This window comes from Neorhizobium huautlense (assembly GCF_030811685.1).
Classification (GTDB): domain Bacteria; phylum Pseudomonadota; class Alphaproteobacteria; order Rhizobiales; family Rhizobiaceae; genus Neorhizobium; species Neorhizobium huautlense_A.
In genome coordinates this window covers 1-53447 of sequence record NZ_JAUSRF010000018.1, presented here as the reverse complement: position 1 = coordinate 53447, position 53447 = coordinate 1, and the positions used below count along the sequence as shown (strand labels likewise).

Genomic DNA, 53447 nt, shown 5'->3' with positions numbered 1-53447 from the left:
TCACTGCGGATCTATCATCCCTACAGATTATAGGAAGCATCAATGGCAAAGAGCAAGTTTGAGCGTAACAAGCCGCACGTGAACATCGGCACGATCGGCCACGTCGACCACGGCAAGACGTCTCTGACGGCAGCGATCACGAAGTTCTTCGGCGAGTTCAAGGCGTACGACCAGATCGACGCTGCACCGGAAGAAAAGGCTCGTGGTATCACCATCTCGACGGCACACGTCGAATACGAGACCCCGAACCGCCACTACGCGCACGTTGACTGCCCCGGCCACGCCGACTACGTCAAGAACATGATCACCGGTGCCGCACAGATGGACGGCGCGATCCTGGTTTGCTCGGCTGCCGACGGCCCGATGCCGCAGACCCGCGAGCACATCCTGCTTGCTCGTCAGGTCGGCGTTCCGGCTCTGGTCGTGTTCCTCAACAAGGTCGACCAGGTCGACGACGAAGAACTGCTCGAGCTCGTTGAACTCGAAGTTCGCGAACTGCTGTCGTCCTACGACTTCCCGGGCGACGAAGTTCCGGTTGTCAAGGGTTCGGCTCTGGCCGCTCTGGAAGACTCGAACAAGGCCATCGGTGAAGACGCCGTTCGCAAGCTGATGGAAGAAGTCGACGCCTACATCCCGACGCCTGAGCGTCCGATCGACCAGCCGTTCCTGATGCCGATCGAAGACGTGTTCTCGATCTCGGGTCGTGGTACGGTTGTGACCGGCCGCGTCGAGCGCGGTATCGTCAAGGTTGGCGAAGAAGTCGAAATCGTCGGCATCAAGGACACTTCGAAGACGACGGTTACCGGCGTTGAAATGTTCCGCAAGCTGCTCGACCAGGGCCAGGCCGGCGACAACATCGGTGCTCTCGTTCGCGGCGTTGACCGTAACGGCGTCGAGCGTGGCCAGATCCTGTGCAAGCCGGGCTCTGTCAAGCCGCACAAGAAGTTCATGGCTGAAGCCTACATCCTGACGAAGGAAGAAGGCGGCCGTCATACGCCGTTCTTCACCAACTACCGTCCGCAGTTCTACTTCCGCACGACGGACGTGACCGGTATCGTTTCGCTGCCGGAAGGCACGGAAATGGTTATGCCGGGCGACAACGTCACGGTTGAGGTCGAGCTGATCGTTCCGATCGCGATGGAAGAAAAGCTGCGCTTCGCTATCCGCGAAGGCGGCCGTACCGTCGGCGCCGGCATCGTTGCCTCGATCATCGCTTAAGCGATTTTCGAATTGAATAAAGAAGGCCTCGCTGGCAACGGCGGGGCCTTTTTCGTTGGGTGATTCGTTCGGGGAGGGGGCTCTTGATCCGGTGTCTCGTTGTTGCGATTGCGATTCTCTCGGTATCCATGATTCTGCCGCAGGCGGCGCAAGCGCGTTGCCCGGAGCGGCCGGCCTGCAAGGGCTGCGGCTGCAAAGGCGGGCCGGGTTATCGCGGTCCTGACGGGCGCTGTGTCGGCTTCAAGCAGCTGGACAAGGTGTGCGGCACGCCGCCGGAAACCCGCTGCACATTTGAAAATGCGCCCGGCACAGGCGAAAATCGTGAATGTGCGCTGGGTGACAAGGCCGCGAAACCTAAGGGTTAGGCCGTCTTTCCACCGTTCATCCATAAAAGTGTCGCATCTCTTGCAAAAACCCACTTGCCAACGCCGGCTCATCATCTTAAAGAGCGCACACGTCCTTGACGGACAGCGCTTCGGCGCAGGTTCGAAAGAGGGTTTAGGGGTGTAGCTCAGTTGGTAGAGCGGCGGTCTCCAAAACCGCAGGTCGTCGGTTCGAGCCCGGCCGCCCCTGCCATTTTCCTAGAAGTCGATACGCGCGGTTTTTCGCAGCATGGTCGGCAGGGAAAATTGGTCTGCCGGTAGTCCGGCTTCATCGGATATCGATTTCCTCTTGTGAAAGCTGAGATCGGTGTCTATGTAGGGTAAAAACAGACACGCGGTGCGTGGGGCTGAATAAGATCAGCTTTACGCGCCGTAATTGCGTGGACAGTTATGGCATCCAAAACCAACCCGATTACGTTCCTCAAGCAGGTGCGCACCGAGACCTCAAAGGTCACCTGGCCGTCGCGTCGCGAGACGACGATTTCGACCGCCATGGTGCTGGTCATGGTTGTCGTTGCGGCCCTGTTCTTTTTCGCTGCCGACCAGCTGATCGGCTGGCTTCTCGGCTTCGTTATGAATTTCGGCGCTTGATTGGGTGGTGATGAAGATGGCGGCACGTTGGTACATCGTCCACGCATATTCGAATTTCGAAAAGAAGGTTGCCGAGGACATCGAGAACAAGGCTCGCCAGAAAGGGCTTGAGCACCTGTTCGAGAAGATCCTCGTTCCGACTGAAAAGGTGACGGAAGTGCGTCGCGGCCGCAAGGTCGACAGCGAGCGCAAGTTCTTCCCAGGCTATGTTCTGGTTCGTGCGAACCTGACGGACGAGGCCTACCACCTGATCAAGAACACGCCCAAGGTTACGGGCTTCCTCGGTTCCGACAACAAGCCGGTTCCGATCCCGGATTTCGAAGCAGACCGCATTCTGGGTCAGGTCCAGGAAGGCGTCGAGCGTCCGAAATCCTCGATCTCCTACGAGATCGGCGAGCAGGTTCGCGTTTCCGACGGTCCCTTCGCATCGTTCAACGGTGTGGTTCAGGATGTCGATGAAGAGCGCTCGCGCCTCAAGGTCGAAGTTTCGATCTTCGGTCGCGCCACTCCGGTGGAGCTCGAATACGCTCAGGTCGAGAAGGTCTGATCAGTTTTTGAATTGGGGTCGATCGCCTTGCGGTGATCGGCCTCGTGCGGCGTTTGCCGCAACCGCGTGGGAGGGGAGGCGTCTTAGCCGGATGTTCCGACCGCACCACGCAACCGCAGCCGCCGATCCTTTGGGTCGGCATATCGGGCCGGTATCCGGTCCATAACGAAAGGCAGAGAAATGGCTAAGAAAGTAGCAGGCCAGCTCAAGCTTCAGGTCAAGGCAGGATCGGCAAACCCGTCCCCGCCGATCGGCCCGGCGCTTGGTCAGCGCGGCATCAACATCATGGAATTCTGCAAGGCGTTCAACGCCGCCACGCAGGAAATGGAAAAGGGTATGCCGATCCCGGTCGTCATCACCTATTACCAGGACAAGTCCTTCACCTTCGCAATGAAGCAGCCGCCGGTTACCTACTGGCTGAAGAAGGAAGCGAAGATCACCTCCGGTTCCAAGACGCCTGGCAAGGGCGGCAAGGCCGGCACCATCACCAAGGCTCAGGTCCGTGCGATCGCCGAAGGTAAGATGAAGGATCTCAACGCAGCCGATATCGAAGGCGCAATGCTGATGGTTGAGGGCTCTGCCCGTTCCATGGGCCTGGAAGTGGTGGCGTAACATGGCAAAAGTTGCAAAGCGTCTCCAGAAGATCCGCGAAGGCATCGATCCGACCAAGCTGATCGCACTCTCCGACGCCGTTTCGGCTGTCAAGGAACGTGCCGTCGCCAAGTTCGACGAAACCATCGAAATCTCGATGAACCTCGGCGTTGACCCGCGTCACGCAGACCAGATGGTCCGCGGCGTTGTCAATCTGCCGAACGGCACAGGCCGCGACGTTCGCGTTGCCGTCTTCGCACGTGGCGCCAAGGCTGATGAAGCCAAGGCTGCTGGTGCAGACATCGTTGGTGCAGAAGACCTGCTGGAAATCGTCCAGGGCGGCAAGATCGACTTCGATCGTTGCATCGCTACCCCGGACATGATGCCGCTGGTCGGTCGCCTCGGTAAGGTTCTCGGCCCGCGTGGCATGATGCCGAACCCGAAGGTCGGTACCGTGACCATGGACGTCGCCGGCGCCGTCAAGGCATCCAAGGGCGGTGCAGTCGAATTCCGCGTCGAGAAGGCTGGTATCGTCCACGCCGGCATCGGCAAGGCTTCCTTCGACGCCAAGGCTCTGGAAGAAAACATCAAGGCTTTTGCCGATGCGGTCGTCAAGGCCAAGCCGGCTGGCGCCAAGGGCAACTACGTCAAGCGCGTCGCGCTCTCCTCGACCATGGGTCCGGGCGTGCGCGTCGAGCCTTCGACGGTTCTCGCCTGATAAAGTTTGCCGGGCCTCGATGGCCCGGCCGCACTGATTTCCGCTCTCGCAAGAGAGCGGAGATTTCCGGAGAAATCCGGAACTCCTGTCCGAGATTGTGGGTGGTCTAGGTCTCTCGAGATCGAAACCTTAATCGTATGACCTGCATGAGACTGGTAAGACCCAAGTTTTCGAGATGCGTGATGCATCCCCTCAAGTTGGTTCGAGCCTGGAATGCCTTGTGCCTGCAGTTTTCTGTGGAGCCGGGGGGCAGGATCCTCAAACGCTTCTTGAGATCTTGAAAGAGATTTCGAGTGGCAAAGGCAAACCGATGGGGCCTGCAGGATTGCGGTCCCGTCAACTGGAGACAGACAGTGGAAAGAGCGGAAAAACGCGAATTCGTCACGGAGCTGAACGAAGTCTTCAAGGCTTCCGGTTCGGTTGTCGTGGCCCACTATGCTGGTGTCACAGTTGCGCAGATGAACGACTTCCGTTCGAAAATGCGCGCTGCTGGCGGCACCGTCAAAGTCGCGAAGAACCGCCTGGCCAAGATCGCTCTTCAGGGTACGGAGTCGGAAGGGATCACGGATCTCTTCAAGGGTCAGACGCTTATCGCATATAGCAATGATCCGATCACGGCACCGAAGGTCGTCATGGAATTCGCCAAGACCAACGACAAGGTCGTTGTTCTCGGTGGCGCCATGGGTTCCACGACGCTCGACGCAGAAGCAGTCAAGTCGCTTGCGACCCTGCCTTCTCTGGACGAGCTGCGTGCAAAGCTTCTGGGCATGATCCAGACGCCGGCTACCCGTATCGCAGGGGTTGTTGCAGCACCGGCAAGCCAGCTTGCCCGCGTGTTCGCGGCCTACGCAAAGAAGGACGAAGCCGCTTAAGGCGGTTTTTCGCTGTTCAAAACCAAGTTCGAACCTATATAAGGAACTATGAAAATGGCTGATCTCGCAAAGATCGTAGAAGACCTCTCGGCTCTGACCGTTCTGGAAGCTGCTGAGCTTTCCAAGCTTCTCGAAGAAAAGTGGGGCGTTTCCGCCGCTGCTCCGGTAGCTGTTGCTGCCGCTGGCGGCGCTGCTCCGGCTGCTGCTGAAGAAGAAAAGACCGAGTTCGACGTAATCCTGGTTGACGCTGGCGCCAACAAGATCAACGTCATCAAGGAAGTTCGCGGCATCACGGGCCTCGGCCTGAAGGAAGCCAAGGACCTCGTCGAAGGCGCTCCGAAGCCGGTTAAGGAAGCCGTTTCGAAGGCTGAAGCCGCTGACCTCAAGAAGAAGCTTGAGGACGCCGGCGCCAAGGTCGACGTTAAGTAATATCGGAATGTGGAGGGAGAAGCTTGCTTCTCCCTCCCGTTTCTCTGGAACTTATTACCCGGGAACCGTCAAAAACGGTTCCCGGGTAATGGGTTCTCAAAAGGATGGTTTCCTTTTCGGGCGACAGGCAATCCGGCCTGCGGTCGAAATTGAGAAACGAGATTGAGACTACCCATGTTCGACGGGATCGACTGGCCATCGGTTCCCGTCCGTTGCAGGCCCGGATGCAATTTTGAAGGAGCGACGATGGCTCAGACCCTTTCGTTCAATGGTCGCAGGCGCGTACGCAAGTTTTTCGGAAAAATTCCTGAAGTGACGCAGATGCCGAACCTCATCGAGGTTCAGAAGGCGTCCTACGATCAGTTTCTCATGGTAGACGAGCCGCAAGGCGGCCGCCCCGACGAGGGGCTGCAGGCGGTTTTCCGCTCTGTCTTCCCGATCACCGACTTTTCCGGTGCCTCGATGCTGGAATTCGTATCCTACGAATTCGAGCCGCCGAAGTTCGACGTTGACGAGTGCCGTCAGCGCGACCTGACCTATGCGGCGCCGCTGAAGGTGACGCTGCGCCTGATCGTGTTCGATATCGACGAGGATACCGGCGCGAAGTCCATCAAGGACATCAAGGAACAGTCCGTCTACATGGGCGACATGCCGCTCATGACCAATAACGGTACGTTCATCGTGAACGGCACCGAGCGCGTCATCGTGTCGCAGATGCACCGTTCGCCGGGCGTCTTCTTCGACCACGACAAGGGCAAGAGCCACTCTTCCGGCAAGCTGCTCTTCGCTGCCCGCGTCATTCCTTACCGTGGTTCCTGGCTCGATATCGAATTCGACGCCAAGGACATCGTCTACGCCCGTATCGACCGCCGCCGCAAGCTGCCGGTCTCTTCGCTGCTGATGGCGCTGGGCATGGATGGCGAAGACATCCTGTCGACCTTCTACTCGAAGTCCAACTACGAGCGCGACGGCGACGGCTGGCGTATTCCGTTCAACGCCGAGACGCTGAAGGGTGCCAAGGCTCTCTCCGACATGATCGACGCCGATACCGGCGAAGTCGTTGTCGAAGGCGGCAAGAAGCTGACCCCGCGTCTGCTGCGTCAGCTGACCGAAAAGGGCCTCAAGGCTCTCAAGGCCACCAATGACGACCTCTACGGCAACTATCTGGCCGAAGACATCGTCAACTACGAAACCGGTGAGATCTATCTCGAAGCCGGCGACGAAATCGACGAGAAGAGCCTCGGCATCATCCTGAAGAACGGTTTCGACGAGATCCCGGTTCTCGGCATCGACCACATCAATGTCGGCGCCTATATCCGCAACACGATTGCCGTAGACAAGAACGAGAACCGTCAGGACGCTCTGTTCGATATCTACCGCGTCATGCGTCCGGGTGAACCGCCGACCATGGAATCGGCCGAAGCCATGTTCAACTCGCTGTTCTTCGATGCGGAGCGTTACGACCTCTCCGCCGTTGGCCGCGTGAAGATGAACATGCGTCTCGACCTGCAGGTTGAAGACACCGTTCGCACGCTGCGCAAGGACGACATCCTGGCCGTGGTCAAGATGCTTGTCGAACTGCGTGACGGCAAGGGCGAGATCGACGACATCGACAACCTCGGCAACCGCCGTGTTCGTTCTGTCGGCGAGCTGATGGAAAACCAGTACCGTCTCGGCCTGCTGCGTATGGAGCGTGCGATCAAGGAACGCATGTCGTCGATCGAAATCGACACCGTCATGCCGCAGGACCTGATCAACGCCAAGCCGGCTGCTGCAGCCGTTCGCGAATTCTTCGGCTCCTCGCAGCTGTCGCAGTTCATGGACCAGGTGAACCCGCTTTCGGAAATCACCCACAAGCGCCGTCTTTCGGCTCTTGGCCCGGGTGGTCTGACCCGCGAGCGCGCAGGCTTCGAAGTCCGCGACGTTCACCCGACCCATTACGGCCGTATCTGCCCGATCGAAACGCCGGAAGGCCCGAACATCGGTCTGATCAACTCGCTGGCCACGTTTGCCCGCGTCAACAAGTACGGCTTCATCGAAAGCCCGTACCGCAAGATCGTTGACGGCAAGGTCACGAAGGACGTCGTTTATCTCTCCGCAATGGAAGAAGCGAAGTACTACGTCGCACAGGCCAATTCCGAGCTGACCTCGGACGGCGTGTTCGTCGAAGAATTCGTTGTCTGCCGTCATGCCGGCGAAGTCATGCTGTCCCCGCGCGACACCATCAACCTGATGGACGTTTCGCCGAAGCAGCTGGTTTCGGTTGCTGCGGCTCTGATCCCGTTCCTCGAAAACGACGACGCCAACCGCGCGCTCATGGGCTCGAACATGCAGCGTCAGGCCGTTCCGCTCGTTCGCGCTGAAGCGCCGTTCGTCGGCACGGGCATGGAACCGGTCGTTGCCCGTGACTCCGGTGCGGCGATTGCTGCCCGTCGTGGCGGTGTCGTTGACCAGGTCGACGCGACCCGTATCGTTATCCGCGCCACGGAAGACCTCGAATCCGGCAAGTCCGGCGTCGATATCTACCGCCTGATGAAGTTCCAGCGTTCCAACCAGAACACCTGCGTCAACCAGCGCCCGCTGGTCGCCGTCGGTGACGTCCTCAACCGCGGCGACATCATCGCCGACGGTCCGTCGACGGACCTGGGTGACCTGGCGCTCGGCCGCAACGCGCTCGTCGCGTTCATGCCGTGGAACGGTTACAACTACGAAGACTCGATCCTGCTCTCCGAGCGTATCGTGTCGGACGACGTGTTCACCTCCATCCACATCGAGGAATTCGAAGTGATGGCGCGTGACACCAAGCTTGGTCCGGAAGAAATCACGCGCGACATTCCGAACGTTTCGGAAGAAGCGCTGAAGAACCTCGATGAAGCCGGTATCGTCTACATCGGTGCGGAAGTTGCTCCTGGCGACATCCTCGTCGGCAAGATCACGCCGAAGGGCGAAAGCCCGATGACGCCGGAAGAAAAGCTTCTGCGCGCCATCTTCGGTGAAAAGGCGTCCGACGTTCGCGACACCTCCATGCGCATGCCTCCGGGCACGTTCGGCACCATCGTTGAAGTTCGCGTGTTCAACCGCCACGGCGTTGAAAAGGACGAACGTGCGATGGCGATCGAGCGCGAGGAAATCGAACGCCTCGCCAAGGACCGTGACGACGAACAGGCGATCCTCGACCGTAACGTTTACGGCCGTCTGATCGACATGCTGCGCGGCCAGATGTCCATCGCGGGCCCGAAGGGCTTCAAGAAGGGCGTCGAACTGACCAATGCCGTCGTTTCCGAATATCCCCGCTCGCAGTGGTGGATGTTCGCCGTCGAGGACGAGAAGGCTCAGGCCGAGATCGAAGCTCTGCGTGCGCAGTACGACGAGTCGAAGTCGCTGCTCGAGCATCGCTTCATGGACAAGGTCGAAAAGGTCCAGCGCGGCGACGAAATGCCTCCGGGCGTCATGAAGATGGTCAAGGTCTTCGTGGCCGTTAAGCGCAAGATCCAGCCGGGCGACAAGATGGCCGGCCGTCACGGTAACAAGGGCGTTGTCTCGCGTATCGTGCCTGTCGAAGACATGCCGTTCCTCGAAGACGGCACGCATGTCGACGTCGTTCTGAACCCGCTGGGCGTGCCTTCGCGCATGAACGTCGGCCAGATCCTCGAGACGCACCTGGCATGGGCTTGCGCCGGCATGGGCAAGCGCATCGGTCAGATGCTCGAAGAGTACAAGGCATCGAACGACATCACCGAGCTCAAGAAGGAGCTGACCGAGGCTTACGAAAGCCAGGCCAATAACGAGGTTTCGACCTTCGACGACGAATCCCTGGTTCGTCTGGCCGAGCAGTCCAAGCGTGGTCTCTCCATCGCGACCCCGGTCTTCGACGGTGCGCATGAGCCTGACGTTGCTGCCATGCTGAAGAAGGCTGGTCTGCACGAAAGCGGTCAGTCGGTTCTTTACGATGGCCGTACCGGCGAGCAGTTCGACCGCAAGGTCACTGTCGGCTACATGTACATGATCAAGCTGAACCACCTTGTGGACGACAAGATCCACGCGCGTTCGATCGGTCCGTACTCGCTCGTCACCCAGCAGCCGCTCGGTGGTAAGGCGCAGTTCGGTGGCCAGCGCTTCGGGGAAATGGAAGTCTGGGCTCTGGAAGCCTACGGCGCCGCCTACACCCTGCAGGAAATGCTGACCGTGAAGTCGGACGACGTGGCAGGCCGTACCAAGGTCTATGAGGCGATCGTACGTGGCGACGACACGTTCGAAGCGGGCATTCCGGAGAGCTTCAACGTTCTCGTCAAGGAAATGCGCTCGCTCGGTCTGTCGGTCGAGCTGGAGAATTCCAAGCTCGAGAACCAGCCGGAAGGTCAGCTGCCGGACGCAGCCGAATAATATTTTGACAACGGCGTGCGGGAGAAATCGCGCACGCCAATCCCAGGCCTATTCGGGCAACCGGACGGGCAGGGGAGTTTCGCCAGAGATGGCGTTTATTGTCATTTAAGGGTCTGGTTCGACAGCCCGGGAATTTGTCGAGCACGACCCGTTTGAGGGCCTTTGCGCCCCATCAAGGAGACAGGCATGAACCAAGAGGTCATGAACCTTTTCAACCCGCAGGTGCCGGCACAGCACTTCGATTCTATCCGGATCTCGATTGCGAGCCCGGAAAAGATCCTGTCGTGGTCCTACGGCGAGATCAAGAAGCCGGAAACCATCAACTACCGTACTTTCAAGCCGGAACGTGACGGCCTGTTCTGCGCGCGCATCTTTGGTCCGATCAAGGACTATGAGTGCCTGTGCGGCAAGTACAAGCGCATGAAGTACAAGGGCATCATCTGCGAAAAGTGCGGCGTCGAAGTCACGCTGTCGCGCGTTCGCCGCGAGCGCATGGGCCATATCGAGCTCGCTGCTCCGGTTGCCCATATCTGGTTCCTGAAGTCGCTTCCTTCGCGTATCTCGACCCTGCTCGACATGACGCTGAAGGATGTCGAGCGCGTTCTCTACTTCGAGAACTACATCGTCACCGAGCCGGGCCTGACGTCGCTGAAGGAAAATCAGCTTCTGTCGGAAGAAGAATACATGATCGCCATCGACGAGTTCGGTGAAGATCAGTTCACGGCTATGATCGGTGCGGAAGCGATCTTCGAAATGCTGGCGTCGATGAACCTCGACAAGCTTGCTGGCGAACTGCGTACGGAACTGGCGTCGACGACGTCGGAACTGAAGCAGAAGAAGTACATGAAGCGCCTGAAGATCGTCGAGAACTTCATCGAGTCCGGCAACCGCCCGGAATGGATGATCATGAAGGTCGTTCCGGTCATCCCGCCGGACCTGCGTCCGCTGGTTCCGCTCGATGGCGGCCGTTTCGCGACGTCTGACCTGAACGATCTCTATCGTCGCGTCATCAACCGTAACAACCGTCTGAAGCGCCTGATCGAACTGCGCGCTCCGGGCATCATCATCCGTAACGAAAAGCGCATGCTGCAGGAATCTGTGGACGCGCTGTTCGACAACGGTCGCCGTGGCCGCGTCATCACCGGTGCCAACAAGCGTCCGCTGAAGTCGCTGTCCGACATGCTCAAGGGCAAGCAGGGCCGCTTCCGCCAGAACCTTCTCGGCAAGCGCGTCGACTATTCCGGCCGTTCGGTCATCGTGACCGGTCCGGAACTGAAGCTGCACCAGTGCGGCCTGCCCAAGAAGATGGCGCTCGAACTGTTCAAGCCGTTCATCTACGCCCGTCTCGACGCCAAGGGTTACTCCTCGACCGTCAAGCAGGCTAAGAAGCTGGTTGAAAAGGAAAAGCCGGAAGTCTGGGATATCCTCGACGAGGTTATCCGCGAGCATCCGGTTCTCCTGAACCGCGCTCCGACGCTGCACCGCCTGGGCATCCAGGCCTTCGAACCGATCCTGGTCGAAGGCAAGGCCATCCAGCTGCACCCGCTCGTCTGCACGGCCTTCAACGCCGACTTCGACGGTGACCAGATGGCCGTTCACGTGCCGCTGTCGCTCGAAGCCCAGCTCGAAGCCCGCGTTCTGATGATGTCGACGAACAACATCCTGCACCCGGCCAACGGTGCACCGATCATCGTTCCGTCGCAGGACATGGTTCTGGGGCTCTACTACCTATCGATCATGAACGAGAACGAGCCCGGCCAGGGCATGGTCTTCTCCGACATGGGCGAACTGCACCATGCCCTGGAAAACAAGGTCGTGACCCTGCATGCCAAGATCCGCGGTCGTTTCAAGACGGTCGACGAGGACGGCAACCCGGTTTCGAAGATCCATGACACGACGCCTGGCCGCATGATCATCGGCGAACTTCTGCCGAAGAACTTCAAGGTGCCTTTCGACACCTGCAACCAGGAAATGACCAAGAAGAACATCTCCAAGATGATCGACACGGTCTACCGTCATTGCGGTCAGAAGGACACGGTCATTTTCTGCGACCGCATCATGCAGCTCGGCTTCCGCCATGCTTGCCGCGCCGGCATTTCGTTCGGCAAGGACGACATGATCATTCCGGAAACCAAGGCCAAGATCGTCGGTGACACCGAAGCCCTGGTGAAGGAATACGAACAGCAGTACAACGACGGCCTGATCACTCAGGGCGAGAAGTACAACAAGGTCGTTGACGCCTGGGGCAAGGCAACCGAAAAGGTCGCGGAAGACATGATGGCCCGCATTAAGGCCGTCGAGTTCGATCCGGAGACCGGTCGCCAGAAGCAGATGAACGCCATCTACATGATGTCGCACTCGGGTGCTCGTGGTTCACCGAACCAGATGCGTCAGCTGGGCGGCATGCGCGGCCTGATGGCCAAGCCGTCGGGTGAAATCATCGAAACCCCGATCACGTCGAACTTCAAGGAAGGTCTGACCGTTAACGAGTACTTCAACTCGACCCACGGTGCCCGTAAGGGTCTTGCAGATACGGCTCTGAAGACGGCGAACTCGGGTTACCTGACCCGTCGTCTCGTCGACGTTGCGCAGGATTGCATCGTCAACCTCGTCGATTGCGGCACCGAGACCGGTCTCACCATGACCGCCATCGTTGACGCCGGTCAGGTTGTTGCCTCCATCGGCGCCCGCGTTCTGGGTCGTACCGCGCTTGACGACATCGATCATCCGGTCACGGGTGAGCGCATCGTTGATGCCGGCAAGATGATCCTTGAGCCGGATGTCATCGAAATCGAAAAGGCTGGCATTCAGTCGATCCGCATTCGCTCCGCACTGACCTGCGAAGTCCAGACCGGCGTTTGCTCGGTTTGCTACGGCCGCGACCTTGCTCGCGGTACGCCGGTCAACATGGGCGAAGCAGTCGGCGTTATCGCTGCTCAGTCTATCGGTGAGCCGGGCACGCAGCTTACCATGCGTACGTTCCACCTTGGTGGTACGGCCAACGTGGTGGATAGTTCGTTCCTGGAAGCATCGTACGAAGGCACGATCCTGCTCAAGAACCGCAACATGCTGCGCAACTCGGAAGGCGTTCTCGTCGCCATGGGCCGTAACATGTCGGTCACGATCCTTGACGAGCGTGGCGTCGAGCGTTCTTCGCAGCGCGTCGCCTACGGCTCCAAGCTGTTCGTCGATGACAACGACAAGGTTCGTCGCGGTCAGCGTCTCGCAGAGTGGGACCCGTACACACGCCCGATGATGACGGAAGTCGCCGGTATCGTTTCGTTCGAAGATGTCGTCGACGGCATCTCGGTTTCGGAATCGACCGACGAATCCACCGGTATCACCAAGCGTCAGGTTATCGACTGGCGTTCGACCCCGCGTGGCGTCGATCTGAAGCCTGCAATCGTCATCAAGGACGCTTCGGGCCAGATCATGAAGCTGGCACGTGGTGGCGAAGCCCGCTTCTTCCTGAACGTAGAGGCCATTCTGTCCGTTGAACCGGGCAGCAAGGTTTCTCAGGGTGACGTTCTTGCGCGTGTTCCGATGGAAAGCGCCAAGACCAAGGACATCACCGGTGGTCTGCCGCGCGTTGCAGAACTGTTCGAAGCTCGTCGTCCGAAGGACCACGCCATCATCGCTGAGATCGATGGTACGATCCGCCTCGGCCGCGACTACAAGAACAAGCGTCGCGTCATGATCGAGCCTGCCGAAGACGGTGTCGAGCCGGTCGAATACCTGATCCCGAAGGGCAAGCCCTTCCACCTTCAGGAAGGCGACTATATCGAAAAGGGTGACTACATCCTCGACGGTAACCCGGCGCCGCACGACATCCTGGCGATCAAGGGCGTGGAAGCACTCGCTTCCTACCTGGTCAACGAAATCCAGGAAGTCTACCGTCTGCAGGGCGTTGTGATCAACGACAAGCACATCGAGGTGATCGTTCGCCAGATGCTGCAGAAGGTCGAGATCACCGACAGCGGTGACAGCCAGTACATCGTCGGCGACAATGTCGACCGTATCGAACTGGATGACGCCAACGATCAGCTGATCGAAGAAGGCAAGAAGCCTGCTTCGGGCGAGCCGGTCCTGCTCGGTATCACCAAGGCATCGCTGCAGACGCCGTCCTTCATCTCGGCCGCATCCTTCCAGGAAACCACCAAGGTTCTCACGGAAGCTGCAATCGCCGGCAAGATGGACACGCTGCAGGGTCTGAAGGAAAACGTCATCGTCGGCCGCCTCATCCCGGCCGGTACCGGCGGCACCATGACGCAGATCCGCCGCATCGCCACTTCGCGCGACGACCTCATCCTCGAGGAGCGCAAGAAGGGTTCGGGCGCCGGTTCGGCAACCCCGATGCTGCAGGACATGAACCCGGAAAACACTCCGGCCGAATAAGGCCGGAGAGGTTTGCGGTTCCGCAGATCACGTCATTGAGAAACGTCAAAGGCCCGGAGAGATCCGGGCCTTTTGCGTATGGGGTCGTTATTTCGTTGGCGCGGTCTGGGAGACGCTTGCTGCCTTATTTCATTCTATCAACGCGCCCGAGCGAAGCCGCGATGTAGGGGCGCAATCGCTGCAATATCTGCCTCGTGAATGAATTGCTGAATTTGCCCATCGGCATCTGGTTCTGATCGAAAACGAATGATCGCTCCAGAATGTCGTAGTTATACTCGCTGACCGTGATCCAGCCTTCCTTGAACGTGCTCAGGCCTGCGCGCTTCAGTTCAAGCATCGGAATGGCGATCGCCTCCTGCTCGGGCCGTGGTGGCGTGCCCGAAATTGGCAGGAGGATCATATGCGTCAGGTTTTGCTTGGGGTTCCGGATGGACAGGGCGAGGCAGCAGGGGCGGGACTTTTCGCCATTGGTGCGGCCGGCTTTTGCTTGCCAGTTCCAGAGATATTCGTAGCGAACGATCTGGCCTTCATCGAAGGGGCTTGTCATCAACAGGCCCCTGATCGTCTTCTTCCAAACGGTCGTCTATTACCGAAAGGATCATTTCGGCAAGTTCGGGGGGCGTTTCATTGGAGAGGTACGAGCGGCGCGGATCGGCATTGTTGCTCATGCGCGCATAAAGATCGGCCGGTACGACAACAACGGACGGGCGACCGTATTTCGTGAGCGTAATCGGCTCGATGCGCGCTTCGTCATGATATCTGCCGAAGTCCCGCATAAATTCGGTTGTGGTGATCGATCTCGTCACGTTCATGATCTCTGTTCTGTATGATCTGAAGAATACAGAACATACAGAACATTTTCAATGAAGGCACCGGACAGGCTTTTCCTTACTCGCTGAAACGGATGATCGACACTTCGCCTTCGAGCGCGCCCTGATAGGCAGACGCATGCGGCTCGTCGACCGGCTCTTCGGTCATCACGCCGATCTGGTCGAGGTCGGCTTCGAGAAAACCTTCTTCCGACAGCGCGTTGAGCGCATCGCGAACGGCAGTGTCGTCATCGGGTGCGCGCAAGAGGATGTGCAGCTCGGTGCCCTCGCTCGCCTTCGATTGGTAACCCTTGCCGATGATGATGAAGACCATCGGTTCGTCGAGAGTGTTGTCGTTGTCGGGCGTGTCGATCATGCGTTTTTCCATTTCCAGGGCTGCTGGCATCGCGGGTCGGCGGGTGCCGTTCAGGTCTTTATCGATTCTTAACGGCTTTGGCAGCCGATTCCCACCATGTTTGCCGAGCGCGTATCGCAATTCCCCGCAAATGGCGTATAAAGGCCGGAATACAAGGCTCTCTGCCGGATGGGGCAGGGGGTAAATTCGTTTTCTCCCTTGACGCGCAGGGACGGAAACAGTAAACGCGCCGCATCGGAAGAGATGTGAGGCTGCCATATCCGGGACGACTTGTACCGGACCTAAGCCTCAAACAGGCTTCCATACGCACGTTGAAGACAAGAATGCTGCACGCACGACGCGTTTTTTAAAACGCGTCCTCTGCCTTCCGTGGTCCTTCCGAGACAGGGTGGGGCCACGTTTTGTGCATGTTGGAATCGTGTGTCGCGGCCGGAAACGGCGTAACCGGCCCCCAAAAGGGGTCACGAGATTATTTTGCAAGGGATGGTTATATGCCTACCGTAAACCAGCTGATCCGCAAGCCTCGCCAGGCACAGGTCAAGCGCAACAAGGTCCCGGCTCTGCAGGAAAACCCGCAGAAGCGTGGCGTCTGCACCCGCGTCTACACCACGACGCCGAAGAAGCCGAACTCGGCTCTCCGTAAGGTCGCCAAGATCCGTCTGACCAACGGCTTCGAAGTCATCGGTTACATTCCGGGTGAAGGTCACAACCTGCAGGAACACTCTGTCGTCATGATCCGTGGCGGCCGCGTAAAGGACTTGCCGGGCGTTCGTTACCACATCATCCGCGGCGTTCTCGATACCCAGGGTGTCAAGAACCGTAAGCAGCGCCGCTCGAAGTACGGTGCAAAGCGTCCGAAGTAATTTTCGGAACATCAACCTTTATACGGTGCTGCGCGAGGTTCTCCGCGTGATAAAGCACCGCAACCATTGAGAGACGGAACGTATGTCCAGACGTCATAGTGCAGAGAAGCGTGAGATCAACCCGGATCCGAAGTTCGGTGATCTGGTCGTCACGAAGTTCATGAATGCCATCATGCTTCATGGCAAGAAGTCGGTTGCCGAAAGCATCGTTTACGGTGCCTTCGATAGCGTGCAGGCAAAGGCCAAGGCTGAGCCGCTGGCGATCTTCCATCAGGCGCTCGAGAATATCGCGCCGCATGTTGAAGTACGCTCGCGCCGCGTTGGTGGTGCAACCTACCAGGTCCCGGTCGACGTTCGTCCGGAGCGCCGTCAGGCGCTGGCCATCCGCTGGCTGATCACTGCTGCCCGCAAGCGCAACGAGACCACCATGGTTGACCGCCTGTCCGGTGAACTGATGGATGCCTCGAACAACCGTGGTTCCGCTGTCAAGAAGCGCGAAGACACGCACAAGATGGCCGACGCCAACCGCGCCTTCTCGCACTACCGCTGGTAATCTTAACCGATCGAATTTCGAAAGGCAGTCATTATGGCTCGCGAATATAAAATCGAAGACTACCGCAACTTCGGTATCATGGCGCATATCGACGCCGGCAAGACCACGACCACCGAGCGTATTCTCTATTACACCGGCAAGTCGCACAAGATCGGTGAAGTTCATGACGGCGCTGCCACCATGGACTGGATGGAGCAGGAGCAGGAGCGTGGCATCACGATCACGTCCGCTGCCACCACGACCTTCTGGAAGGGCCGTGACGGCAAGATGCGCCGCTTCAACATCATCGACACCCCCGGCCACGTTGACTTCACCATCGAAGTCGAGCGTTCGCTGCGCGTGCTCGACGGTGCGGTCGCTCTTCTCGATGCCAACGCCGGCGTAGAGCCGCAGACGGAAACCGTCTGGCGTCAGGCTGAGAAGTACAACGTTCCGCGCATGATCTTCTGCAACAAGATGGACAAGACCGGCGCGGACTTCTACCGCTCGGTCGAGATGATCAAGACCCGTCTTGGCGCCACCGCAGTTGTCATGCAGCTCCCGATCGGTGCAGAAACCGAATTCAAGGGCGTTGTCGACCTGGTTGAGATGAATGCTCTCGTATGGCGCGACGAATCGCTCGGCGCTGCATGGGACGTTGTCGAAATCCCGGACGACCTGAAGGAAAAGGCTGCCGAATATCGCGAAAAGATGATCGAGACTGTTGTCGAGATCGACGAAGAAGCGATGGAAGCCTACCTGAACGGCGACATGCCGGACAATGACAAGATCCGTGAACTGGTTCGCCGCGGCACGATCGACGTCAAGTTCCACCCGATGTTCTGCGGTACCGCGTTCAAGAACAAGGGCGTACAGCCGCTGCTCGACGCCGTCGTCGACTATCTGCCGTCGCCGGTCGATATCCCGGCCATCAAGGGCATCGACTTCAAGACCGAAGCCGAAATCGAGCGTCACGCTGACGACGCCGAGCCGCTCTCGATGCTGGCGTTCAAGATCATGAACGACCCCTTCGTCGGTTCGCTCACCTTCGCACGTATCTACTCGGGCAAGCTCGAAAAGGGTTCGTCTGTCATCAACACGGTCAAGGACAAGCGCGAGCGCGTCGGCCGTATGCTGCAGATGCACTCCAACTCGCGCGAAGACATCGAAGAAGCCTTTGCAGGCGACATCGTTGCTCTTGCCGGCCTCAAGGAAACCACCACTGGCGATACGCTCTGCGATCCGCTGAAGCCGGTTATCCTCGAGCGCATGGAATTCCCCGAGCCGGTCATCCAGATCGCGATCGAGCCGAAGTCCAAGGGCGACCAGGAAAAGATGGGCCTCGCGCTCAATCGCCTCGCTGCTGAAGACCCGTCGTTCCGCGTCAAGACCGACCAGGAATCCGGCCAGACGATCATCGCCGGCATGGGCGAACTTCACCTCGACATTCTCGTTGACCGTATGCGTCGCGAGTTCAAGGTTGAAGCCAACGTCGGTGCTCCGCAGGTTGCCTACCGCGAAACCATCACGCGTCTGCACGAAGAAGACTACACGCACAAGAAGCAGTCCGGTGGTACCGGTCAGTTCGCGCGCGTCAAGCTCGTATTCGAACCGAACCCGGATGGAGAAGATTTCGTCTTCGAATCCAAGATCGTCGGCGGTGCTGTTCCGAAGGAATACATCCCGGGCGTTCAGAAGGGTATCGAAAGCGTTCTGTCTTCCGGTCCGCTGGCTGGCTTCCCGATGCTGGGCGTCAAGGCGACCCTCATCGACGGCGCCTTCCACGATGTCGACTCGTCGGTTCTCGCCTTCGAAATCGCATCGCGTGCCTGCTTCCGTGAAGCTGCCAAGAAGGCCGGCGCTCAGCTGCTTGAGCCGATGATGAAGGTCGAAGTCGTAACGCCGGAAGACTATGTCGGTGACGTTATCGGCGACCTGAACTCGCGTCGTGGCCAGATCCAGGGCCAGGAACAGCGCGGCATCGCGATCGTCATCAACGCTCACGTTCCGCTTGCGAACATGTTCAAGTACGTCGACAACCTGCGCTCCATGTCCCAGGGCCGCGCGCAGTACTCGATGACCTTCGATCACTACGCACCGGTTCCGTCGAACGTCGCGACCGAAATCCAGGCAAAGTATTCCGGTCAGAAGTAATCGGACTACGACACCAGACTACGCCCCGGTCTCAAAACCGGGGCGATCACACAAGAATTAGGGCCCCAAACGGCCCACATAAAATGGAGAGCCTGCAATGGCAAAGAGCAAGTTTGAGCGTAACAAGCCGCACGTGAACATCGGCACGATCGGCCACGTCGACCACGGCAAGACGTCTCTGACGGCAGCGATCACGAAGTTCTTCGGCGAGTTCAAGGCGTACGACCAGATCGACGCTGCTCCGGAAGAAAAGGCACGTGGCATCACCATCTCGACGGCACACGTCGAATACGAGACCCCGAACCGCCACTACGCGCACGTTGACTGCCCCGGCCACGCCGACTACGTCAAGAACATGATCACCGGTGCCGCACAGATGGACGGCGCGATCCTGGTTTGCTCGGCCGCTGACGGCCCGATGCCGCAGACCCGCGAGCACATCCTGCTTGCTCGTCAGGTTGGCGTTCCGGCTCTGGTCGTGTTCCTCAACAAGGTCGACCAGGTCGACGACGAAGAACTGCTCGAGCTCGTTGAACTCGAAGTTCGCGAACTGCTGTCGTCCTACGACTTCCCGGGCGACGAAGTTCCGGTTGTCAAGGGTTCGGCTCTGGCCGCTCTGGAAGATAGCAACAAGGCCATCGGTGAAGACGCCGTTCGCAAGCTGATGGAAGAAGTCGACGCCTACATCCCGACGCCTGAGCGTCCGATCGACCAGCCGTTCCTGATGCCGATCGAAGACGTGTTCTCGATCTCGGGTCGTGGTACGGTTGTGACTGGCCGCGTCGAGCGCGGTATCGTCAAGGTTGGCGAAGAAGTCGAAATCGTCGGCATCAAGGACACTTCGAAGACGACGGTTACCGGCGTTGAAATGTTCCGCAAGCTGCTCGACCAGGGCCAGGCCGGCGACAACATCGGTGCACTCGTTCGCGGCGTTGACCGTAACGGCGTCGAGCGTGGCCAGATCCTGTGCAAGCCGGGCTCTGTCAAGCCGCACAAGAAGTTCATGGCTGAAGCCTACATCCTGACGAAGGAAGAAGGCGGCCGTCATACGCCGTTCTTCACCAACTACCGTCCGCAGTTCTACTTCCGCACGACGGACGTGACCGGTATCGTTTCGCTGCCGGAAGGCACGGAAATGGTTATGCCGGGCGACAACGTCACGGTTGAAGTCGAGCTGATCGTTCCGATCGCGATGGAAGAAAAGCTGCGCTTCGCTATCCGCGAAGGCGGCCGTACCGTCGGCGCCGGCATCGTTGCCTCGATCATCGCTTAATAGGTGAGGGCGCCGGAAACGGCGCCTTTATCCTTTTATTCATGCTTTTTTCATGCGCAGGGGCGGTAAACCCTTGCGCATGACATAAAAATGTAGCAGATGGCGCGTGAGCGCAGTGAGATGAGGCTTCGGCCTTCGAATCGTCTGCTGCAAATCAATATAAAGGTGGGTCCTGAAGGGCCCGAAGACTGGAAAGAGCCACGGTTCGCCGGGGTTTCTCTCGATCTTTGACACCGGTGGTCCCGCCTTTAGGTAAGAAGAGCCCGTACGCTATCTTCATGTGTACGGATAACAAGATAACAAGGATAACGTCGAATGAACGGCCAAAATATCCGCATTCGCCTTAAGGCATTCGATCATCGTATTCTCGACGCTTCCACGCGCGAGATCGTGTCGACGGCGAAGCGCACCGGAGCTAGTGTCCGGGGCCCCGTTCCGCTTCCGACTCGCATCGAGAAGTTTACGGTCAACCGGTCTCCCCACGTCGATAAGAAAAGCCGCGAGCAGTTTGAAATGCGCACGCATAAGCGCCTGCTCGACATCGTCGATCCGACGCCCCAGACAGTCGATGCTTTGATGAAGCTCGACCTCGCCGCTGGTGTCGACGTGGAAATCAAGCTCTGAGACCTGCGTCTCGGGTGAGTGAGAAGGATTGAACCGATGCGTTCAGGTGTAATTGCACAGAAAGTTGGGATGACCCGCGTCTACAACGACGCCGGCGAGCATATCCCGGTAACGGTACTGCGCATGGAAAACTGCCAGGTGGTAGCCCAGCGTACCGATGAAAAGAATGGCTATACGGCTGTCCAGCTTGGTGCTGGTACTGCCAAGGTCAAGAACACGAGCAAGGCTCTGCGCGGTCATTTTGCCGTTGCTGAAGTCGAGCCGAAGGCGAAGCTCGTCGAGTTTCGCGTCTCCACCGACAACCTCATCGATGTCGGCTCCACGCTGACTGCGAGCCACTTCTCCGCCGGCCAGCTGGTCGACGTGACGGGTACCTCGATCGGTAAGGGTTTTGCCGGTGCCATGAAGCGCCACAACTTTGGTGGTCTTCGCGCGACCCACGGTGTGTCCGTTTCGCACCGCTCGCACGGTTCGACTGGTAACAACCAGGATCCGGGCAAGGTCTGGAAGGGCAAGCGCATGGCTGGTCACATGGGTTCGACCCGCGTTACCACGCAGAACCTGGAAGTTGTATCCACCGACGAAGATCGCGGTCTGATCCTCGTAAAGGGTGCAGTCCCCGGTTCGAAGGGCGCTTGGATCATCGTCCGCGATGCCGTCAAGTCGGCTGCGAAGTAAGGGAGCCAAGCAAATGGAATTCAACGTCAAGACCCTCGAGGGTAAAGACGCCGGCAAGGTTTCCCTGTCCGACGCGATCTTCGGCCTCGACCCGCGCGAGGACATCCTCGCCCGTATGGTTCGCTACCAGCTCGCCAAGAAGCAGCAGGGTACGCACCAGTCGCTGACCCGCGGTGAAGTTTCCCGCACCGGCGCAAAGATGTTCAAGCAGAAGGGTACGGGCCGCGCTCGTCACCATTCGGCTCGCGCTCCGCAGTTCCGCGGCGGTGGTAAGGCCCACGGTCCGGTTTCGCGCAGCCACGCATTCGACCTTCCCAAGAAGGTTCGTGCGCTTGCTCTGCGTCACGCCCTGTCGGCCAAGCTGAAGTCTGAAGATCTGATCGTTATCGATGACCTGGTTGCTGCTGAAGCAAAGACCAAGGGCCTCGTCGGCACGTTCGCTTCGCTCGGCCTGACCAACGCGCTGTTCATCGGCGGTGCCGAACTGGACGGCAACTTCAAGCTCGCTGCCCAGAACATCCCGAACGTGGACGTTCTGCCGGTACAGGGCATCAATGTTTACGACATCCTGCGTCGCGGCAAGCTCGTGCTTTCCAAGGCTGCGGTTGAAGCCCTCGAGGAGCGTTTCAAGTGACCGATATTCGCCACTACGACGTGATCGTCTCTCCGTCGATCACTGAAAAGTCGACGCTGGTATCCGAGCAGAACCAGATCGTCTTCAACGTTGCCAAGACTGCCTCCAAGCCTGAAATCAAGGCTGCTGTGGAAGCTCTCTTCGGCGTAAAGGTCACTGCCGTCAATACGCTGGTCCGCAAGGGCAAGACGAAGCGCTTCCGCGGTTTCGTCGGCAAGCAGAAGGACGTCAAGAAGGCTATCGTGACGCTCGCCGAAGGCCAGTCCATCGACGTGTCCACGGGCCTCTGAGGGAATTAGATCATGGCATTGAAAAGCTACAATCCGACGACCCCGAGCCAGCGCCAGCTGGTCATCGTCGACCGTTCGGGCCTCTGGAAGGGCAAGCCGGTCAAGTCGCTGACGGAAGGTCTGTCCAAGAGCGGCGGTCGTAACAACAACGGTCGTATTACTGCCCGCTTCATCGGCGGCGGTCACAAGCGTACCTACCGTCTCGTTGACTTCAAGCGTCGCAAGTTTGACGTTGAAGGCACGGTCGAGCGTCTGGAATACGACCCGAACCGCACCGCGTTCATCGCGCTCGTCACCTACACGGACGGCGAACAGGCCTACATCCTCGCTCCGCAGCGACTCGCTGCCGGCGACAAGGTCATCGCTTCCAACAAGGCTGTCGACGTGAAGCCGGGCAACACCATGCCCCTGCAGTACATCCCGGTTGGTTCGATCGTTCACAACGTCGAAATGAAGCCGGGCAAGGGTGGCCAGATCGCTCGTTCGGCTGGCACCTACGTACAGCTCGTCGGCCGCGATGCCGGCATGGCTATCCTTCGTCTGAACTCTGGTGAGCAGCGTCTCGTCCCGGGTTCGTGCCTCGGTACCGTTGGTGCCGTATCCAACCCGGACCACGGCAACATCAACGACGGCAAGGCCGGTCGTACCGTTTGGCGTGGCAAGCGTCCGCATAACCGCGGCGTCGTCATGAACCCGGTCGACCACCCGCACGGTGGTGGTGAAGGTCGCACCTCGGGTGGCCGTCATCCAGTGTCGCCTTGGGGCAAGCCCACCAAGGGCAAGCGCACGCGCTCGAACAAGTCCACGGACAAGTTCATCATGCGCTCGCGTCACGCTCGTAAGAAGTAAGAGGGAAGTCAGGAAATGGCTCGTTCAGTATGGAAAGGCCCGTTTGTTGACGGCTATCTTCTCAAGAAGGCTGAGAAGGTGCGCGAAGGCGGACGTGCAGAAGTTATCAAGATCTGGAGCCGTCGCTCCACGATCCTGCCGCAGTTCGTTGGTCTGACGTTCGGCGTCTACAACGGCAGCAAGCATGTACCGGTCAGCGTCAATGAAGACATGGTCGGTCACAAGTTCGGTGAGTTCTCCCCGACCCGTACCTATTACGGTCACGGTGCGGACAAGAAGGCGAAGAGGAAGTAACCATGGCGAAGGCTAAGACCGAACGCCGGCTGAAGGACAACGAAGCACAGGCAGTCGCCCGCACGCTTCGCGTCAGCCCGCAGAAGCTCAACCTCGTCGCTGCCATGATCCGTGGCAAGAAGGTTGAACGCGCCCTGGCAGAGCTGGAATTTTCGCGCAAGCGCATTTCCGGCCAGGTGAAGAAGACTCTCGAGTCCGCTATCGCCAACGCCGAAAACAACCATGACCTCGACGTCGACAGCCTGGTCGTTGCGGAAGCATACGTCGGCAAGTCGATCACCATGAAGCGTTTCCACGCTCGTGGTCGCGGCCGCGCCTCGCGCATTGAAAAGCCGTTCGCGCATCTGACGATCGTCGTTCGCGAAGTCGAGGAAAAAGGGGAGGCCGCATAATGGGTCAGAAAATCAATCCTATCGGTTTCCGCCTCGGCATTAACCGTACCTGGGACAGCCGTTGGTTCGCCGACAACGCCGAATACGGCCAGCTGCTCCACGAAGACCTGAAGATCCGCGCTTACCTGATGTCCGAGCTGAAGCAGGCCGGCATCGCCAAGGTGGTCATCGAGCGTCCGCACAAGAAGTGCCGCGTCACGATCCACTCGGCTCGCCCGGGTCTGATCATCGGCAAGAAGGGTGCAGACATCGAGAAGCTCCGCAAGGCGATCTCGACGATGACCTCTTCGGAAACGCACCTCAACATCGTTGAAGTTCGCAAGCCGGAAATCGATGCCACGCTGGTCGGTCAGTCGATCGCCCAGCAGCTCGAGCGCCGCGTGGCTTTCCGCCGTGCGATGAAGCGTGCCGTTCAGTCGGCCATGCGTCTCGGCGCCGAAGGCATCAAGATCACCTGCGCAGGCCGTCTCGGCGGTGCAGAAATCGCTCGTACCGAATGGTACCGCGAAGGTCGCGTTCCGCTTCACACCCTGCGTGCAGACATCGACTACGGTACGGCTGAAGCCTCGACCGCATTCGGCATCTGCGGCATCAAGGTCTGGATCTTCAAGGGCGAAATCCTTGAGCACGATCCGATGGCTTCCGAACGTCGTGGCCTTGAAGGCGACGCACAGGGTCCGGCAAGCCGCGAACGTAACGATCGTGGCGACCGTCGCCGCGAACGCGAAAACGCTTGATTATCGCTGGCGAAAGATAAGCTCGGAGAAGTAAGAAAATGTTGCAGCCAAAGCGTACCAAGTATCGCAAGCAGTTCAAGGGCCGCATCAAGGGCGTCGCAAAAGGCGGCTTTGACCTGGCATTCGGTGAATTCGGCCTGAAGGCTCAGGAACCGAACCGCGTGAACGCTCGCGAGATCGAAGCGGCTCGCCGCGCGATCACCCGTTACATGAAGCGCGCGGGTCGTGTATGGATCCGCGTCTTCCCTGACGTCCCGGTAACTGCCAAGCCCACCGAAGTTCGTATGGGTAAGGGTAAGGGTTCTGTTGAATACTGGGCTTGCAAGGTCAAGCCTGGTCGTATCATGTTCGAGATCGACGGCGTTTCGGAAGAAATCGCGCGCGAGGCACTCCGCCTCGGTTCTGCCAAGCTCTCGGTCACGACGCGCTTTGTTCAGCGCATCGCAGAGTAAGGAGAAGGCACGATGAAAGCCGAAGAAGTACGCGGCCTGACGGCCGATCAGCTCAAGGATAAGCTCGCTGACCTGAAGAAAGAGCAGTTCAATCTGCGCTTCCAGAAGGCAACGAACCAGCTTGAGAAGAGCTCCCGCATCAACGAAGTCCGCAAGGACATCGCTCGCGTGAAGACCATTGCCCGCCAGAAGGCGGCAGAAGCCAAGGCCTAAGGAAGAATAATATGCCAAAACGCATTCTGCAGGGCGTAGTCGTTTCCGACAAGAACGAGAAGACCGTTGTTGTCCGCGTCGAGCGCCGATTCGCCCATCCGCTGCTTCAGAAGACGGTTCGCCGTTCGAAGAAGTACAAGGCGCATGACGAAGCCAACCAGTACAAGATTGGTGATATCGTTTCCATCGAGGAATGTGCACCGATCTCCAAGGACAAGACCTGGAAAGTCATTTCTGCCCAGGCTTAAGCCCACAGACTTGCGGCAGGCCCTTGCGTCTGCCGCAAAAACCTGTATGAAGCAGCCCATCGGCTGAGAACGCCCGGTTTACGGGCGTTCTTTTTGCTTTGCAGCGCAGGGAAGGTCCCCTCTCGGGAAACCGCCTTGGCAAGACCCAACCCGCGCGAAAAATGAAAATATGTCCATGGCCGGAATAGGGGGCTTTGCGCCCAACCGTTCCGGTCCTTACGAGAAGGCGACCTGACATGATTCAGATGCAAACAAACCTCGACGTGGCGGATAATTCCGGCGCGCGTCGTGTCATGTGCATCAAGGTGCTGGGCGGCTCCAAGCGCAAGTACGCTTCGGTCGGCGACATTATCGTCGTTTCGATCAAGGAAGCCATCCCGCGCGGCCGCGTCAAGAAGGGCGATGTGATGAAGGCGGTGGTCGTTCGTACCGCCAAGGACATCCGTCGCGCAGACGGCAGCGTCATCCGCTTCGATAACAACGCAGCGGTCCTCATCGACAACAAAAAAGAGCCGATCGGCACCCGTATCTTCGGACCGGTTCCGCGCGAACTTCGTGCGAAGAACCACATGAAGATCATCTCGCTGGCTCCCGAAGTACTGTAAGGAGCGAGAACCATGCAGAAGATCAAGAAGGGCGACAACGTCGTCGTACTCACCGGCAAGGACAAGGGTCGTACCGGTGAAGTCCTCCAGGTTCTGCCGAAGGAAGACCGTGCGGTCGTCGGCGGCATCAACATGGTGAAGCGCCACCAGCGTCAGACGCAGACGCAGGAAGCTGGCATCATCAACAAAGAAGCATCGATCCACCTGTCGAACATCGCGATCGTCGCGAAAGACGGCAAGCCGACCCGCGTTGGCTTCTCCGTCGTCGACGGCAAGAAGGTTCGTGTGGCCAAGCGTACGGGAGATGTGATCGATGGCTGAGTCCAAGTACGAGCCGCGGCTCAAGACCGAATACGTTACCCGCATCCGCGCAGCGCTGCAGGAACAGTTCTCGTTCGCTAATGAAATGATGATCCCCAAGCTGGACAAGATCGTCATCAACATGGGCGTTGGTGAAGCAACCGCCGATTCGAAGAAGCCCTCCGTGGCTGCTGCGGATCTGGCCGCTATCGCCGGCCAGAAGCCGGTCATCACCAAGGCTCGCAACTCCATCGCCGGCTTCAAGGTCCGCGAGCAGATGCCGATCGGCGCGAAGGTTACCCTGCGCGGCGCCCGCATGTACGAGTTCATGGATCGCCTGGTCAACATCGCGCTGCCGCGCGTTCGCGACTTCCGCGGCCTGAACCCGAAGTCCTTCGACGGCCGTGGCAACTTCGCCATGGGCTTGAAGGAACACATTGTGTTCCCGGAGATCAACTACGACAAGGTTGATCAGATGTGGGGCATGGACATCATCGTTTGCACGACGGCTACCAGCGACGACGAAGCACGGGCTCTTCTGAAAGAGTTCAACTTCCCGTTCCGCACGTAACCGTAACGACAAGCGTTTTAAAGGAACTACGATATGGCGAAAACCAGCGCAGTTGAAAAGAACAAGCGCCGCCGCAAGACGGTTGCCGCACACGCTGAAAAGCGTGCTGCTCTCAAGGCAATCATCATGGACCAGGCTCTTCCGATCGAAGAGCGGTTCAAGGCTTCTGTCAAGCTCGCTTCCCTGCCGCGTGACGGCTCGAAGACGCGCATCCGCAACCGTTGCGAAGTCACCGGTCGCCCGCGCGCTTTCTACCGTAAGCTCGGAATGTCGCGTATCGCGCTTCGTGAGCTTGGTAACTCCGGCAAGGTGCCGGGCATTGTTAAGTCGAGCTGGTAAGGAGATCGTTAGATGACCATGACTGATCCCTTGGGCGATATGCTCACCCGCATCCGCAACGGCGCAGCCCGTCGCAAGAACACCGTTTCGACGCCGGCTTCCAAGCTGCGCGCTCGCGTTCTCGATGTTCTTCAGGCTGAAGGCTACATCCGCGGTTACACTGAAACCGACTTCGGTAACGGCAAGGCCGAGATCGAAATCGAACTGAAGTACTACGAAGGCGCATCCGTGATCCGTGAGATCGGCCGCGTTTCGAAGCCGGGCCGCCGAGTTTATGTCTCGGTCAAGTCCATTCCGCAGGTCGCGAACGGCCTCGGCATTACCATCCTTTCGACTCCGAAGGGCGTAATGGCCGATCACCAGGCTCGCGAACAGAACGTAGGCGGCGAGGTTCTTTGCTCGGTCTTCTAAGACTGGGCAAGGATCTCCATAACGGACAGACAGGATAACAAAATGTCTCGTATCGGTAAAAAGCCCGTTCCGGTTCCTGCAGGCGTGACGGCTACCGTCGACGGCCAGAAGATCACCGCGAAGGGTCCTAAGGGCGAACTTTTCTTCGTTGCTAACGACGAAGTTAAGGTCGAGTTCAACGACAACGCTGTTTCGGTGACCCCGGTCAACGATTCGAAGGATGCTCGTTCGAAGTGGGGCATGTCCCGCACGATGATCGAAAACATCTTCACGGGCGTTAAGGACGGTTACGAGCGCAAGCTCGAAATCAACGGCGTCGGTTACCGCGCGGCCATGCAGGGCAAGAACCTGCAGCTGGCACTCGGTTTCTCCCACGATGTCGTCTATGAAGCCCCTGAGGGCATCACCATTGCCGTGCCGAAGCCGACGGAAATCGTCGTCACCGGCATCAACAAGCAGCAGGTCGGTCAGGTTGCCGCGGAAATCCGCGAATACCGTGGTCCCGAGCCCTACAAGGGCAAAGGCGTCAAGTACGCTGGGGAACGGATCGTCCGCAAGGAAGGCAAGAAGAAGTAAGGACGAGCGATCATGGCTACCAGAAAAGAAGCACTCACAAAGCGTGCGAGCCGTGTTCGCCGCCAGATCAAGAAGGTCGCAAACGGCCGTCCGCGTCTGTCGGTTCACCGCTCGTCCAAGAACATCTACGTACAGGTCATCGACGACGTGGCCGGCCGCACGCTTGCAGCCGCATCCACGCTCGACGCAGGCCTGCGTGGCTCGCTGAAGACCGGCGCCGACGTTGCAGCAGCTGCTGCCGTTGGTAAGCTCGTTGCAGAACGCGCCGCCAAGGCTGGCGTGAAGGAAGTCGTGTTCGATCGCGGCGCCTTCATCTACCACGGCCGTATCAAGGCACTGGCTGAAGCTGCCCGCGAAGGCGGTCTGAGCTTCTAATCAATTTTCGCCCGGTCTTCCTGAATAGGGGAGGCCGGGCGAAATGCGGTTTCTCCGCACCACCCAGTTCTTCTGGGTTATCTTTAACCTGCCGTTCTACCCGCAAAAGAAAAAGGACAAGGACAATGGCACAGGAAAGAAAGGGCCGTGACGATCGTCAGGGCCGTGAAGAACGCGATAGCGAATTCGTCGACAAGCTGGTCGCGATCAATCGCGTGGCCAAGGTTGTCAAGGGCGGCCGTCGCTTCGGTTTTGCTGCTCTCGTCGTCGTTGGCGACCAGAAGGGCCGCGTTGGCTTCGGTCATGGCAAGGCTCGTGAAGTGCCGGAAGCTATCCGCAAGGCAACTGAATCCGCCAAGCGCGACCTGATCTTCGTACCGCTGCGTGACGGCCGTACTCTGCATCACGACGTTCATGGCCGCCACGGCGCCGGCAAGGTTCTGCTGCGCTCCGCAAAGGCTGGTACCGGTATCATCGCCGGTGGCCCGATGCGCGCCGTTTTCGAAACGCTGGGCATGCACGACGTCGTTGCAAAGTCGACCGGTTCGTCGAACCCGTACAACATGATTCGTGCGACGTTCGATGCCCTCAAGCACCAGGTGCATCCGAAGGATGTGGCTGCTCAGCGTGGCATGAAGTATGCTACTCTGCAGGCTCGCCGCGCCGCTTCCGGCAATGCGTCGGAAGAATAAGAGGAGTCTGACACATGGCTAAGGCTACGAAGAAGACTGAAGCAAAGACGGTTACGATCGAACAGATCGGATCGCCTATTCGCCGTCCGGCCGTCCAGCGCGCTACGCTGGTTGGTCTGGGCCTCAACAAGATGCACCGGGTTCGCACGCTGGAAGACACTCCTTCCGTTCGTGGCATGATCCGGGCCGTCCAGCATCTCGTCCGCGTCGTCGACGAGAAGTGAGGGTTTGATCATGAAACTGAATGAGATCAAGGACAACGAAGGCGCTTCCAAGGACCGTATCCGCGTAGGTCGCGGTATCGGTTCTGGCAAGGGCAAGACCGGTGGTCGCGGCGTCAAGGGTCAGAAGGCCCGTTCCGGCGTTGCCATCAACGGCTTCGAAGGCGGTCAGATGCCCATCTACCGTCGTCTGCCGAAGCGCGGCTTCAACAACATCTTCGCTTCTGAATTCACCACCGTTTCGGTTGGCCGTATTCAGACCGCGATCGATGCCAAGAAGCTCGATCCGAAGGCAACGATCGATGCTGCTGCCCTCAAGGCTGCCGGCGTCATCCGTCGCCTCAAGGACGGCGTTCGCATCCTGTCGGACGGCGAACTGACGGCAAAGGTTTCGATCGAAGCCGCCGGCGCCTCCAAGGCTGCTGTCGAGAAGATCGAAAAGGCTGGTGGCTCGATCAAGCTGCCGGCTGTCGAAACTGCCGCAGAGTAAAACCTTTGAAATCGCCCGGAGTGAGCTTCACACCGGGCGATTTTATGTCCATATGTGAGCCTCACGATCCCAGGGCAGTCCGGCCGGTCAGCTTACCGGGATCAAACGGAAAAGCGGGTGAGGCAGGCGATTGCTGACAAGCGGTTCGCGCCCCCGACTTTCTGAAAACAGAATCAAGACTACGGTCCGGTTTGGCTTTTCGCCGCCGGTCACAGGGTCGGGCGGAGAATTCCATGGCTTCAGCAGCTGAACAACTGGCCTCAAATCTGAATTTTTCAACCTTTGCCAAGGCAGAGGACCTCAAGAAGCGCCTGTGGTTTACGCTGGCCGCTCTTCTCGTGTACCGCCTCGGTACGCATATCCCGCTTCCGGGCTTGAACCCTGAAGCCTATGCGGCTGCCTTTCAGGGCCAGTCGGGTGGCATTCTCGGCCTTTTCAACATGTTTTCGGGCGGCGCCGTCGAGCGCATGGCGATTTTCGCGCTCGGCATCATGCCTTACATTTCCGCGTCGATCATCGTGCAGCTGATGACCTCGGTCGTGCCTTCGCTGGAAGCCTTGAAAAAGGAAGGCGAACAGGGCCGCAAGATCATCAACCAGTACACCCGTTACGGCACCGTTCTTCTCGGCACGCTGCAGGCCTATGGCATTGCGGTCGGCCTCGAAAGCGGGCAGGGGCTCGTGCTCGATCCGGGCTGGTTCTTCCGCATCGCCACCGTCGTGACGCTGCTCGGCGGCACCATGTTCCTGATGTGGCTGGGTGAACAGATCACGTCGCGTGGTCTCGGCAACGGCATTTCGCTGATCATCTTTGCAGGTATTGCCGCCGGTCTCCCGAGCGCGCTTGCCAACACGCTTGAGCTTGGCCGTACCGGTGCGCTGAATACCGGTCTCATCCTGCTAGTGGTTCTCGTTGCCATCGGCGTCATCGGGTTGATCGTGTTCGTCGAGCGCGCCCAACGTCGCCTTCTGATCCAGTATCCGAAGCGCCAGGTCGGCAACCGCATGTTCCAGGGCGATACCTCGCACCTGCCGCTGAAGCTCAACACTTCGGGCGTCATTCCGGCGATTTTCGCTTCCTCGTTGCTGCTTCTGCCGGCAACGGCCGCCGGCTTTGCCAGCAATAACGAATTGCCTGAATGGGCAACCATGGTGATCTCGGCGCTCGGCCACGGCCAGCCGGTGTTCATGCTTCTGTATGGCCTGCTGATCGCCTTTTTCGCATTCTTCTACACGGCCATCGTTTTCAATCCCAAGGAAACGGCGGACAACCTGAAGAAACATGGCGGCTTCATTCCGGGCATTCGTCCGGGTGAGCGTACCGCTGAGTATATTGACTACGTACTGACCCGCATCACGGTTGTCGGCGCTGTCTATCTCGTCTTCGTCTGCACTCTGCCCGAGCTTCTGATTGCCCGTACCGGCATTCCATTAGCCCTTGGTGGTACTTCGCTTTTGATTGTCGTCAGTGTAACCCTTGATACGGTCGCACAGATCCAGGGACACCTCATTGCGCAGCAGTATGAGGGCCTGATCAAGAAGTCGAAACTGCGCGGAGGAAAGAGGGGACGATGAGACTGATTTTTTTGGGACCGCCCGGGGCGGGCAAGGGCACCCAGGCCAAGCTTCTGACGGAGAGATACGGTATTCCGCAGCTCTCCACCGGTGACATGTTGCGCGCGGCCAAGGCTGCGGGCACTGAAATCGGACTGAAGGCCAAGGCTGTCATGGATGCCGGCCAGCTGGTCTCCGACGACATCGTCAATGCGATCGTCGCCGAGCGTGTGGAAGCAGATGACTGCGCGAAGGGTTTTATCCTCGACGGTTATCCGCGCACCGTGCCGCAGGCTGTTGCGCTCGAAAAGATGCTCAAGGACAAGGGGTGTCCGCTGGACGCCGTCATAGAGCTGAAGGTCGACGAAGAGGCTCTGATGGGCCGAATCGAAAACCGCGTTGCCGAAACGATCGCCGCCGGCGGTGAGGTTCGCGCCGACGACATGCCGGAAGCTTTCAAGAAGCGCCTGGTCGAATACCGCGAGAAGACCGCGCCGCTTTCGGCGCATTACGCTTCGACCGGTCAGCTGAAGACGATCGATGGCATGGCCGATGTGAAAACGGTCACCGCCGAAATCGAAAAGGTCCTCTCCGCTCTTTAAGAGCGTAGGGGACTGTTAAAGAATCTTGGCGGAGCCGGTTGCTTTCGGGCAGTGATTCCGCTAAACACCGCGCCAACTCGCGACATTTCTGCGATCGGCGCGGTATTCCCGCAAGGGAAGCCGGGTCCGATCGTTTCGACGTGTTCCGGATCGAATTTGAACTGGTGGCCGCTTTCAGGCCGCTATCATGAACAAGCACCACTTGCCGGATGGCAACTGGAAAAGGAGAGCAGACGTGGCACGTATCGCTGGCGTCAACATCCCGACTGCGAAGCGCGTTGTTATCGCGCTGACCTACATTCACGGGATTGGTCCGAAGTTCGCGCAGGAAATCATGGAGAAGACTGGTCTTCCCGCTGATAAGCGCGTCCATCAGCTGACGGATTCTGAAGTCCTTCAGATCCGCGAAACCATCGACCGCGATTACCAGGTCGAAGGTGACCTGCGTCGCGAAACCGCGATGAACATCAAGCGCCTCATGGACCTCGGTTGCTACCGTGGTCTGCGTCACCGTCGTGGCCTTCCGGTCCGCGGTCAGCGCACGCACACCAACGCTCGTACCCGCAAGGGTCCGGCCAAGGCGATTGCTGGTAAGAAGAAGTAATTTCCGGGAATCCGGAAGGGGAGGCTGGCTGTCGCCGGCCTCTTTGTAGTTTGGTCTGCGTCCTTGCGACGTAGGCCGGTGGAGCCGCTGGAACTACGGCGGTGAAGAGATCGACGAAAGGAAGATCATGGCCAAGGAAGCCACACGCGTTCGCCGTCGCGAACGTAAAAACATCACGTCGGGCGTTGCCCACGTTAACTCGACCTTCAACAACACGATGATCACCATCACCGACGCACAGGGCAATGCTATTGCCTGGTCGTCCGCTGGTGCGAAGGGTTTCAAGGGCTCGCGTAAGTCGACCCCGTTTGCTGCCCAGATCGCTGCTGAAGACTGCGCCAAGAAGGCTCAGGAACACGGCATGAAGTCGCTTGAAGTCGAAGTAACGGGTCCGGGTTCGGGCCGTGAATCGGCTCTGCGCGCCCTCCAGGCTGCCGGGTTCATGATCACTTCCATTCGTGACGTGACGCCGATCCCGCACAACGGTTGCCGTCCGCGCAAGAAGCGCCGCGTCTGATCGCATTTCGGAGCTGCGTGTGGCGCGGCTCCGTTCGAAGAACTCTGGTATCGCCGCCCGGTCTCGTGTTCGAGGTCTGGCGGCTTTGCCTGTATCGCCGACAAGCATCTTGCATCGTCGGTGTTCTCGTGATCGGTTGCCACGATTGGATGGTGGCAGCGTACGGAAGGGAAAACTATGATCCAGAAGAACTGGCAGGAATTGATCAAGCCGAACAAGGTCGATTTCACCTCGTCCGGTCGCACGAAGGTGACGCTCGTCGCCGAGCCGCTTGAGCGCGGTTTCGGTCTGACGCTCGGCAACGCCCTTCGTCGCGTACTCCTGTCGTCTCTGCGCGGTGCTGCTGTTACGGCCGTGCAGATCGACGGCGTTCTGCATGAATTCTCCTCCATCCCCGGCGTTCGGGAAGATGTGACGGATATCGTGCTCAACATCAAAGAAATCGCCATCAAGATGGACGGCGACGATGCCAAGCGCATGGTCGTTCGCAAGCAGGGCCCGGGTGCGGTTACTGCCGGCGACATCCAGACGGTCGGCGATATCGAGATCCTGAACCCTGACCACGTGATCTGCACGCTCGATGACGGCGCCGAGATCCGCATGGAGTTCACGGTCAACAACGGCAAGGGCTACGTTCCTGCCGAGCGCAACCGCGCGGAAGATGCTCCGATCGGCCTTATCCCGGTCGACAGCCTCTACTCGCCGGTCAAGAAAGTATCGTACAAGGTTGAGAACACCCGCGAAGGCCAGGTTCTCGACTACGACAAGCTGACCATGACCATCGAAACCGATGGTTCGGTCACCGGTGAAGATGCCGTTGCATTCGCTGCCCGCATCCTTCAGGACCAGCTGTCGGTCTTCGTCAACTTCGACGAGCCGCAGAAGGAAGCCGAAGAGGAAGCCGTCACCGAGCTGGCATTCAACCCGGCGCTCCTCAAGAAGGTCGACGAACTGGAACTTTCGGTCCGTTCGGCGAACTGCCTGAAGAACGACAACATCGTTTATATCGGCGACCTGATCCAGAAGACCGAAGCAGAAATGCTCCGCACTCCGAACTTTGGTCGCAAGTCGCTCAACGAGATCAAGGAAGTTCTCGCGTCCATGGGCCTCCATCTTGGCATGGAAGTTCCCGCCTGGCCGCCGGAGAACATCGAAGACCTCGCAAAGCGTTACGAAGACCAATACTAACTAATCAGACTGCAGGCGAATGCCTGCAAGTGAAGGAGACATATCATGCGTCACGCAAAAGCCGGTCGCAAGCTTAACCGTACCGCCAGCCACCGTAAGGCAATGTTTGCCAACATGGCTGCTTCGCTCATCACCCATGAGCAGATCGTAACCACCTTGCCGAAGGCGAAGGAAATTCGCCCGATCGTCGAAAAGCTCGTCACGCTCGGCAAGCGCGGCGACCTGCACGCTCGTCGTCAGGCCGTTTCGCAGATCCAGGATCAGGACGCTGTCAAGAAGCTGTTCGACGCCATCGCTTCGCGCTACGCAACCCGCAACGGCGGTTACCTGCGTATCATGAAGGCTGGCTACCGCCAGGGCGACAACGCACCGATGGCCGTCATCGAGTTCGTTGAGCGCGACGTCGACGCAAAGGGCGCAGCCGACAAGGCTCGCGTTGCTGCCGAAGCCGAAGCTGCTGAAGCCGCTTAATCGGTTTTGAACGACCTATCGAAAAGGCCGGGTGGAAACGCCCGGCCTTTTTCGTGTCTTGTGGGAAGGGGATGATGAAGCATTCGCCAAGACTGCGTTATTTTCTGGCGGCTGCACTGGCCGTCATCGCCGGCGCTTCGTTGCGTCTGTTCGGTTACGGAAGCGGCCTTCCGTATTTCCTGGTCAAGTATGGCGGCTCGGTCATATGGGGCGCCATGGTGTTCTTCGCCGTCGCCTTCGTGCTTGGCAAACGTGACATCAGGGTGCCCGTGCTGGCGGCGCTGCTGGTTGCTGCCGCGTCGGAATTTTTCCGCCTCTATCATACGCCGGACCTCGATGCGTTTCGCCTGACGCTTGCCGGCCAACTGTTGCTCGGGCGGATCTTTTCGCTGTGGAACATCCTCGCCTACGCAGTCGGTATCGGGGTGGCCGCCGCGATCGAAATTTGGCTTTCGCGATTGACTGTAATCAAAGTCGGGTCGCGCCGACTTGTTTAAGTTGTCTCCTGTCAACACAGTGCGAGGGATGACAATGACTTACGCTCCGATCTTCGACCGCGAACCTCGAAATTTGTTCATTCCCGCCTTGAGCGGATTTTACGAGCGGATTGCCCAGCCTATGGCCTGGAGCGTATTCCGGCTGGCGATCGGCGGCATGCTTGCGGTCGAGGGATGGGCGAAAATTACTGCACCATTCGCGCAGATCGGTTTCGTCGAAAATATCGGCTTTTATCCCGGCTGGCTGTGGTCACCGCTTCTCGCCGGTGTGCAGTTCTTTGGCGGCATCATGATTGCGCTTGGCCTGTTCACCCGGCCGGCGGCCCTGGCCAATGCGGTCATGCTGGCGATCACGCTTTTCTACCATTTCGCTCACCCTTATGGCGACACCTTCCTGACACAGGCCGGCATCGATGCACTGAAGGCGGGCGGTGATCTTTTTACCCAGCCGGCGGTAGCTCGTCTGGCGGATGGTGGTGCAAAATTCCTGCATCAGGTTCAGGGCAAGGCCGAGCAGGCTTCGCTCTTCTGGGCCGGCGGCGCCTTTCTCTATGCGGCTTTTGGCGGTGGCTACCTGTCGCTCGACCGCCTTCTGTTCAAGAAACAGTTCTAAACCAATTACGCGAGGTTCAGCGGGGAGGCTGGAGGGTCGGACACATCAAGGTCCGGCCCTCAACTGTTTTCGGGGTTCAAGCTCACTCGGGTACGTGGATCTGCCGCTTGATGTGCTTGAGATGCGCGACGATGGTGAAGGTCATGATCACCAGCAGCGACCAGGAACTCCATTTGCCGATATGCACGGCCGACCAGGCTCCGAGCTGATTGGGATAGGTCCAGATGCCGAAGAAGGTGGAGATGTTTTCCGCCAGCCAGATGAAGAAACCGATCAGCACGAAGGCCAGCAGCAGCGGCATCTTGCGGTCGCGGTCGTAAGGCCGGAATGTCACCGTGGCGCGGGCATAGAGGCCAAGCGCGCAGGCGGCGATATACCAGCGATAATCGCCGATGAAATGGTGGGTGAAGAAATTGGCGTAAACGGCAAGCGCGATCACCGTTGCCATCCAGTAGCTGGGGTGGTGGTGAATGCGCAGATCGAACAGGCGCCAGGCCTGAATGATATAGCTGCCGATCGCGGCATACATGAAGCCCGCAAACAGGGGCACGCCGAAAACCTTGGTATAGCCGAATTCGGGATAGGCCCAGGACTGGATGCTACCCGATGTCTTGAACACTTCCAGCGCGAAACCGACGATGTGAAACAGGCCTATCGCCTTGGCTTCGTCCCAGGTTTCCAGCTTGCTCCAGATCATGAAGAACTGGATGGCGAGCGCGATGACCAGAAGCACGTCATAACGCGGCAGGCCGAACATGCCGGCTTTCGGCACCAGAAAGACCGACATCATGAACAGCCCGACAAACAGGCAGGCACGCGCTTCCTTGATGCCGAAATACAGAAACTCGACGATGAAACGGGTAAAACCGCGAAGCTCTCCCCAGGGGCGCAGATCGCAGAGATACACATCGAGAAAGGACAGCCGTCCTGCGCCTGTCGTCGTATCCGTTACCGCCATTTCGTTTTCCCCATTTCGTGGCCGAAATGGAGCCGGCAAGATGGGCAAAGTCAAGGCGGTGAGGTGTCAGCGTGGCGCCGGTTGCGGGCTATCCACGGTCTTGCGCGCGCGTTTCCACCGCAGGAAGGGTTTTCGGATCGGCCGGTATGCGAGAAGAAGGGCAATTGCGGCGATGTGGATGAACGGTTCGGTGGTGATGGACTTGACGGCGAGGAAATAATGCAGCGCTCCGCCAAGTGCGATCGCATAGATCAGGTGGTGCATGTCGATCCACAGCTTGCCGAGCTTGCGGATCGAATAGTTGTTGGACGTCACCGCCAGCGGCACGAGCGCTGCGAGGCAGACCATGCCGATGGTGATATAGGGACGTTTCAGGATATCCGCGAAAACGGAGCCGAAATCCATGCCGAGATCGAGCAGCATCCAGACAGAAAAATGCATCAGCACATAATAGAAGGCGAGCAGGCCAAGCGCGCGTCGATATCGGATCCAGTTGATGCCGAAGAGATCACGCAAGGGGGTGATGGCCAGCGTCAGAATGATGAAACGCAGCGCCCAGAGGCCCAGCAGATGCTCGAACTCCTTGACCGGATTGACGCCCAGCCCGCCGGTCGCGCCGAGATAAAACGACCAGACGGCAGGACAGAGGCCGATGACATAAAGCGCCCAGATGCTGGGACCATGCAGCCGGCGGGGCAGGGCGGGAATGAGAGGCATCAGTAATTCGCCTTGAGGTCCATGCCGGAATAGAGGCTGGCGACCTCGTCGGCATAACCGTTGAAGGGCAGGGTCGGACGACGTGCGGTCTTGAAGAAGCCGCCTTCGCCGATACGCTGTTCGGTCGCCTGGCTCCAGCGCGGATGATCGACCGCCGGATTGACGTTGGAATAGAAGCCGTATTCGCGGGCATTGCTGTTTTTCCAGGTCGTTTCCGGCTGTTTTTCGACAAGCGAAATGCGGACGATCGACTTGATGCTCTTGAACCCGTATTTCCACGGCACGACGAGGCGGATCGGCGCGCCGTTCTGGTTGGGCAGTGTTTCGCCATAAAGGCCGACCGCAAGGATGGTCAGCGGGTGGCGGGCCTCGTCGAGCCGCAGGCCTTCGACATAAGGCCAGGGCAGGGGCTGAAACAAACCCTTCTGGCCCGGCATTTCTTCCGGCCGCACCACGGTTTCGAAGGAAACATATTTGGCGCTGCCCTGCGGCTCGACCTTATCGAGCAATGCGGCCAGCGGAAAGCCGATCCACGGGATCACCATCGACCAGCCCTCGACGCAGCGCATCCGGTAGGTGCGATCCTCGATCGGCATCTTCATCAGTTCTTCGAGGCCAAACTCTTTTGGTTTGCCCACCAGCCCATCGACCTTCACCGTCCAGGGGGTAGGCTTGAAATCCCCGGAATTGCTGGATGGATCGCTCTTGTCCGTGCCGAACTCATAAAAGTTATTGTAGGAGGTGACCGCGTCTTTCGGCGTCAGCTTTTCATCCAGCGTGTAGGGGCCGGGCTTGGCCTGCAGCGGCGCGGCAAAGGCGCTGCCCGCGCCGGCCAGCGCAAAACCGGCTGCGGCAGTGCCAATGAAACTACGACGCGACATGTAGATGTTGCGCGGGGTGATGTCGGATGCTGCGATATGCGGTGGGCGATAGACGGCCATGGTTGAACCTCCGGCGGGAGACTGGTTTTCATCAATATACGTAGCTCCGGCCCATTTGGTTTCACAGCACCCCGCAGACGATAATGAACCACGTTTGCGTGATGTATGGGATGTCATCAATCGTACGGGCGGCGGCTGCGGCCTTGCAGGGAACCACGGCAATCCCCATTCATTTATCGAGCAATGATTTGCTGGAGGCGAAAAACATGCCCGCACGCACCTGGAATGGCAATTGGAATGCTTCCGGCCCTGATGCCGGACCGGGTGTCTCCGATAGCGCCGAGCGGCTGCGTCGTTTGCGGCGCCTTTCAGGTATCGCCCGCCTGATGGATACGGCCATTCGCGTGCCGGGCACCGGCATCCGTTTTGGCGCTGATTCCATCATGGGTCTGGTGCCGGTGATCGGTGATGCCGGCGGAGCGCTGATCGGGCTCTACATCGTCAACGAGGCCCGCCGCATGGGTGTGCCCGCGGACAAGCTGGCTCAAATGGTCGGCAATATCGCGGTGGATTCCGTAGTCGGCAGCGTGCCGGTCTTCGGCGATCTGTTCGACGTCTATTTCAAATCGCATCGCCGTAATGTCGATATGATCATGCAGCATTTTGGCGTGGTGCCGGATGACCTGCGGCGGGGGCGTTGATCAGAAGGCTTTCGGTAACCCAGCCTGTTTGAGAGTGGCATTGGCCGTGTGCCGCGACGTCACGCCATGATCGACGGTGAAATATCGCTTGGTGATCGGGCTGTACCAGATTTCGTGGTCGCCCTTGCCCGGCCGGTGATAGTGACATCCCGCCTTTTCAAGCAATTCCTTCAATTGCCTGAGATAACCTGCCATGGCTCACGCTGCGTGAGGATTGGCAATACGGGATGTCTGTTCAGCAAGAATACGGACTGGGATCTCGTGAAGGGAGGACTGGGGGCCGTTCAGTTCGATCAAATCTGACAGAGCAGCCTTCACCTTCGGCTCAAGCGCTTCCATCGTTGCGGCTTCCACCACCAGTCCGTCGATATCGTCGCTGGTCGCAACCCATACGGATGCTTCTTCATCCCAGACAGCGTGAACGACGATTGCATCAAGCGATGCCATGGCTTTCTCCCTGATCTCTTCGCGAATGATACCCGACCAATCGGGCGCAGGCAATTTGCAGATATTGGCGCGGTTTTGCGCGAACCGTACCGTACCGTACTGTTTTGCCGCCATCTGGCAGTGACACTTGTGCTCGGCTGGAGTAGGACATTTTCAAAAATAGGCTTTTTGCGTCTCCGCAGAGGAGCGGATAGACTGCCAGGCCTTGACCGAGTGAGGATATACCCATGCCAGCCTATCGTTCCAGAACCACCACCCACGGCCGCAACATGGCGGGTGCGCGCGGCCTTTGGCGCGCCACCGGCATGAAGGATAGCGATTTCGGCAAGCCGATCATCGCCGTCGTCAACTCCTTCACGCAGTTCGTGCCTGGCCACGTCCACCTGAAGGATCTCGGTCAGCTGGTTGCCCGCGAAATCGAGGCTGCCGGTGGTGTTGCCAAGGAATTCAACACGATCGCCGTGGATGACGGTATCGCCATGGGCCATGACGGCATGCTTTATTCGCTGCCCTCGCGCGAAATCATCGCCGACTCGGTCGAATACATGGTCAACGCGCACTGCGCCGATGCCATGGTCTGCATTTCCAACTGCGACAAGATCACGCCCGGCATGCTGAATGCCGCCATGCGCCTCAACATCCCGGCCGTGTTCGTCTCCGGCGGTCCGATGGAAGCCGGCAAGGTCGTGCTGCACGGCAAGACCGTTGCCCTCGACCTCGTCGATGCCATGGTCGCGGCTGCCGACGACAAGATTTCCGACGAGGACGTCGCCACCATCGAACGGTCTGCCTGCCCGACCTGCGGCTCGTGCTCGGGCATGTTCACCGCCAATTCGATGAACTGTCTGACCGAGGCACTGGGCCTGTCCTTGCCCGGAAACGGCTCGACGCTCGCCACCCATTCGGACCGCAAGCGCCTGTTCGTCGAGGCCGGCCACCTGATCGTCGATCTCGCCCGCCGTTATTACGAGCAGGAGGACGAAACCGTCCTGCCGCGCAATATCGCCACCAAGCAAGCGTTTGAAAACGCCATGTCGCTCGATATTGCCATGGGTGGATCGACCAATACGGTTCTGCACATTCTGGCGGCCGCCTATGAAGGCGGCATCGATTTCGGCATGGAAGAGATCGACAGGCTGTCGCGCAAGGTGCCGTGCCTTTCAAAGGTGGCACCGGCCAAGCAGGACGTTCACATGGAAGACGTTCACCGTGCCGGCGGCATCATGCGTATCTTGGGAGAACTCGACCGTGGTGGCCTGATCAATCGCGATTGCTACACGGTTCACGAACCGACGCTCGGCGATGCCATCGACCGCTGGGATATCACCCGTACCAATTCCGAAACTGTGCGTACCTTCTTCAAGGCGGCCCCCGGTGGCGTGCCCACACAGGTCGCCTTCTCGCAATCCTCGCGTTGGGATGATCTCGATGCCGATGGCGAAAAGGGCGTTATCCGCTCGGTAGAACACCCGTTCTCCAAGGATGGCGGTCTGGCCGTACTGTACGGCAATATCGCGCTCGACGGCTGCATCGTCAAAACCGCTGGCGTTGATGAATCCATCCTGAAATTCACCGGCCCTGCCGTGGTCTTCGAAAGCCAGGACGCGGCCGTCAAGGGGATTCTGAGCAACGAAGTTGTTGCCGGCGATGTCGTCGTTATCCGCTACGAAGGGCCGAAGGGCGGTCCCGGCATGCAGGAAATGCTCTATCCGACCAGCTATCTGAAGTCGAAGGGTCTTGGTAAGGCCTGCGCTCTCATCACCGACGGTCGTTTCTCCGGTGGCACGTCCGGCCTGTCGATCGGCCATGCCTCGCCGGAAGCGGCGCAGGGCGGTGCCATCGGCCTCGTTCAGCCGGGCGATCTGATCGAGATCGATATCCCCAACCGCACGATCAACCTCAAGGTTTCGGACGCCGATCTGGCCGCCCGCCGCCATGAGCAGGAGACGCTCGGCTGGAAGCCGGCAGCACCCCGCAAGCGCAATGTCACGACGGCGCTGAAGGCCTATGCGGCCTTTGCCTCATCGGCCGACAAGGGCGCGGTGCGGATCCTGCCGGAATAATTTTTGCCGATACGGCACGGAAACAACAAAGCCCCGTCAGGTTTCACCGGCGGGGCTTTGTGTTATGGTTTGAACGGCAAACAACGGAGGGCGCGTAAATGTCCGAACTTCATCGCATCACGTTCGATCCGCAGGTCTGTGCGGGCCGCCCCACCATTCGTGGTCTGCGTATTCGCGTGAAGGACGTTCTCGAACTGCTTGCCGCCGGTGCGAGCCATGACGAGATTCTGGAGGATTATCCGCTGCTTGAGGCTGCGGATATTCGTGCAGTGCTGGAATATGCGGCACGGCAGAGCGACCATACCGTGTTGCGCGTTGCCTGATGCGCTTTCTTGTCGACGCTCAGCTCCCGCCAGCTCTTGCCCGGTGGATTGTTGAGCAAGGGCATGAGGCCCGGCATGTCGCGGATTGTGATCTGCAGTCTGCATCAGATCGGCAGATATGGGATTACGCGGTTCAAAACGCTGCCGCCATCATCACCAAGGATGAAGATTTCGCGCAACGTCGGGCTCTGACGGAAATGGGGCCGGTTGTCGTATGGATCCGGCTGCCCAATGCGCGGCGCAAGGAACTGCTGGCCTGGTTCGAAAAAGCGATGCCGGCGATACTGACGGCGCTGGAAAATGACGACACGCTTATCGAGGTAACGTAGTCAACGAGGGCGCGCTGCGGTTTTTGCCGATACGGCACGGAAACAGCAAAGCCCCGTCAGGTTTCACCGGCGGGGCTTTGTGTTGTCATCCTGCACAATGTACCGGTCATGCGAATGGCGGCCATTTTCCTCGACGCCAGTCACGCGCCGTATGGATCAGGCGCAGGATGGTGATGACAGTACGGGTCTCATCTGCGGAGACCGCATAGGCCATGATATAGGGAAGTCCGGGAACAGTTTTTTCAAGCGTTCCGTCTACCCGGCCGGGTCGCCCCGTCGATCGCAGCAGAAGTTTTCGGGCGCAATCGTCCATTCGTTCGGCGACCTTGGCCGCCGCCTGTGGATTGTGTTCGGCGATATAGGCGATCTGCTTCTTGAAATCCTCCAGCGCGTCCCGCGACCATTGGAGGCTGGCGTTCACGTGCGTTTTGCCTGCGCAGCGGTGATCAGATCGGTAATCTCTGCCATCGCCGCATCGTGCGGCACCACCCTGCCAGCCTTCAGGTCGGACAATCCGATTTCGATCTCGTGGACGATATCCAATTCATGCTCGACATAGGCGGCGATGGCATCGCCCGCCAGGCGGCTCGATGTTTCCTCGGAAATCCCCGCCAGCCGATCAAGGCCAGTCTTGGTTTCCTCGCTGATCTCTATGGTCAATCTGGTGACGGCAGCCATGGCAGCACTCTTATCGCGAATTGCTTGAGCGTAGCATCGATAGCCCGGAAAAACCATGCATTCCCGCTCACAACGGCCGGTCGATCTTCTCAAACGTCTCGCTGAGCTGTTTCAGCCGCTCCACATAAGCCGTTCGAATGCATTCGACATCGCCGCTACAGGCCTGCCGGCGTTTCAGCCACGTGGCCTGATCCTCCTGCATTTCTCCGCGCGTGCCCATGGCCAGAAGCCCGGTGAGGATTTCGAATGTCGTGACCATCTTCACGTCGGCATCGTTGAGATCGCGGTTTTCGCAGATCACCTTTTCGTCCGCTGCCAGTTTCTCTCCATTGCAGTCGAAACTGGCAGCCGAAGCGGTGAGGGCGGGCAGGGTCAGGCCGAGCAGCAGTGTGGAAATTGTGGTGAGCGCGATGGTCTTTTTCATTCCGGTTTCCTTTGCTGCCCATTTTGCGGGCCTTCAGAGCAGGTCTGAAAGTACCCAGACGACAAAGATGAGGCACAAAAGCCAGATGGCAAGGATGGCGATCAGGCCGGTGCGGCTGGTCGGCCGTCCTTCGCGTAAGGCTGCCTGTTCGCGGAACTCGGCCATGAGCGCTGGTGGCACGAGCTTGACCGCAGCCAGGATGCCGACGGGCACAAGGATAAGATCATCGAGATAACCGAGGACAGGAATGAAATCGGGGATCAGATCGACCGGCGACAGCGCATAGGCCGCAACCGCACCCGCCACCAGTTTTGCCGCCAGCGGAACACGTGGATCTCGTGCGGCGATCCAAAGCGCCACGATCTCCCGCTTCAGCCGTTTTGCCCATATTTTTGTGCGCTCCAGAAAGTTCATGGTTTCCGTCCGTTCATGTCCTATATGTGATCGCGAACACTGGTGATTTCACAGATCCCGTCCGTGATTCGGCCACCTTTGTTTTCCAGCCTCGGCGTCGAAAATCGATCCCGGCCGGAGTGGCCGGACCTTCTGAATTGAGGAAATACATGCTGACCATGCAAAAATGCGTGTCGACCGGCCTTCTGGCTCTCTCTCTTCTTTTGCCGGTAGCGGCGCAGGCGCAGGAGAAAACCCTGCCGCAAAGCCGCGAGCAGATGCAGCTCTCCTTCGCGCCGCTGGTCAAGCGCACGTCGGGCGCGGTTGTCAACGTGTATGCAGAACGCCTTGCCCAGCGTCGCAACCCGTTCGCCGGCGACCCCTTCTTCGAGCAGTTTTTCGGGCAGCGCATGCCGAACCGTTCGGAAAAGCAGTCTTCGCTCGGCTCCGGGGTCATTCTGTCCGACAAGGGGCTGGTGGTCACCAACAATCACGTCATCCAGGGCGCCGACGACATCAAGATCGCGCTGGCCGATGGCCGCGAATTCCCCTGCGAGGTGATCCTCAAGGACGAGAGCATGGATCTCGCCGTGCTGCGCATCAAGGCCAAGGAAAGCTTTCCGGTTCTGAAGATCGCCGATTCCGATGCGGTCGAGGTCGGTGATCTCGTGCTCGCTATCGGCAACCCGTTCGGTGTCGGCCAGACGGTGACCAGCGGTATCGTGTCCGGTCTTGCCCGTAATCAGGTCACCAATGGCGATTTCGGCTTTTTCATCCAGACCGATGCGTCGATCAATCCCGGCAATTCCGGTGGCGCGCTGATGAACACCAATGGTGAACTGATCGGCATCAACACGGCGATCTTTTCGCGTGGCGGTGGTTCGAACGGCGTCGGTTTTGCCATTCCCGGCAATCTCGTGAACGTGTTCCTGAAGGCTGCCGAAGACGGCAAGTCCACGTTTGAACGGCCTTATGTCGGCGCAACCTTCATGCCTGTCACCTCCGAGGTTGCCGAAGCGCTTGGCCTGAAAATGGCACGTGGCGCACTGGTCACGGCCGTTGTCGACGGTGGCCCGGCCGACAAGGGTGGCCTGAAGCCCGGTGAAGTCATCACCGCCGTGAATGGCATCGCCATCGAGCATCCCGACGCGCTGGGTTACCGCCTCACCACGGCCGGCCTCGGAAAAACCACCGAACTGACGATTGCGCAGTCGAGCGGCGAACGCAAACTGACAATCATGCTCAACACCGCGCCGGAGACTACGCCGCGCGACGAACGCCTGATCGAGGGCCGCAACCCGTTTGCCGGCCTGCGCGTCGCCAACCTGTCGCCGAAGCTGGCAACCGAACTGCAGCTGACCGCCGACAAGACCGGCGTCGTCGTTACCGACATTGCCCGCAACTCGCCGGCCGCCCGCGTCGGTTTCCAGCCGAAGGACATCATCATTTCGCTGAACGGTGATCCGGTGAAGTCAGCCAAGGAACTCGAAGATATCCTCAAGGACAGCGATCCGGGTTTCTGGCGTCTGGAAGTCGAACGTGACGGCCAGCGTATCCGCCAGTTCTTCCGCTGATGTGAGACGATGGGCAACGATCTTTTCGCACCGACAATTCCGGATGAGGTCGCCAACCGGCGGCCTCTAGCCGATCGGCTGCGACCAAAGACCATTGCCGACGTGACCGGGCAGGCGCATCTGACCGGCGAAGACGGCGTGCTTCGCCGCATGATCGACAGTGGTTCGCTCGGTTCGATGATCTTCTGGGGGCCTCCCGGCACCGGCAAGACCACCGTCGCCCGGCTCCTCTCTGGTGAAGCGGGGCTGGCCTTCGAGCAGATTTCGGCGATCTTTTCCGGTGTCGCCGATCTCAAGAAGGTTTTCGAGGCGGCACGGCTGCGCCGCATCAATGGTCGCCAGACGCTGCTCTTCGTCGACGAAATCCATCGCTTCAATCGTGCCCAGCAGGACAGTTTTCTGCCGGTCATGGAAGACGGCACGATCGTGCTGGTCGGTGCCACCACCGAAAACCCGTCCTTCGAACTCAACGCCGCTCTGTTGTCGCGTGCCCGGGTGCTCACTTTCAGGAGCCACGACGAGGACAGTCTCACCGAACTGCTGACGCGTGCGGAAACGGCGGAAGGCAAGCCGCTGCCGCTGGACGAGAATGCCCGCGCCTCGCTGGTGCGCATGGCCGATGGCGATGGCCGGGCCGTGCTGACGCTGGCCGAAGAGGTTTGGCGCGCAGCAAGGGAAGGCGAGGTTTTCGACACGGAAAACCTGACCCGTATCGTGCAGCGCCGCGCGCCGGTTTATGACAAGGCGCAGGACGGGCATTACAACCTGATCTCGGCGCTGCATAAATCAGTGCGCGGATCGGACCCCGATGCGGCGCTCTATTATCTCGCCCGCATGTTCGATGCCGGTGAAGATCCGCTCTATCTCGGGCGTAGGCTGGTGCGCATGGCGGTGGAGGATATCGGGCTTGCCGATCCGCAGGCCCTTGTCGTGTGTAACGCCGCCAAGGATGCCTATGATTATCTCGGCTCGCCCGAGGGGGAACTGGCGCTGGCGCAGGCCTGCGTCTATCTCGCCACCGCGCCGAAATCCAATGCCGTTTATACCGCCTTCAAGGCGGCGATGACGGTGGCCAAGCAGAATGGGTCCCTGCTGCCGCCGAAACATATTCTGAATGCGCCGACCAAGCTGATGAAGGCCGAAGGCTATAACGACGGTTATCGTTACGACCACGACGAGCCGGATGCGTTTTCGGGGCAGGACTATTTTCCCGAAAAAATGGGACGACAGACTTTTTACGAGCCCGTTGAGCGCGGTTTCGAGCGGGATATCCGCAAGCGGCTGGACTGGTGGCAAAAATTGCGGCGCGAGCGCAACGAAGACTGAGCGATTAAGGCGCCTTGACCTGACGTCCGGGCGGCGTGACGACCTTGACCGAGGAACCTGCCAGACCGCCGTGGCCTTCCTCATCCACGATCAGAAACCAGTGGCCATTCTCCGGGATGATGATGCGTGTCGGCGACTTTTTGGCGGTGCCGCCGACATATTTGTAATCGAGCTTTTCCCTGAAACGCTGGAAATTCACGGCCGTCATCAGGCGCACATTGTTGACCGCGTTGAGCGTCACATCGATGATCGTGCCGGCCCGTTGTTCGCGTAGATCGTAATGGGTGAAGCGAAAATTCTGGGTCGACATAAAGGCCTCTGTTCCGTGCTTGGCTGAGAAATGTATCATTCTGCCCGTTAAGGAAGCGTGGAACCAAGTGGCGATTTGTGGGTTATCTACACATCGAACACATCAGATGCCGCGACATTCCTCCCCTCGGTGTCGCACCATAACAAAAAACATTTTTGACCTCCAAGTCGCCTGACCCTCCGCCGTTCCCCTGCCGCGGAGGGTTTTTCTTGTTGCCGTGTTTTTATCTCGACATCAGCGTCTTGCGCCGGTTTTCTGATTCAATCTCGCAAGGACCTGAATCTGTTTCTCGGATCGATCTCTCAGGCGGTGATACCCCGGTTCTGCCTGTCGAGTTCGCCGACCAGAGCCAGAATGGTTTCGAGCGCCGGCACTGGCGTCTCTGTCATCTGGCCGAGATGCACCACCATGCCGACCAAGGGCACATATTCGAGCGGTTTCTGCGCGAGAAAATCCTGCAGCATGGATGTCGGGTGCGGGCCGATCTTCATGGCTTCCATCAGACGTTCCTCGACCGTTTGCGGCGGCGGGCTGCCGAGCGCAGAGGCGACGGCATAGACTTCCCGCATGACCCGGCTTTTCAACGACAAAAGAGCAGGGTCGGTGACGATGCGGTCGGAAAGGGCACGGGTCAGCGCGCTGATCGGGTTGAACGAGGCATTGCCCATCAGCTTGCTCCAGATTTCTCCCCGGATGTCGGGAGTCTGGATGATTTTGACATTGGCCTGTGTCAGCAGATCGGCAATGGAGGTGAGATCCGCCGACATTTCGCCCGAGGGTTCGCCGAGGATGAAACGGCCACGCGCGGGCAACTGGATGACACCGGGTTCCACCACTTCGGCACCCTGATAGGCAACGCAGCCGATGACACGCTGAGGTCCGATCGCATTCCAGAGGCGATCGCCGGGATCGAGTTCGCTCAGGCGATGATCGTCATGGCCGCTCTTTTCATCGCGATGAAAGTACCACCACGGAATACCGTTCAGGACCATGACAACGCGCGTGTCATCCTTGACGAGATGGGCAAGGCCATCAGCCGCCGCCGGCACCTGATGACCCTTGAGGCCGGTGATAACGAGATCCTGCTTTGGCAGCGTCGTCGGGTCGTCGGTGGCATTGACGGGGACGATGGTCGGTTTTTCCTCGCCCGCGACCCGCACTTCCAGACCGTTCTCCCGGATCTTCTCAAGGTGCGCGCCGCGCGCGATGACCGAGACCGTAACCTTCTCGCCGAGCCCTTCCACAAGTCGTGCCGCCAGAGTGCCGCCAAGTGCCCCGGCACCGTAGATGCAGATGTTCTTCAACTCGGTCATGCCTTCATCGCTCCTTCGTTTCTGTCAAAAGGCAGATTAGGTGATGGAAACGATTCTACGAGCAAAACCACACTCCGATCCGCATTTTGTTTGGCATCATAAACCGGCTTCGACTGGCGCGGACGCGCTGCAATGAAAAAAGCCCCGCATCACTGCGAGGCTTTTCCCGGGTCCTGTCCGATGGCGCTCAAAGGCGGGCGGCGATCAGGTCTTCTTCCTCGTCGCGCTGGCGTCCGCCAAGGGCGGCGGCAGCGCAGGAGATGAAGGCGCCGACCAGCAGCGAAATGGCACCGACGAGCGCTGTCGTTGCGGCAGCCTTGCGGGCCTTGTCGGTTGCTTCCTGAGCGGCGACCTTGGCGGCTTCGATCCGCGCAAGGACCGCATCGACACGGCCGCGTGCCTGTTCGGCTTCAAGGCCGGTTCGGGCCGAGACGATGGCGGCGAGATAGGCCTTGTCATCTTCCGGCACGCCGCCGGCAACGGCACCGTTGACGAGAATGCGGGAAACTTCCGCCGTTGCTGCCGTGTCATCGCCCTGCGCATTGGCCGAGACCCGTTCCGGACGCAGCAGGGCGTCCGTGAAATAGGCGGTGGCGGCTGACGTATCGGTCGTGCCGTCGGATGTCGAAGCTGCGGCAACAGTCGCCGTGGACGCGGCTGCGCCGACAGCCTGCGCGCCGGCGCCGGCAAGCGATGTCAGCGACGAAGCCAGAAAACCGGCGACGAAGAGGGTGGCGACCGCCCAGGAAACGAAGCCATGCGCGGTATCGCGAAAAAACACTTCGTCTGTGTGGATGGCGGCCCATTTGGTGCGCAGGCGGCCGGTCAGATAGCCGCCGAGCGCCGATGAGAGCCACTGCACGACAACGAGCCAGATGGCGGCGGTAATGCCGACCGTTGCCGCCGAACTGCTTTCCCCCGACCACGGCGACACCATGGTGAGGCCAAGGCCCGAACCCAACATGATGAGAATGAGGCTGACGCCGGTGGCGGCCACCGCGCCGCCGATGATGGGGCCCCAGGCGATGGCGGATTTCGAGGACTCGACCGGGGTGAGGGTGCTTGAGGTGAGGGGCATGGCACCCACCTCAGCGCAGGAAGAGAACGAGAAGGATGACGATCGGCAGAGGAATGCCCAGAAGCCAGAGAAGAATACCGCGTCCCATAATGAACCTCCTAGAATGATCACGATCTGTTGTGCCGTGTGGCCGTTCAACACGCGGTGCTCGGATTGGTTCCGGTAGCACCAACATCTGTACGGTCATGGCCCTCCGGGATTGTCGGTAAGGGGGCGAGTGTCCTTTCGGGCGTGTTTGAAACGGCGCTGCAATGGTTCGTCGAAGGCGACCGTCAGCCACCATGACAGGAGGACGCAAAGTCCGATGAAACCGATGCCGGCAAGTGGCGCATAAGGCAGGTCAGCGATGCTGTTGCCGGTCCATGTCGCCCAACCGAGCACGGCCCAGTCGATGAAGGGCGAATGCAGCACGTAAAGCCCGTATGAGGCGGTGCCGAGAAAGGTGGAGACGGCGCTAGTGCGCCGGTCGGGCAGGATTCCGCTTGCCGCATAAAGCAGGGCTGGCCAAACGAACAGGACAACGATCAGGTCAAAGATCCATTTTGCGTCCTTGGGCGTCGGGGCAGCCAGCACGGCGGCGGTGATGGCGAGGCAGGCGAGTGCTGCGATAGGCTGCGGTGTCTGCGTCTTGCGGCGGTAGCGATAGATCAGCACGCCGGCGGAAAACGAGAAGAACACGCGGGCAAGGCCGGCATACATTTCGTGCCAGCGGAAACCGGCATGCAGGCGTTCGAACTGAAGTGCGGCAATGACCAGTATCGCCGCGCTGATGGCGATGACGACCGCGATATGACGGCTGCGCATGCGCACGCCGCGAAGCGCATATGCGAAATTGGCGACCAGTTCATCGAACAGCGACCATGCCGGATGGACAAGAAACAGCGCCGCATTGAACGAGATGGTGAAGGGCGTGGGCAGAAACAGAAGCCCGGTCGCGACACCGGCGGCAAGCTCGCCTGCCGTGACCACTTCATCAGCCATCACCGGCAGGCCGGATTGGTACATGCGCAGGTAATAACCAACGGTGAGCGCCAGCGCGACGAGATAGAGCGGATAGAGCCGCAGCAGCCGTGCCTTCATGAAGGCAAGCGCCGACATGCGGCCGGAGGCGAGGGCCGCGCCATAGGCATGGGCCAGCACGAAGCCGCTCAAGGCAAAGAACAGGTCGACGCCGAGATAACTGGAGGGCAGGGCATCACCCAGCATCGGTTCGGCATGGCGCTGCACGATGAAGACGGCTGCAACGCCCCGCAATCCATCGAGCAGGACAAAACGTTCGCGGGGTCTGGACTGCGTTTCGCTCATGGTGTTCCGAATTCATTTGCTGTGATGCCCTCAAGATAGCGGAGGGCAGCGGCGTAACCAGACGGTTTTATGCACTGCGATGATGGGGCGGGTTTCCGTCGTCCCGATCACGAAAAAAAGATCAGAAATTTCGGTGTAAAAACGAACATTTGTCGGTTTTTCCGCAAGCGCTTGATTCCGTTTCCTTGTCCCTTGTGTCGAGCACCGAAAAGGCGGGCTTTTGCGGCCATGGTAAGCAGTTGGTGAGCGGTCGCGGTTAATCGACTGTTTATGTTTTCGTGAAAATGAAAGGCATACCGGTGCAAAAGTGCCAACACGGTCAGGGGACCGGGCTGGACCGATTGGATACTTTTGTGGCGCAAGCCGATGTATCGCCCGCGCATTCACCATCTGCGGGCTGTGTATGGAGTAAAATCATGTTCAAGAAGTCGCTCGTATTGGCGCTTGGCGCCGCTTTCGTCTCCGGTCCGGTTTTTGCAGCCGACCTCACCAATGCTTACGAAGCCCCGTCCTATAACGAGCCGGTCGAACAGTCGTCTGGCTGGACCGGTGGTTACGTCGGTCTCCATGCCGGAACGGCTTCGCGCCACGGCAACCCGTTCTCCGGCAACCGCGAATTCATGGGCGGCGTTCAGGGCGGCTACAACATGGAAACCAATGGTTTCGTGGTTGGTGGCGAACTGGAACTGTCGCATATGGGCGATGCCCGCGTCCGCGTTCCGGGCGGTGAGCTGGAAGAGCGTTACCGTCTGGCAGCCAAGGCCAAGGCCGGTATGCCGCTCGGCGACACGCTGGTTTACGGCACGGCAGGTGGCACGATGACCAGCATGCGCGATGCTTCCGCACAGGGCCCGGATGGCTGGAAGCCCGGCTGGCTGGTCGGTGCCGGCGTCGAGCACAAATTCAACCAGCAGATCTCCGGCAAGGTAGAATATAACTATGCTCGTACCGGTGACGTGCGTAGCGTGATCCCTGGCGTCGGTGCCGCTGAAACCGATGTGAGCGATCACACCATCAAGGCCGGCGTGAACTACCACTTCTAAGATTTTATCTTGGGTCCGATTGCGGCAGCGCCGCGTGCCTGAAAAAGGTGCGCGGCGCTGTTTTTGTTCGAGGCGTCAGGGTGGCGCGTGAACAACAGGTTACGCCACACCCTTTGCCAATGCCGCTGCCGTGCGTTCAGGATCGACGGCTATAACCTTGAGATAGGCGCGAGCCGGCTGATCGGGTTCGCTACGGGCCTGTTCCCAATCACGCAACGTGCCGAGCGGGATGCCGTAGCGGGCAGAGAATTCTTCCTGTGTCAGTTGCAGAGCCCGCCGAATGACTTTTACCTGCGGCATGCGCGCTGATGCCCGCACCTGCTCACGGCTCTTCGGCGGATTGTCAGGGTCTCCACGCGCATTGGCAAAGGCGTCCTCGTCACTCATGGCGTCGACACGTGACCAGTCGGCCTGCTGTTCCTTACCATTTTGCATCATCATACTCCTGACGCTCGCCGGCTGTTGATTTTCGTGCCGAGATGAGACGGATAACATCGCCGCGTTCGGTATAGATAACCGTCAGAAAACGACCGTTTCCAAGTCCGATGATCCGTCGCCGGATTTCACCGTAATCCATGGAACGCTCCTCGATATCGAGGGCGAATGGATCGAGGAACACGGCTGAGGCAGCTTGGAAGCTGACACCGTGTTTTGTAAGATTGGCTTCGGCCTTACGTTCATCCCACTCAAAATGTATCATGACGACCTACTGGTTTCCAGTATGCGAGACATTCCACTGCGTCCGGCCTCATGGATTGAGCGATATCCAGCTGCGCTCTTTCTGACTGGCATTAAAGACCACGACGCCGGCCCGCGCGACCACATTGTCTTGTGGAACGAAGCCGACGTCGAAACGGCTGTCGAGGCTGTTATCGCGGTTGTCGCCGAGCATGAAATAATGGCCGGGCGGAACCACGAACTCCTCCGTATCATCGCCGCGTGAGCCCTGCATGGTATCCGCGACCAGATATGAGCGGCCGGAGGGAAGTGTTTCGCGGAACAAGGGGACGGTCTGCGGCTCGTATGTCCGGTCGGTCCATTCGCCCTCCGGCTGATGCGGCACGGCCTCGCCATTCAGATAGAGGAGGCCGGCACGCATCTGTACCCGGTCGCCCGGCATGCCGATGAGGCGTTTGATATAGGTGACCGACGGCTCGTGGGGCAAACGGAACAGAACGATATCACCCTGCTGTGGTGGGCGGGCAAACCAGCGCTGCGACGGCCCGATGCCGAAGGGAAACGAATAGCGGCTGTAGCCGTCAGACTGCTGACAAACCCCGTCATTTTTTGGCGGGGTTTTGTTTTATGCGAACCACCGAGTTTGCCGGCCGCGTTCGAATGAGGCAATGAAGATCCTTCTGCCTCATGCCATGGCTGGCTGAGTGGCCCTTGTGAGGGCGATTGCGATCTTCTT

At 59.1% G+C, this 53447-nt stretch carries 69 protein-coding genes and 1 tRNA gene; 51 read left to right on the top strand and 19 right to left on the bottom strand.

Annotation, left to right across the window (positions count from 1 at the left end):
• The first annotated feature begins 42 nt into the window (after positions 1-42).
• The 11 genes from tuf (J2T09_RS22010) to rpoC all read left to right on the top strand — a co-directional run bounded on the left by tuf (J2T09_RS22010) (position 43) and on the right by rpoC (position 14127).
• A complete protein-coding gene (gene tuf, locus J2T09_RS22010; protein ID WP_306838543.1) occupies positions 43-1218 on the top strand; it encodes an elongation factor Tu in 1176 nt (391 codons plus the stop codon).
• 83 nt (positions 1219-1301) lie between these two features.
• Entirely contained in the window at positions 1302-1583 is a 282-nt protein-coding gene (locus J2T09_RS22005) for a hypothetical protein (RefSeq protein ID WP_306838568.1), read from the top strand.
• A 135-nt stretch (positions 1584-1718) separates the two neighbouring features.
• A tRNA-Trp gene (locus tag J2T09_RS22000) sits at positions 1719-1794 on the top strand.
• Between the two features lie 197 nt (positions 1795-1991).
• Complete coding sequence (gene secE / locus J2T09_RS21995; RefSeq protein ID WP_306838566.1) at positions 1992-2192, top strand: preprotein translocase subunit SecE; 201 nt, start codon at positions 1992-1994, stop codon at positions 2190-2192.
• Between the two features lie 16 nt (positions 2193-2208).
• The gene (gene nusG, locus J2T09_RS21990; RefSeq protein WP_112730811.1) at positions 2209-2739 is read left to right on the top strand and encodes a transcription termination/antitermination protein NusG; all 531 of its coding nucleotides are present in this window, start codon (positions 2209-2211) and stop codon (positions 2737-2739) included.
• 180 nt (positions 2740-2919) lie between these two features.
• Positions 2920-3351 carry a 50S ribosomal protein L11 gene (rplK, locus tag J2T09_RS21985; protein ID WP_112730803.1) on the top strand — a complete coding sequence of 144 codons (432 nt, stop codon included), beginning with the start codon at positions 2920-2922 and terminating at the stop codon, positions 3349-3351.
• A 1-nt stretch (position 3352) separates the two neighbouring features.
• Positions 3353-4048 carry a 50S ribosomal protein L1 gene (gene rplA, locus J2T09_RS21980; protein WP_306838562.1) on the top strand — a complete coding sequence of 232 codons (696 nt, stop codon included), beginning with the start codon at positions 3353-3355 and terminating at the stop codon, positions 4046-4048.
• 353 nt (positions 4049-4401) lie between these two features.
• Positions 4402-4920, top strand: a complete 519-nt coding sequence (gene rplJ, locus J2T09_RS21975) for a 50S ribosomal protein L10 (RefSeq protein WP_306838680.1) — start codon at positions 4402-4404, stop codon at positions 4918-4920.
• A 54-nt stretch (positions 4921-4974) separates the two neighbouring features.
• Positions 4975-5349 carry a 50S ribosomal protein L7/L12 gene (gene rplL / locus J2T09_RS21970; protein ID WP_112509933.1) on the top strand — a complete coding sequence of 125 codons (375 nt, stop codon included), beginning with the start codon at positions 4975-4977 and terminating at the stop codon, positions 5347-5349.
• A 246-nt stretch (positions 5350-5595) separates the two neighbouring features.
• Entirely contained in the window at positions 5596-9732 is a 4137-nt protein-coding gene (gene rpoB / locus J2T09_RS21965; protein ID WP_306838560.1) for a DNA-directed RNA polymerase subunit beta, read from the top strand.
• A gap of 186 nt (positions 9733-9918) precedes the next feature.
• On the top strand, positions 9919-14127 hold the full coding sequence (gene rpoC / locus J2T09_RS21960) for a DNA-directed RNA polymerase subunit beta' (RefSeq protein ID WP_306838558.1): 4209 nt from the start codon (positions 9919-9921) through the stop codon (positions 14125-14127).
• Positions 14128-14251: 124 nt separating this feature from the next.
• Here the strand turns inward: rpoC and J2T09_RS21955 are convergent, their stop codons facing one another.
• The 3 genes from J2T09_RS21955 to J2T09_RS21945 all read right to left on the bottom strand — a co-directional run bounded on the left by J2T09_RS21955 (position 14252) and on the right by J2T09_RS21945 (position 15312).
• The gene (locus J2T09_RS21955; RefSeq protein ID WP_306838555.1) at positions 14252-14674 is read right to left on the bottom strand and encodes a hypothetical protein; all 423 of its coding nucleotides are present in this window, start codon (positions 14672-14674) and stop codon (positions 14252-14254) included.
• Complete coding sequence (locus tag J2T09_RS21950) at positions 14655-14933, bottom strand: type II toxin-antitoxin system prevent-host-death family antitoxin (protein ID WP_373458565.1); 279 nt, start codon at positions 14931-14933, stop codon at positions 14655-14657. Before J2T09_RS21950 ends, J2T09_RS21955 begins: the two co-directional genes overlap by 20 nt.
• An 82-nt stretch (positions 14934-15015) precedes the next feature.
• On the bottom strand, positions 15016-15312 hold the full coding sequence (locus tag J2T09_RS21945; RefSeq protein WP_306838552.1) for a transcriptional regulator: 297 nt from the start codon (positions 15310-15312) through the stop codon (positions 15016-15018).
• Between the two features lie 491 nt (positions 15313-15803).
• Here J2T09_RS21945 and rpsL point away from each other — a divergent pair, with 491 nt between their 5' ends.
• From rpsL to J2T09_RS21780, 33 genes are all read left to right on the top strand, one after another.
• Positions 15804-16175 carry a 30S ribosomal protein S12 gene (gene rpsL, locus J2T09_RS21940; RefSeq protein WP_003507760.1) on the top strand — a complete coding sequence of 124 codons (372 nt, stop codon included), beginning with the start codon at positions 15804-15806 and terminating at the stop codon, positions 16173-16175.
• A gap of 82 nt (positions 16176-16257) precedes the next feature.
• On the top strand, positions 16258-16728 hold the full coding sequence (rpsG, locus tag J2T09_RS21935; protein ID WP_306838549.1) for a 30S ribosomal protein S7: 471 nt from the start codon (positions 16258-16260) through the stop codon (positions 16726-16728).
• Between the two features lie 33 nt (positions 16729-16761).
• On the top strand, positions 16762-18861 hold the full coding sequence (fusA, locus tag J2T09_RS21930) for an elongation factor G (protein WP_306838545.1): 2100 nt from the start codon (positions 16762-16764) through the stop codon (positions 18859-18861).
• Between the two features lie 97 nt (positions 18862-18958).
• Positions 18959-20134 carry an elongation factor Tu gene (gene tuf / locus J2T09_RS21925; RefSeq protein WP_306838543.1) on the top strand — a complete coding sequence of 392 codons (1176 nt, stop codon included), beginning with the start codon at positions 18959-18961 and terminating at the stop codon, positions 20132-20134.
• Between the two features lie 315 nt (positions 20135-20449).
• Positions 20450-20758, top strand: a complete 309-nt coding sequence (gene rpsJ, locus J2T09_RS21920) for a 30S ribosomal protein S10 (RefSeq protein ID WP_003507767.1) — start codon at positions 20450-20452, stop codon at positions 20756-20758.
• 36 nt (positions 20759-20794) lie between these two features.
• Complete coding sequence (gene rplC / locus J2T09_RS21915) at positions 20795-21436, top strand: 50S ribosomal protein L3 (RefSeq protein WP_306838540.1); 642 nt, start codon at positions 20795-20797, stop codon at positions 21434-21436.
• A gap of 13 nt (positions 21437-21449) precedes the next feature.
• Positions 21450-22070, top strand: coding sequence for a 50S ribosomal protein L4 (rplD, locus tag J2T09_RS21910; RefSeq protein WP_306838535.1), 621 nt, complete (start codon positions 21450-21452; stop codon positions 22068-22070).
• Positions 22067-22360, top strand: a complete 294-nt coding sequence (locus tag J2T09_RS21905; RefSeq protein WP_306838533.1) for a 50S ribosomal protein L23 — start codon at positions 22067-22069, stop codon at positions 22358-22360. Before rplD ends, J2T09_RS21905 begins: the two co-directional genes overlap by 4 nt.
• Positions 22361-22372: 12 nt before the next feature.
• Positions 22373-23209: a 50S ribosomal protein L2 gene (gene rplB, locus J2T09_RS21900; RefSeq protein ID WP_153352827.1), complete on the top strand. Its 837-nt coding sequence runs from the start codon at positions 22373-22375 to the stop codon at positions 23207-23209.
• 15 nt (positions 23210-23224) lie between these two features.
• Entirely contained in the window at positions 23225-23503 is a 279-nt protein-coding gene (gene rpsS, locus J2T09_RS21895; protein ID WP_007531666.1) for a 30S ribosomal protein S19, read from the top strand.
• 2 nt (positions 23504-23505) lie between these two features.
• A complete protein-coding gene (gene rplV, locus J2T09_RS21890) occupies positions 23506-23895 on the top strand; it encodes a 50S ribosomal protein L22 (RefSeq protein ID WP_306838472.1) in 390 nt (129 codons plus the stop codon).
• The gene (gene rpsC / locus J2T09_RS21885; RefSeq protein ID WP_306838470.1) at positions 23895-24632 is read left to right on the top strand and encodes a 30S ribosomal protein S3; all 738 of its coding nucleotides are present in this window, start codon (positions 23895-23897) and stop codon (positions 24630-24632) included. Before rplV ends, rpsC begins: the two co-directional genes overlap by 1 nt.
• A 38-nt stretch (positions 24633-24670) precedes the next feature.
• Complete coding sequence (rplP, locus tag J2T09_RS21880; protein ID WP_093000489.1) at positions 24671-25084, top strand: 50S ribosomal protein L16; 414 nt, start codon at positions 24671-24673, stop codon at positions 25082-25084.
• Between the two features lie 12 nt (positions 25085-25096).
• Positions 25097-25297: a 50S ribosomal protein L29 gene (gene rpmC / locus J2T09_RS21875; protein WP_132273298.1), complete on the top strand. Its 201-nt coding sequence runs from the start codon at positions 25097-25099 to the stop codon at positions 25295-25297.
• An 11-nt stretch (positions 25298-25308) separates the two neighbouring features.
• A complete protein-coding gene (rpsQ, locus tag J2T09_RS21870; protein WP_306838467.1) occupies positions 25309-25545 on the top strand; it encodes a 30S ribosomal protein S17 in 237 nt (78 codons plus the stop codon).
• Between the two features lie 236 nt (positions 25546-25781).
• Positions 25782-26150 carry a 50S ribosomal protein L14 gene (gene rplN / locus J2T09_RS21865; protein ID WP_003495199.1) on the top strand — a complete coding sequence of 123 codons (369 nt, stop codon included), beginning with the start codon at positions 25782-25784 and terminating at the stop codon, positions 26148-26150.
• A 12-nt stretch (positions 26151-26162) separates the two neighbouring features.
• On the top strand, positions 26163-26471 hold the full coding sequence (gene rplX / locus J2T09_RS21860; RefSeq protein ID WP_112731758.1) for a 50S ribosomal protein L24: 309 nt from the start codon (positions 26163-26165) through the stop codon (positions 26469-26471).
• Positions 26464-27021, top strand: coding sequence for a 50S ribosomal protein L5 (gene rplE / locus J2T09_RS21855; RefSeq protein ID WP_306838464.1), 558 nt, complete (start codon positions 26464-26466; stop codon positions 27019-27021). Before rplX ends, rplE begins: the two co-directional genes overlap by 8 nt.
• Before the next feature lie 33 nt (positions 27022-27054).
• The gene (rpsN, locus tag J2T09_RS21850) at positions 27055-27360 is read left to right on the top strand and encodes a 30S ribosomal protein S14 (RefSeq protein WP_306838462.1); all 306 of its coding nucleotides are present in this window, start codon (positions 27055-27057) and stop codon (positions 27358-27360) included.
• Positions 27361-27372: 12 nt separating this feature from the next.
• Positions 27373-27771 (top strand): 30S ribosomal protein S8, encoded by a 399-nt coding sequence (gene rpsH / locus J2T09_RS21845; protein ID WP_112731752.1) that lies wholly within the window; start codon positions 27373-27375, stop codon positions 27769-27771.
• Positions 27772-27813: 42 nt separating this feature from the next.
• Positions 27814-28347 carry a 50S ribosomal protein L6 gene (rplF, locus tag J2T09_RS21840; protein WP_306838459.1) on the top strand — a complete coding sequence of 178 codons (534 nt, stop codon included), beginning with the start codon at positions 27814-27816 and terminating at the stop codon, positions 28345-28347.
• 12 nt (positions 28348-28359) lie between these two features.
• Positions 28360-28722, top strand: a complete 363-nt coding sequence (gene rplR, locus J2T09_RS21835; protein ID WP_306838457.1) for a 50S ribosomal protein L18 — start codon at positions 28360-28362, stop codon at positions 28720-28722.
• A gap of 125 nt (positions 28723-28847) precedes the next feature.
• On the top strand, positions 28848-29414 hold the full coding sequence (rpsE, locus tag J2T09_RS21830) for a 30S ribosomal protein S5 (protein WP_306838455.1): 567 nt from the start codon (positions 28848-28850) through the stop codon (positions 29412-29414).
• Positions 29415-29428: 14 nt separating this feature from the next.
• Positions 29429-29638, top strand: a complete 210-nt coding sequence (gene rpmD / locus J2T09_RS21825; RefSeq protein ID WP_054158113.1) for a 50S ribosomal protein L30 — start codon at positions 29429-29431, stop codon at positions 29636-29638.
• A 10-nt stretch (positions 29639-29648) separates the two neighbouring features.
• Positions 29649-30125 carry a 50S ribosomal protein L15 gene (rplO, locus tag J2T09_RS21820; RefSeq protein ID WP_306838451.1) on the top strand — a complete coding sequence of 159 codons (477 nt, stop codon included), beginning with the start codon at positions 29649-29651 and terminating at the stop codon, positions 30123-30125.
• A 233-nt stretch (positions 30126-30358) separates the two neighbouring features.
• Positions 30359-31699 carry a preprotein translocase subunit SecY gene (secY, locus tag J2T09_RS21815; RefSeq protein WP_306838449.1) on the top strand — a complete coding sequence of 447 codons (1341 nt, stop codon included), beginning with the start codon at positions 30359-30361 and terminating at the stop codon, positions 31697-31699.
• Positions 31696-32280 carry an adenylate kinase gene (locus J2T09_RS21810; protein WP_306838447.1) on the top strand — a complete coding sequence of 195 codons (585 nt, stop codon included), beginning with the start codon at positions 31696-31698 and terminating at the stop codon, positions 32278-32280. Before secY ends, J2T09_RS21810 begins: the two co-directional genes overlap by 4 nt.
• Before the next feature lie 235 nt (positions 32281-32515).
• On the top strand, positions 32516-32884 hold the full coding sequence (gene rpsM, locus J2T09_RS21805; protein WP_132273308.1) for a 30S ribosomal protein S13: 369 nt from the start codon (positions 32516-32518) through the stop codon (positions 32882-32884).
• A 127-nt stretch (positions 32885-33011) separates the two neighbouring features.
• Entirely contained in the window at positions 33012-33401 is a 390-nt protein-coding gene (gene rpsK / locus J2T09_RS21800; RefSeq protein ID WP_112731736.1) for a 30S ribosomal protein S11, read from the top strand.
• Between the two features lie 177 nt (positions 33402-33578).
• A complete protein-coding gene (locus J2T09_RS21795) occupies positions 33579-34589 on the top strand; it encodes a DNA-directed RNA polymerase subunit alpha (protein WP_306838443.1) in 1011 nt (336 codons plus the stop codon).
• 45 nt (positions 34590-34634) lie between these two features.
• On the top strand, positions 34635-35060 hold the full coding sequence (rplQ, locus tag J2T09_RS21790) for a 50S ribosomal protein L17 (RefSeq protein WP_153352816.1): 426 nt from the start codon (positions 34635-34637) through the stop codon (positions 35058-35060).
• 74 nt (positions 35061-35134) lie between these two features.
• Positions 35135-35557: a ribosomal maturation YjgA family protein gene (locus tag J2T09_RS21785; RefSeq protein ID WP_306838441.1), complete on the top strand. Its 423-nt coding sequence runs from the start codon at positions 35135-35137 to the stop codon at positions 35555-35557.
• 34 nt (positions 35558-35591) lie between these two features.
• On the top strand, positions 35592-36170 hold the full coding sequence (locus J2T09_RS21780) for a DoxX family protein (RefSeq protein ID WP_306838439.1): 579 nt from the start codon (positions 35592-35594) through the stop codon (positions 36168-36170).
• A gap of 82 nt (positions 36171-36252) precedes the next feature.
• On the opposite strand, the gene J2T09_RS21775 is transcribed toward J2T09_RS21780, so the two are convergent.
• The 3 genes from J2T09_RS21775 to msrP form a co-directional block, all read right to left on the bottom strand.
• Positions 36253-37128: a DUF817 domain-containing protein gene (locus tag J2T09_RS21775; RefSeq protein WP_306838437.1), complete on the bottom strand. Its 876-nt coding sequence runs from the start codon at positions 37126-37128 to the stop codon at positions 36253-36255.
• Between the two features lie 66 nt (positions 37129-37194).
• Positions 37195-37845 carry a protein-methionine-sulfoxide reductase heme-binding subunit MsrQ gene (gene msrQ, locus J2T09_RS21770; RefSeq protein WP_306838435.1) on the bottom strand — a complete coding sequence of 217 codons (651 nt, stop codon included), beginning with the start codon at positions 37843-37845 and terminating at the stop codon, positions 37195-37197.
• Positions 37845-38786, bottom strand: a complete 942-nt coding sequence (gene msrP, locus J2T09_RS21765) for a protein-methionine-sulfoxide reductase catalytic subunit MsrP (protein WP_306838433.1) — start codon at positions 38784-38786, stop codon at positions 37845-37847. The genes msrQ and msrP overlap by 1 nt, the downstream gene beginning before the upstream one ends.
• A gap of 206 nt (positions 38787-38992) precedes the next feature.
• On the opposite strand from msrP, the gene J2T09_RS21760 reads away from it, so the two are divergent.
• Positions 38993-39427 (top strand): DUF4112 domain-containing protein, encoded by a 435-nt coding sequence (locus tag J2T09_RS21760; protein WP_306838431.1) that lies wholly within the window; start codon positions 38993-38995, stop codon positions 39425-39427.
• On the opposite strand, the gene J2T09_RS21755 is transcribed toward J2T09_RS21760, so the two are convergent.
• Together J2T09_RS21755 and J2T09_RS21750 are read right to left on the bottom strand one after the other, a co-directional pair.
• Positions 39428-39622 (bottom strand): type II toxin-antitoxin system HicA family toxin, encoded by a 195-nt coding sequence (locus J2T09_RS21755; RefSeq protein ID WP_306838429.1) that lies wholly within the window; start codon positions 39620-39622, stop codon positions 39428-39430.
• A 3-nt stretch (positions 39623-39625) separates the two neighbouring features.
• Positions 39626-39988 carry a DUF1902 domain-containing protein gene (locus J2T09_RS21750; RefSeq protein WP_306838427.1) on the bottom strand — a complete coding sequence of 121 codons (363 nt, stop codon included), beginning with the start codon at positions 39986-39988 and terminating at the stop codon, positions 39626-39628.
• A 113-nt stretch (positions 39989-40101) separates the two neighbouring features.
• On the opposite strand from J2T09_RS21750, the gene ilvD reads away from it, so the two are divergent.
• From ilvD to J2T09_RS21735, 3 genes are all read left to right on the top strand, one after another.
• Positions 40102-41937, top strand: coding sequence for a dihydroxy-acid dehydratase (gene ilvD / locus J2T09_RS21745; protein ID WP_306838425.1), 1836 nt, complete (start codon positions 40102-40104; stop codon positions 41935-41937).
• Between the two features lie 98 nt (positions 41938-42035).
• Positions 42036-42260, top strand: a complete 225-nt coding sequence (locus J2T09_RS21740) for a DUF433 domain-containing protein (RefSeq protein WP_306838424.1) — start codon at positions 42036-42038, stop codon at positions 42258-42260.
• Entirely contained in the window at positions 42260-42589 is a 330-nt protein-coding gene (locus tag J2T09_RS21735) for a DUF5615 family PIN-like protein (protein ID WP_306838422.1), read from the top strand. Before J2T09_RS21740 ends, J2T09_RS21735 begins: the two co-directional genes overlap by 1 nt.
• Before the next feature lie 106 nt (positions 42590-42695).
• On the opposite strand, the gene J2T09_RS21730 is transcribed toward J2T09_RS21735, so the two are convergent.
• From J2T09_RS21730 to J2T09_RS21715, 4 genes are all read right to left on the bottom strand, one after another.
• Positions 42696-43010, bottom strand: coding sequence for a type II toxin-antitoxin system RelE/ParE family toxin (locus J2T09_RS21730; protein WP_306838420.1), 315 nt, complete (start codon positions 43008-43010; stop codon positions 42696-42698).
• Entirely contained in the window at positions 43007-43267 is a 261-nt protein-coding gene (locus J2T09_RS21725) for a CopG family ribbon-helix-helix protein (RefSeq protein WP_306838417.1), read from the bottom strand. Before J2T09_RS21725 ends, J2T09_RS21730 begins: the two co-directional genes overlap by 4 nt.
• A gap of 67 nt (positions 43268-43334) precedes the next feature.
• Complete coding sequence (locus J2T09_RS21720; RefSeq protein ID WP_306838414.1) at positions 43335-43691, bottom strand: lysozyme inhibitor LprI family protein; 357 nt, start codon at positions 43689-43691, stop codon at positions 43335-43337.
• 33 nt (positions 43692-43724) lie between these two features.
• Positions 43725-44105: a YkvA family protein gene (locus tag J2T09_RS21715; protein ID WP_306838411.1), complete on the bottom strand. Its 381-nt coding sequence runs from the start codon at positions 44103-44105 to the stop codon at positions 43725-43727.
• 149 nt (positions 44106-44254) lie between these two features.
• Here J2T09_RS21715 and J2T09_RS21710 point away from each other — a divergent pair, with 149 nt between their 5' ends.
• Together J2T09_RS21710 and J2T09_RS21705 are read left to right on the top strand one after the other, a co-directional pair.
• On the top strand, positions 44255-45658 hold the full coding sequence (locus J2T09_RS21710) for a DegQ family serine endoprotease (protein WP_306838409.1): 1404 nt from the start codon (positions 44255-44257) through the stop codon (positions 45656-45658).
• A gap of 9 nt (positions 45659-45667) precedes the next feature.
• Positions 45668-46984 carry a replication-associated recombination protein A gene (locus J2T09_RS21705; RefSeq protein WP_306838407.1) on the top strand — a complete coding sequence of 439 codons (1317 nt, stop codon included), beginning with the start codon at positions 45668-45670 and terminating at the stop codon, positions 46982-46984.
• A 4-nt stretch (positions 46985-46988) separates the two neighbouring features.
• Here the strand turns inward: J2T09_RS21705 and J2T09_RS21700 are convergent, their stop codons facing one another.
• The 4 genes from J2T09_RS21700 to J2T09_RS21685 all read right to left on the bottom strand — a co-directional run bounded on the left by J2T09_RS21700 (position 46989) and on the right by J2T09_RS21685 (position 50990).
• Positions 46989-47294 carry a DUF1883 domain-containing protein gene (locus J2T09_RS21700; RefSeq protein ID WP_306838405.1) on the bottom strand — a complete coding sequence of 102 codons (306 nt, stop codon included), beginning with the start codon at positions 47292-47294 and terminating at the stop codon, positions 46989-46991.
• A gap of 302 nt (positions 47295-47596) precedes the next feature.
• Positions 47597-48607 carry a ketopantoate reductase family protein gene (locus J2T09_RS21695; protein WP_306838403.1) on the bottom strand — a complete coding sequence of 337 codons (1011 nt, stop codon included), beginning with the start codon at positions 48605-48607 and terminating at the stop codon, positions 47597-47599.
• 187 nt (positions 48608-48794) lie between these two features.
• A complete protein-coding gene (locus J2T09_RS21690; protein ID WP_306838401.1) occupies positions 48795-49685 on the bottom strand; it encodes a hypothetical protein in 891 nt (296 codons plus the stop codon).
• Positions 49686-49868: 183 nt separating this feature from the next.
• Positions 49869-50990: an acyltransferase family protein gene (locus J2T09_RS21685; protein ID WP_306838399.1), complete on the bottom strand. Its 1122-nt coding sequence runs from the start codon at positions 50988-50990 to the stop codon at positions 49869-49871.
• Between the two features lie 416 nt (positions 50991-51406).
• Here J2T09_RS21685 and J2T09_RS21680 point away from each other — a divergent pair, with 416 nt between their 5' ends.
• Positions 51407-52033 carry an outer membrane protein gene (locus J2T09_RS21680; RefSeq protein ID WP_306838397.1) on the top strand — a complete coding sequence of 209 codons (627 nt, stop codon included), beginning with the start codon at positions 51407-51409 and terminating at the stop codon, positions 52031-52033.
• Between the two features lie 99 nt (positions 52034-52132).
• Here J2T09_RS21680 and J2T09_RS21675 read toward each other — a convergent pair whose 3' ends face one another.
• Genes J2T09_RS21675 through lepB form a run of 3 tightly spaced genes read right to left on the bottom strand, consistent with a single transcriptional unit; the run spans position 52133 to position 53261 of the window.
• On the bottom strand, positions 52133-52474 hold the full coding sequence (locus J2T09_RS21675; RefSeq protein WP_306838395.1) for a helix-turn-helix domain-containing protein: 342 nt from the start codon (positions 52472-52474) through the stop codon (positions 52133-52135).
• Positions 52455-52733, bottom strand: coding sequence for a BrnT family toxin (locus J2T09_RS21670; protein WP_306838392.1), 279 nt, complete (start codon positions 52731-52733; stop codon positions 52455-52457). The genes J2T09_RS21675 and J2T09_RS21670 overlap by 20 nt, the downstream gene beginning before the upstream one ends.
• Before the next feature lie 48 nt (positions 52734-52781).
• The gene (gene lepB / locus J2T09_RS21665; protein ID WP_306838678.1) at positions 52782-53261 is read right to left on the bottom strand and encodes a signal peptidase I; all 480 of its coding nucleotides are present in this window, start codon (positions 53259-53261) and stop codon (positions 52782-52784) included.
• Between the last annotated feature and the right edge of the window lie 186 nt (positions 53262-53447).

Coding starts and splice junctions, on each gene's coding strand:
- tuf (WP_306838543.1), top strand. CDS start 43: ATGGCAAAGAGCAAGTTTGAGCGTAACAAGCCGCACGTGAACATCGGC.
- secE (WP_306838566.1), top strand. CDS start 1,992: ATGGCATCCAAAACCAACCCGATTACGTTCCTCAAGCAGGTGCGCACC.
- nusG (WP_112730811.1), top strand. CDS start 2,209: ATGGCGGCACGTTGGTACATCGTCCACGCATATTCGAATTTCGAAAAG.
- rplK (WP_112730803.1), top strand. CDS start 2,920: ATGGCTAAGAAAGTAGCAGGCCAGCTCAAGCTTCAGGTCAAGGCAGGA.
- rplA (WP_306838562.1), top strand. CDS start 3,353: ATGGCAAAAGTTGCAAAGCGTCTCCAGAAGATCCGCGAAGGCATCGAT.
- rplL (WP_112509933.1), top strand. CDS start 4,975: ATGGCTGATCTCGCAAAGATCGTAGAAGACCTCTCGGCTCTGACCGTT.
- rpoB (WP_306838560.1), top strand. CDS start 5,596: ATGGCTCAGACCCTTTCGTTCAATGGTCGCAGGCGCGTACGCAAGTTT.
- rpoC (WP_306838558.1), top strand. CDS start 9,919: ATGAACCAAGAGGTCATGAACCTTTTCAACCCGCAGGTGCCGGCACAG.
- J2T09_RS21955 (WP_306838555.1), bottom strand. CDS start 14,674: ATGACAAGCCCCTTCGATGAAGGCCAGATCGTTCGCTACGAATATCTC.
- J2T09_RS21945 (WP_306838552.1), bottom strand. CDS start 15,312: ATGATCGACACGCCCGACAACGACAACACTCTCGACGAACCGATGGTC.
- rpsL (WP_003507760.1), top strand. CDS start 15,804: ATGCCTACCGTAAACCAGCTGATCCGCAAGCCTCGCCAGGCACAGGTC.
- rpsG (WP_306838549.1), top strand. CDS start 16,258: ATGTCCAGACGTCATAGTGCAGAGAAGCGTGAGATCAACCCGGATCCG.
- fusA (WP_306838545.1), top strand. CDS start 16,762: ATGGCTCGCGAATATAAAATCGAAGACTACCGCAACTTCGGTATCATG.
- tuf (WP_306838543.1), top strand. CDS start 18,959: ATGGCAAAGAGCAAGTTTGAGCGTAACAAGCCGCACGTGAACATCGGC.
- rpsJ (WP_003507767.1), top strand. CDS start 20,450: ATGAACGGCCAAAATATCCGCATTCGCCTTAAGGCATTCGATCATCGT.
- rplC (WP_306838540.1), top strand. CDS start 20,795: ATGCGTTCAGGTGTAATTGCACAGAAAGTTGGGATGACCCGCGTCTAC.
- rplD (WP_306838535.1), top strand. CDS start 21,450: ATGGAATTCAACGTCAAGACCCTCGAGGGTAAAGACGCCGGCAAGGTT.
- rplB (WP_153352827.1), top strand. CDS start 22,373: ATGGCATTGAAAAGCTACAATCCGACGACCCCGAGCCAGCGCCAGCTG.
- rpsS (WP_007531666.1), top strand. CDS start 23,225: ATGGCTCGTTCAGTATGGAAAGGCCCGTTTGTTGACGGCTATCTTCTC.
- rplV (WP_306838472.1), top strand. CDS start 23,506: ATGGCGAAGGCTAAGACCGAACGCCGGCTGAAGGACAACGAAGCACAG.
- rpsC (WP_306838470.1), top strand. CDS start 23,895: ATGGGTCAGAAAATCAATCCTATCGGTTTCCGCCTCGGCATTAACCGT.
- rplP (WP_093000489.1), top strand. CDS start 24,671: ATGTTGCAGCCAAAGCGTACCAAGTATCGCAAGCAGTTCAAGGGCCGC.
- rpmC (WP_132273298.1), top strand. CDS start 25,097: ATGAAAGCCGAAGAAGTACGCGGCCTGACGGCCGATCAGCTCAAGGAT.
- rpsQ (WP_306838467.1), top strand. CDS start 25,309: ATGCCAAAACGCATTCTGCAGGGCGTAGTCGTTTCCGACAAGAACGAG.
- rplN (WP_003495199.1), top strand. CDS start 25,782: ATGATTCAGATGCAAACAAACCTCGACGTGGCGGATAATTCCGGCGCG.
- rplX (WP_112731758.1), top strand. CDS start 26,163: ATGCAGAAGATCAAGAAGGGCGACAACGTCGTCGTACTCACCGGCAAG.
- rplE (WP_306838464.1), top strand. CDS start 26,464: ATGGCTGAGTCCAAGTACGAGCCGCGGCTCAAGACCGAATACGTTACC.
- rpsN (WP_306838462.1), top strand. CDS start 27,055: ATGGCGAAAACCAGCGCAGTTGAAAAGAACAAGCGCCGCCGCAAGACG.
- rpsH (WP_112731752.1), top strand. CDS start 27,373: ATGACCATGACTGATCCCTTGGGCGATATGCTCACCCGCATCCGCAAC.
- rplF (WP_306838459.1), top strand. CDS start 27,814: ATGTCTCGTATCGGTAAAAAGCCCGTTCCGGTTCCTGCAGGCGTGACG.
- rplR (WP_306838457.1), top strand. CDS start 28,360: ATGGCTACCAGAAAAGAAGCACTCACAAAGCGTGCGAGCCGTGTTCGC.
- rpsE (WP_306838455.1), top strand. CDS start 28,848: ATGGCACAGGAAAGAAAGGGCCGTGACGATCGTCAGGGCCGTGAAGAA.
- rpmD (WP_054158113.1), top strand. CDS start 29,429: ATGGCTAAGGCTACGAAGAAGACTGAAGCAAAGACGGTTACGATCGAA.
- rplO (WP_306838451.1), top strand. CDS start 29,649: ATGAAACTGAATGAGATCAAGGACAACGAAGGCGCTTCCAAGGACCGT.
- secY (WP_306838449.1), top strand. CDS start 30,359: ATGGCTTCAGCAGCTGAACAACTGGCCTCAAATCTGAATTTTTCAACC.
- J2T09_RS21810 (WP_306838447.1), top strand. CDS start 31,696: ATGAGACTGATTTTTTTGGGACCGCCCGGGGCGGGCAAGGGCACCCAG.
- rpsK (WP_112731736.1), top strand. CDS start 33,012: ATGGCCAAGGAAGCCACACGCGTTCGCCGTCGCGAACGTAAAAACATC.
- J2T09_RS21795 (WP_306838443.1), top strand. CDS start 33,579: ATGATCCAGAAGAACTGGCAGGAATTGATCAAGCCGAACAAGGTCGAT.
- rplQ (WP_153352816.1), top strand. CDS start 34,635: ATGCGTCACGCAAAAGCCGGTCGCAAGCTTAACCGTACCGCCAGCCAC.
- J2T09_RS21785 (WP_306838441.1), top strand. CDS start 35,135: ATGAAGCATTCGCCAAGACTGCGTTATTTTCTGGCGGCTGCACTGGCC.
- J2T09_RS21780 (WP_306838439.1), top strand. CDS start 35,592: ATGACTTACGCTCCGATCTTCGACCGCGAACCTCGAAATTTGTTCATT.
- J2T09_RS21775 (WP_306838437.1), bottom strand. CDS start 37,128: ATGGCGGTAACGGATACGACGACAGGCGCAGGACGGCTGTCCTTTCTC.
- msrQ (WP_306838435.1), bottom strand. CDS start 37,845: ATGCCTCTCATTCCCGCCCTGCCCCGCCGGCTGCATGGTCCCAGCATC.
- msrP (WP_306838433.1), bottom strand. CDS start 38,786: ATGGCCGTCTATCGCCCACCGCATATCGCAGCATCCGACATCACCCCG.
- J2T09_RS21760 (WP_306838431.1), top strand. CDS start 38,993: ATGCCCGCACGCACCTGGAATGGCAATTGGAATGCTTCCGGCCCTGAT.
- J2T09_RS21755 (WP_306838429.1), bottom strand. CDS start 39,622: ATGGCAGGTTATCTCAGGCAATTGAAGGAATTGCTTGAAAAGGCGGGA.
- J2T09_RS21750 (WP_306838427.1), bottom strand. CDS start 39,988: ATGGCGGCAAAACAGTACGGTACGGTACGGTTCGCGCAAAACCGCGCC.
- ilvD (WP_306838425.1), top strand. CDS start 40,102: ATGCCAGCCTATCGTTCCAGAACCACCACCCACGGCCGCAACATGGCG.
- J2T09_RS21740 (WP_306838424.1), top strand. CDS start 42,036: ATGTCCGAACTTCATCGCATCACGTTCGATCCGCAGGTCTGTGCGGGC.
- J2T09_RS21735 (WP_306838422.1), top strand. CDS start 42,260: ATGCGCTTTCTTGTCGACGCTCAGCTCCCGCCAGCTCTTGCCCGGTGG.
- J2T09_RS21725 (WP_306838417.1), bottom strand. CDS start 43,267: ATGGCTGCCGTCACCAGATTGACCATAGAGATCAGCGAGGAAACCAAG.
- J2T09_RS21720 (WP_306838414.1), bottom strand. CDS start 43,691: ATGAAAAAGACCATCGCGCTCACCACAATTTCCACACTGCTGCTCGGC.
- J2T09_RS21715 (WP_306838411.1), bottom strand. CDS start 44,105: ATGAACTTTCTGGAGCGCACAAAAATATGGGCAAAACGGCTGAAGCGG.
- J2T09_RS21710 (WP_306838409.1), top strand. CDS start 44,255: ATGCTGACCATGCAAAAATGCGTGTCGACCGGCCTTCTGGCTCTCTCT.
- J2T09_RS21705 (WP_306838407.1), top strand. CDS start 45,668: ATGGGCAACGATCTTTTCGCACCGACAATTCCGGATGAGGTCGCCAAC.
- J2T09_RS21700 (WP_306838405.1), bottom strand. CDS start 47,294: ATGTCGACCCAGAATTTTCGCTTCACCCATTACGATCTACGCGAACAA.
- J2T09_RS21695 (WP_306838403.1), bottom strand. CDS start 48,607: ATGACCGAGTTGAAGAACATCTGCATCTACGGTGCCGGGGCACTTGGC.
- J2T09_RS21690 (WP_306838401.1), bottom strand. CDS start 49,685: ATGCCCCTCACCTCAAGCACCCTCACCCCGGTCGAGTCCTCGAAATCC.
- J2T09_RS21685 (WP_306838399.1), bottom strand. CDS start 50,990: ATGAGCGAAACGCAGTCCAGACCCCGCGAACGTTTTGTCCTGCTCGAT.
- J2T09_RS21680 (WP_306838397.1), top strand. CDS start 51,407: ATGTTCAAGAAGTCGCTCGTATTGGCGCTTGGCGCCGCTTTCGTCTCC.
- J2T09_RS21675 (WP_306838395.1), bottom strand. CDS start 52,474: ATGATGATGCAAAATGGTAAGGAACAGCAGGCCGACTGGTCACGTGTC.
- J2T09_RS21670 (WP_306838392.1), bottom strand. CDS start 52,733: ATGATACATTTTGAGTGGGATGAACGTAAGGCCGAAGCCAATCTTACA.